Source organism: Streptomyces sp. NPDC107498 (assembly GCF_055582805.1).
Genome location: NZ_JBVJPE010000034.1, coordinates 1 through 54,474 on the forward strand (window position 1 = coordinate 1; position 54,474 = coordinate 54,474).

The following is a 54,474-nucleotide window of genomic DNA, read 5'->3' on the forward strand; positions in this document are numbered from 1 at the left end:
GTACCGCAGCGACCTCATAGACGGCTGCCTCGCCGAGACTGGCCTGATCATCAGACCCGCCTGAACCCAGCGACATCACGAGTTCAACCTCAGTAATTACTGTGCGAAACAAGCCATGCAGTGCATTGCGAGTGAGGCAGCTGGGTAGATGCCGCCCCCGCTCATTCCGATTGTTAGGGATTTGCTTTGAGAACCTGCCGTTACTACCGCACTTGCAGGTTCCGCTTGCTGGGTGTCGCCGACTGCTCCGTAGAGTCGACATGCGCTGTAGCTACGCACTGCATTTGAGACAGCAGGTGGGAAGGGCAGTTGTCGCGTGGGACAGGTGTGAAGAATGTGAACTGCACGAGACGTATGTTCCGGCGCTTCGGCCGGGCGGTAACCAAAGCCTCATTTCGGGGCAACGGGAGGGGAAAACGCTATGCGCATGAACAGAACGAAGTGTGTCGCTGTTATGGCCGTGACGGGAGCCGCTCTGCTGGGGGCCATCTCGCCGGCGTTCGGTGCGACTTTGGACCGGTCGCGGACCGGCGTGCACGCCTGGAGCTATGGAACGAACGGCTCAATCGCCGTGGCGGACACCGCCGGCGACAGCCACGAGGTGTACGCGAACTACGACCGCCGCTACAACAAGGGCCTTGAGCTCAGGAACAGCAGCGGCAACGGCACCACCGTGTACAGCGGCGCGGACACGACCAACTACATCGTGGCTCTTCAGGCCTGTGTGGCCATCAACTTCTACCCGGACGACTGCACCGGCTGGTCGGGCAACCACTAGCGGAAAACCTTTTCCGACAGGTGGCGGGGGGCGGTGCCGCAGGCACCGCCCCCGCGTTGTGCATGGCCGGTGATCGGCAGGGGAAACGGAAGGTATGTGATAGTGACCATGAGGCGCGGGGACGGACGGAAAGCCGTACTGAGCGTGGCAGGACTGAGTTACGCCATCGGTGACCGGAAGCTCTTGTCCGGTCTCGACTTGGATGTCCGCGCCGGCGAGTCGGTCGCTGTCATGGGACCGAGCGGCTCCGGTAAAAGTACGCTGCTCTCCTGCGTGCTCGGTCTGGTGCGTCCGGAGCGCGGAGCGGTTGTCGTGGCGGGGACGGACGTGGTCGGTCTGCGCGGCGCGGCGCTGGCTCGGCACCGCAGCAGCAGTATCGGCATGGTGTTCCAGTTCGGGGAACTGCTGCCCGAACTCTCGCCGGTCGACAATGTCGCACTCGCCGCCCTGCTGGCCGGCACGCCGAAGAAGAAGGCCTATCGCAGAGCCCGTGATCTGCTGGATGAACTGGGTGTTCCTCAGGCGGATTCCAGTGAGCAGTTGTCGGGCGGCGAAAGGCAGCGGACGGCTGTGGCCCGGGCGCTGATCAATTCGCCTTCGCTGTTGCTCGCGGACGAACCCACGGGGGCATTGGACGCCGCGACCCGGGAACGGGTCGCGGACGTGCTGTTCGCCATGCCGGGCCGACACGGCTGTGGTCTGCTCCTCGTCACGCACGACCCTGTGGTGGCGGCTCGTGCGGACCGGGTACTGACGCTGGGCGACGGAGTACTGTCCGCCGCTGGTGACGCCGGAACGGGTGGCCGATGAGCCGGAATGGGGCGAGTCGACACCTGATCCGCATCGGCCGCGCGGCCGGAGCGCGCGCGGAGGCCGGCCGCATCCGGTTCGTGGCCCTCGTTGCCGCGACGTTCGTGCTGGCGCTCGGATTCGCCGCCCTCGCCGCCACGCATGCCACGTACGAAGGCCAGGCCGCCCGGGGACTCGCGCGCGGCCCGGTCTTGAAGGAGGACCGGCCCGACCGGCCGGCGCGGGCGCTGTGGGGCAGCACCAATGACTCGGTGAGCGACAGTGGCATCTTCTCCGTGGTGTTCATCGCTCCTCTGACCGATGACGCTCCACTGCCACCGGGACTCACCAGATGGCCCGGCCCCGGCGAAGCCGTTCTCTCCCCACGCCTTCTGGAGATGGGCGCCGATGAGGGAATCGAGCAGCGCTACGGCCGGGCGGTCGGGGAGATCGCCCCGGACGGATTGCAGTCCCCCGATGAGCTTCTTGCCTACGTCCGTCCCCGAGCCGGTCTGACTCCCGTGTACGCCGGCCCGATCGTGGGGTACGGACCGGGCCAGGGGTACGTCTCCTACACCGTTGGGCAATCGCGTTACGCGAAAGACGAGTGGACCTTCCAGGTCATGCCGGGGGTTCTGCTCCTGCTGCCGGCAGGTGTGCTGCTCGTGGTGGCCGCACGGTCCGGTGCGTATGGCCGGGACCGGCGTACTGCCCTGGTGGAGGTGCTGGGCGGAACCCCTCGTTACCGGGCCTTGATCGTGCTGGGCGAGGCGTGGCTTCCCGTCGCCGTCGGCGGCGCTCTGGCGCTGGCCGCGGTCGTCGCCTCATGGAGCGTGGATCTCCGACTGCCGTGGACCGGACACGTACTGGCCGCGGCCGACATGAGGGCGTGGTGGTGGGCCCTGCTGCTGTCCGTCGTCGTCGCGGTGGCAGCGGTCCTGCTCGCAACGGTGGTCGCGGACCGATGGGGCAAGGCACGTGGCCACGGCAATCGACCGACCGGAGCCCGCCGTTCGCCGACTCGCTGGGCCGCTCTGTGCCCGATTTTGCTGTTGGTGGCGGTGCGGGGACCTGACCTCTTTGAGCCCGGATCCGCCCCCTACCTCCTGGTCAACTGGGCCGCCGCCGCAGGCACGCTGGCAACCTTGCCCGCGGCTGTCGCGGTCGTCACCGGCTACCTGGGCCGTCAGATGGCCCGAGCCGGCCATCGCCTTGGCATTCCCGGCCTCCTGGTAGCGGGACAGCGTGCCGCCACCCACCCCGGCCCGGTGGCGCGGATGACCGCAGGCGTGGTGGTGGCCTTGGGATTGCTCATCCAGGTGGTGGCCTGGCAGGGCCAGTTCGGTCAGGCCACCCGTGATGCCCAGGCCACCGTCCATCGCATCGGGAACAGCGTGCTCGTCGTCCGCACCGGAGAAAACACCACGGCTCGGCAGATGAACGCGTTCATGGCGACGTTGCCCACCGGTGTGGAAGCCGTCACGCTCCTGACCTCTCCGCAAGAGAAGACCCTGACTGTCCTGGGCCGATGCCCGTCGCTCACCTCGCTGGCTCTGCCTTGCTCCCGAAATCCGTCCCGCCTGCCCGGCATCCCCGAAGATCCGCGCTTGCGTGAGCTCGTCGGGTGGTACGGGGACGGTCAGGGAACCAAGGTGATTGTGCGACAGGCCGACCCGGTCAGCAGCGCGGTGAAGGCCGATGTCTTCGCCAGTACGGTGCTGGTGTCTCTCGACAGGGAGGATCTGTCCGCAGCCGATACCAAGCGGCTCGCCTATCAAGCGTTTCCCAGGGGCGCCGAGATCTATACGGTCGGAGGGGAGTGGCTTGTCTCCAGCCAGGTGAACAAGAACCAGGGCCGCTGGATCTTCTTCTTCGGGTTCTTCGGCATCCTGGTGCTTGCCGGTGCGGCGGCGGTCACCGGCACGGCGGAGTTCCTGCGCAATGGACGGGCGCTCGCTCCGCTGACCGTGCTGTCGGGGAATCGCCGCGTCTACTGGGTCACCGCTGCCTGGAGTCTCCTCGTCCCCCTGGCTCTGGCGGGTCTGGCCGGCATCGCCGTCGGAACCTGGCTGGCCTTCCCCAAGACCACGGGCGGAGCCTCCTACATCTCCGGCGCCTTCCTCGCCGCCTGTGCCGCAGCCGTCGCGTCCATGGGAGTCATGGCCTGGGGGTGGGCCGCGGCCGTCTCGGCGCGTCAGGCCGCAGCATGGCGTCCTCGCGGCGAATGAGGAGCCCGAACCGAGGACGGGACTGAACCTTTTCCAGCCTGGTCCGAGTGTATGGCAGTTGGACTGACAATATGGTGAAGCCCCTGGTAGATCGGTTTTCGGCCAAGAGAACCGTGACCACCAGGGGCTTCACGTGCTCGTCTACCCGTCGGGCGTCGACGTGTTCAGCTCTGCTATCCCCTTCCTCACCCAGCAGTCGCGGCACCCCCGCCGCGTGATCGGCTCCCGATGGCGGCGCCTGAGCGCTGGCCGCCAAGCCCTCTCGCCCCTCGCCCCTCTGAGGATGGGACACACCCACACCCAGCTCGCCACCGGGTTCGACACCGGCACCACGACGGTCTACCGCTACGTCACCGAGGCGGTCGGGCTCCTGGCTGCTCTCGCCCCGAGCCTTCACCGCCGCGGTGCGGAGCGCGTCGGTGAAGGCGTATCTGATCCTGGACGGCACGCTGCTGGCCATCGACCGCATCGTCGCGGACCGGCCGTTCTACTCCGGCAAGCACAAGAAGCACGGGATGAACGTGCAGGTCATCGCCGCCCCCTTCGGCCGGCTTGTGGGCCTCACCGGCCCTGCCCGGCGCCGTCCACGGCATCCGGGCGGTCCGCGAACACGGCATCGTCGACGCCCTCGTCGAGGCAGACATCCCGTGCTGGGCCGACAAGGGATACCGAGGTGCTGGCGGCATGGCCCGCATCCAGTGCTGAGGGCGACAGGAGACCCTCTCCGCAGGCCAGCAGGCTGTGAACCGGTCCCACGTGAAGATCCGGGCCCTCGTCGAGCAGGCCGTCGCCACTCTCAGGTCCTGGCGGCTCCTCCGTAAACCGTGGTGCTCGACCACCCGGATCACCAGCCTCGTCCAGGCCGTCCTCACCCTTCATCTGACCTGCTCAGAGTGAGGATGGAAAAGGCTCAAGCTCGTAAGCCACGAGATGCACAGGCCATGCCTCTCGGGAGGTCAGTTCAGGGTGATGACGACCTTGATGTCGTCGTCGTTTGCGGTGAACGCCTCGGCGGCGCGTTCCAGCGGAACGCGCCTGGTGATCATCTGTTCGAGCCAGGACCGTTCTGCCGTGGCGAGCGAGTCTGCGGCCTGCCGGTAGTGGCGCAGGTTGGCGTTGACGGAGCCCACGACCACGTCGTTCTCGAGCACCAGCTCCCGGTTGATGGTGCCCGCATCGATGGACAGCCTCCGGCCCTTGGGAGACACGCCGGTCAGGCAGACAATGCCGTACGTCGCGGTGCCGGTCATCGCGTCGAAGACCAGTTGTCCGGCCCCGGTGGCCTCGATCACCACGTCGGGGCGCAGGGATGAGGTGACCTGGTCGATGTCCTCGTGGTGGTACGTCGCTCCGAGTTCGGTGACCAGGGAAGGCTTCGGTCCGGAAACGACCCGGTCCAGGACGTGCACGTCCAGACCGCGCTGGATGCCCAAGAGCGCGGCCAGCAGACCGATCGGCCCGGCCCCGGTGACCAGCACCCGGCGCGGTGCGAACCAGGCCCGGCCACCGACGCGCTCGACTTGCTCCCATGCCTTGGCGACCACGCTGGTGGGTTCCAGCAGCATCCCGACCTGTTCCAGGCCGGGGTCGAGCTTGACGGCGTAGTCCGTCTCGACGGTCCAGGACTGGCTGGCGTAGCCGTGGAGTTCCTTGATGCCGCGCTCGGTGTAGCGGCCGTTGCGACACATGTCGAACTCGCTACGCGCGCAGGCTCCGCACGGCTCCGGGTCCGGACTGTCGACGACGGCGTAATTCCCCAGGGGCTGTGGTCACGTAATTCCCCAAGGCCTGGCGGGCTCAGCCATCCTCGAATGGTTCGTCACTCCACCTGAACCAAGCACGATCGTCACTGATGTGCAGAAGGAACTCCGCGACCGGACCTGACGGAGCCATGAGCGACAAGGCGTCCGCAATCCGGTTGTAGGCCTCGTCGAACTGCTCGTACTCCTCCGTCTCCATGAGACTCAGCGACTCGTCGAACCACGGCTTCACCTCTCCGAACGACGGCGTTGGAACGAAGCGACCGTTCAGCCATGGAAAGTCGGCCTCGTCGATCACGATCTCGCCGAGCAGTTCCTCCCGCCGCATCAGTCGCCAGACTTCGCCCTCGAAACCCATCCCGCCAGCTCTCCATCCATGTCCTGGTGCCGCCGGGCAGCCTCTCATGCGGCAATGACAATGAGGCAGGAGCGTCGGCGATGTTGGCCAGCCGTATCGACGCTCCTGCGGGCGGGGGAAGCTGTCGCTCTGGGTCAGTAGAACCAGACGACGAGTCGTACGTTCTCCGCGCCGTGGACTTCGCTGAGAATGCGCATGACGCTCCAGACCCGACTCCAGTTGCTGTCGGCGCCGGCGGCCGAGGCGCGGCTTCGTGTGCCAGAGGCGTCGGTCTCCTGCCAGTCGACGTCGGCCAGCTCAGCCCAGGTCAGCCACGTGGTTCCGTATACGTCTCCGGGACCGCCGTATGCACCGAAGTCACCACGCAGCCCATCCGACGCGTCATCCGGGAAGCCGCGGCCCTCGGCCAGGGGGCGGAAGCCGAAGGAATTGCGGATTCCGAAGAGACAGGCGAGGCCGTCGTAGGCGTTGCCCCTGTTGAGCAGGAACAGGTCGATGGCGGCTTCCCACACGGAGTCCTCATCGTCGGGCCCCCACAGCCGGGCTCCCGGACGGCATTCGATCATTCCACTGACGTCGGTCGACATACCGAGATCCTGCCTGCGAGGCCCGGAAACTGGCACTTGTATTTCCACCCCTGCAGGCTCGCGGCCCGGCCGACGCCGCCCATCCCAGCTGGGGGCGTCCCACCTGGGGGCCACCTACAGCCAAGTGCGCACTCGAACACGCCCGAGCACACGGGCTGCGGTCACGAGTCCCCATGGGGACTCGTGACCGCAGGGGTGGGGAATTACGCCGACACGAAAGCGCACTTCGCGGGGAATTGCACGACCGTCGACACGGACGGCGCACCATCCCCACCACCAGGTCCCCCGCTTCGAACCCGCTGCCCGAAGGCGCCTGGCGCACGCGGCCCAGCGACTCATGCCCCAGGACCAGCCAGTCCTGCCCCGGCGGAGCCCACCCGTACTCACCGGCCACGATTTCCTTGTCCGTGCCGCAGACCCCGACCGCCACCCCGTCGACCAAGAGCTCTCCCTCGCCGGGAACCGGTTCGGGAACTTCACGCACCTCCAAGGATCCGGCTGCCGAGGGGCGGACGGTGACGGCACGCATAAGCGACTCTCCCATGACGGCACGACGAGCGTGTGCAGCCCGAAGCGAACCGGCCGTGGAGCGGGCGGCCTCCGGTCCGGGCGCAACGCGCGGAAGGGACAGTCCGGCCTCCCGGCGGCCGGGGCCTTACCGTCTCGTCCAGCCAGGGGAGCCGAGCCTTCCGCACCTACAGGTGCCCCGCCCCTGACCGGTTCATCCACTTCTCTGCAGGATTACCGGCCCCATGCCCATGCCGTTCACTCCACCGGCGGGACAACCCGGAGAGCACTTTCTTTGCTCGGCTCATCCCCCGACCGGCGATGCGTGTGAGGCGTCATAGGGTTGGTGCCTGCTCTCGCCACGCACTTCGACCTGCGATCAAGCAGGGAAGGCCCGATGCGGCGGAACCGTTTTTCGGCGCGGACACCGCGGACCGGGGGCTGGGCAGAGGAGTGCTGCCCGTCAGTCGGCCGACCCGCTGCCTCGGGCGTCGAGACGCGGCTCTGCATCACAGAAGTCGTGCCGGAACCCATTCCCATGGGCATGGCCGACCTTACGCCGTCTGGAGCGGCTTGAACGGATCCGGCTACCTGGGACGAGGTCGTCGTCTTCGTGTGCGAGGGCTGTCCTAGGTGTGCGAAGAAAGGTGCAGAACGCCTGTTACCGGGGCGTGTCACACAGTTGGAGGAGTGCGCCGGGTGGCGCGGCGGGTGGTGCGCCGGAGCGTGGAAGGGCTTGCCGTTGATCGTTGAACGGGTGGGTGTAGCCGTCAGTGAATGTCAGGGTCACGCCGGTGGCATATGCGTGTGTGGTGCAGGTGACAGTTACGGAAATGTCCGTACCCGGTAACGGGCTCCGGATGGCATTTCGGCGGGGCCGACGGGGCGGCAGAGTTCGGGTCCTCGGCCCAGTACCGGACCGGGACCCGTACCGCTTCCACCAGCTGTTATTGACTGGTGAAGCACCGTTTTTGAGGAGACATCACCCATGTCTGCTTCGTCGTCCGCCCGCCGTATCGCCGCGACCGTCCTCGCAGCCGGCGCCATGGTCTCTCTCGTCGCCCTGCCGGCCTCCGCCCACGACGGCGACCGTCACCGCACGCCGAGGGTGGAGATCAGCGCCGTCCAGGCCGACAGCCCCGGACGCGACAACCGCTCCAACCGGTCGCTGAACGCCGAGTGGGTCGAGATCACCAACACCGGCCGCCACGCGGTCGACCTGGACGGCTGGACCCTGAAGGACGAGGACGGCCACCGCTACCGCTTCGAAGACTTCCGCCTCGCCGGCCGGGCCACCGTCCGCATCCACACAGGCGAGGGCCGCGACACCCGCACCGACCTGTTCCAGGACCGCCGCGACTACGTGTGGGACAACCACTCCGACACCGCCACCCTGCGCGACGACCACGGCCGCATCGTCGACACCGAGACCTGGGGCCACCACCGCCACAACCACAACCACCGCTGACCCCAGCCCCCGGCGCCCCGGCCTCCCTCCCGTTCCCGGGGAGGCCGGGGCACCAGCCCATCTCTCACCCAGGGGTGGGTGGCCTTGGCCGCCGTCTCGGGCCGGGACGGTGTGCTGTGGGTCTGGCGCCTTGATACGGGTGCATGCAAAGGCCGTGGCCCCCGGCGTATTGCCGGAGGCCACGGTGTGTGGGGAGGTCTCGGTTGCTCACCGGCCCTGGGGCCGGAGGGGCGCTGGAGGGCGATATCCCCGGGGACGCTGCTCCTGCGGGACTCTCGCCGACGTACTCGGGGGAGGTGCCGACGAGACCGCTGCACCAGCGGGGGCTGGTGCAGCACGAGGCCGGTGACCAGTGGACCACACCCCGCCAGGGCTACGCCCGAACCCTCCAGCCTCGCCCGAACCCCTTCCGGGCGGGGCTGCTCCCATCCACCGGGGGTATGCGGCGCGACGCCTTCCTCACCCCCAGAAGCAACCCGGCCGGCCCGCCGCCTCGACGCAGGCCCGGGCTCCCCGGCACCGCACCGCTCCCGTATGGTCAGCGGCAGCCCGTGCCGATATGGCGTGCACGGGTGAGGCCCGGCGCCCAGACGCGCTCTGGGAGCAGTACCGCCGGGCCGCCTCACCCTCCACACCTGAGCCTCTTGGCCCGGAAGCGGCGCGCAACCGTCAGAAGAGCGCAGGCGCACCGTTTCTTCCGGTGAATTCGTTCCCCTGGACGGCTCGTCACCTGCCCAAACCCCTGACCCGCAGGCAGACCAGGCCGCTATCCCTGCCTTCGTGATCAAGAACCTTGTGCGCGGCATCGCCGCGCTCTCCTTTGCCCTGTCCCCGCTCGCCGTCCTCCTACCGCGCTTGCCGCGCCCACGCAGCCGGGCGCCGCCGAGGTGCTGACCCTTGCCACGGCGATCGGGCAGATCTCGGTCGCGGATGAGTCCCGCGACGGCTACGAGCGGACGAATTTCAAGCACTGGAACGCGGGCCTGGACCCGGCGGACGGCTGCAACACCCGCAACGAGGTTCTGCTAGCCGAGGCGGTCGCGTCCCCAGACGTCGCGGCCGGCTACAAGCTGTCTGACGGCCGCTGGATTTCGTACTACGACGGGCAGGAGGTCACCGACCCCGGCCAAGCTCGACATCGACCACATGGTCCCGCTCGCCGAGGCCTGGGACTCCGGCGCCAGCGCCTGGGACGCCAAGCGCCGCGAGACGTACGCCAACGACCAGGGCGCGGCCGCCTCGCTCGTCGCGGTCACCGCACGGACGAACCGGTCGAAGGCCGACCAGGACCCGGCGCAGTGGATGCCGTCGCTGCCCGACGCGCACTGCCGGTACGTCGGCGAGTGGACCGCGACGAAGCTCCGCTGGGGCCTGTCCGCGGACCCGGACGAGGTCCAGGCGCTCGCGGTGTACGCGGAGGCCTATGAGTCGACCGTCGTCCACTACATGCCCGTGCCGTAGACCTTTCGCCGGGGATGCACTGCGCCCCCGCACCTGGGGTCACCGGGAGCGGGGGCGCACAGGGGGCATCTCAACGACCAGTCGACACACCACCCACGGATCACCGTAGTGGCCGGCGAATGGCCTTGAGGCGGCGTATCGATTCGCCCCCACCCTCACGGGCGATGGGGATGTGCGGTTGGTGACGGGCTGGTTGACGTGCGGGCCGATCAGGGGCCGGCGATCAGCCACAGGATCAGGACGGCGTCCAGGTCGGGATCGTGCCGGTAGACGACGGACAGGCCGCGGCCGCCGGTCTCGTCGGGCAGGACCTCGACGACCCGCGTGTCGCTGCCGGGCAACGGCCGGCCCCGGCCGGGGGCGTCCTCGAGCGAGCGGCGCACGGTCTCGACGGCGGCCTGCTCGCGGACGGTGAGTTCGGCGAAGATCTTCTCGGCAGCGTCGGAGTGGAACGCGTGGGTCACCGGCCGTCGCCCTTGGACAGCTTCCGGCGAATCTCGGCGGCGACGTCGTCGTTGCTGCGGGCGATGGCGGCCGTGGCGTTCGGGTCGCGGGCGAGCAGGACACGATGCCGGTAGGCCTGCACGATCTCGCGGACACGGGTGAGATCGTCGAGATCGACGGCACCGAGCTCGGCGTCGAACTCCTGGCGGTCGCCTGCGAAGCCGTATGCGGTGAGGGCTTCGCGGAGCTCGGCGAGGGTCCGCATGGGCGGTACGGGCCCGGTCGGGCCGGTGTACTCGGGCTGTGCGGTCACGAGAGCCTCCCCGGGGCATCGCTGCTGTCGGCTGCCAGCCTACGCGGTATGCGGCCGGTCAGTCCTGGTAGCCGATCGGTCTGAGCCCGGAGTGCGCCCGGTTCAGGCCCGCGTACAGCTGCTCCGCCGCCTGCGATGCCGTCTCCAGGCCGATTCCCGTCAAGCTGATCGCTTCAGAGACCAGTCAGTTCCCAGGCCGTCAGGGGCTTGCTGAGCGTCCCTGCTGATCATGCGTCGTGGAAAGTCGCTGAACGTGCTGAGAGCTCAACTGTGCTGTGCTGCGCCGAGGGCGGCGGCTTGGCTTTTCAGTAGCTTCTGGTCCAGTTTCGGAAGAAGAGGACGCTTCTTCGCATCAGGAAGTTGGCTACCGAACATGCTCTCCGATACAACAGTGACGGTCGCTTCTTTCGAGCGGATAGTTGTGACCAGGGAATATGTCTCTGACTTGAACCCGTCGATATTCAAAACCAAGTGCAGCTGAAAGCTCACCGAGTCGTGCCCCACCGATACTTCGTCCTTGACTCGTTCCACGTCCGCACTCACGCGGTCGCCGTATCGGTTTTTCCAGGACAACGACGGACATGCGTCGAGCGCTGCGTTCAAGGAAGCAAGGTGCGCGCCTGCGGCTCCGAAGCGGTAGCTGGTGAAAGTGACAGTCTCCTCTGGCGGGGCGAACCCCGAAGCGGATATGTGGACCCAGGCACTGGCCACTGAGTCGGCGAAGACGCCAGCCCTGGCGTCCTCAAGAGGTTGGCACGCCTTAGGTCGTACGCTCGGATCGGAGGTGTCGGCGCCCGCTTTTGTCTCGGGCGAGCTGTTGATGGAGTAGCCGGGCAGAGTGCCTTGTTCAGGAAGTGCTGCCGCCAACTCTGCAGCGCTGAGGGGGCGCGCAGCCGTCGATGGCCTCGGCGACAGGACAGAAGAGGGCGACGCGGGCGCAGCAGCTTTTTCGCCCTCTCCTGAAGCGCAGCCACCGACAAGAGTGAGCACAGCGCCGGCCACAGTGGCAGAGAGAGAACGGCTGGCCCAGTTGGACGACATAACACTCCCGTGTTCGAACGGCGAATCGCACGGAGTGTAGCCGGTGAACGTCTCGGCCTGACCCGGCGAACCGTCACGGTCACAGCACTAGTGTCCTGAGTCGGAAGTTTTTCAGTAGATCTCCGCTTCGATCGACCAGTGGTCGCGCCCGCTTCCAACCAGGTTGGAGCTCGACTTGGAACCGTCGATCCAGAGTCCGGAGGCTGGGAGAATTACCTAAGAATCCCCGACTCAGGACACTAGTGCCGCATCAGGCAACGTTCGCCCTGTCGACCACTTCGCGTAGCCGTTCGTCGGCGGCGTGCTTGTTCCGCCAGATGATGTAGCGGCGGATCATGCTGCCCTGCTCCTTGTGGCTGGCATGGTCGGTGCCGTCCAGTGCGAAGTAGCGCAGGGCGGTGAACTGGGCCTCGATGCGGTTGAGCCAGGAGCTGTTGGTCGGGGTGTAGGCGAGCTCGACGTTGTTGGCAGTCGCCCAGTCGCCGACCCGGGTGTCCTTCTTCGTGGTCAGGTGCGGGGAGAAGTTATCGAGCACGATGGCGATCCGGATCTTCGGCGGGTAGAGGCTGCGTAGATAGCGGCAGAACTCGAGGAACCTGGTGCGGTTCTTCTTCGGCTTGATGTGACCGTAGAGCTTGTCCTTCGCCAGGTCGTAGGCGGCGAACAGGTGCCGGACCCCGTGTGGGCGGGTGTATGTCGCCCGCCTGCGGGGCCTCGGCTCGCGGCCGGGGTCCTTGTGCCGGCCGCCGCGTTCGGCCCACTGCCGACCGGGGTGGGGCTGAAGGTTGAGCGGTCCGAACTCATCAAGGCATAAGACGACTTCGGGTTCGCCATCCTCTGGTATGACCTCACCGTCGGCGATCGCGTAGAGGTGCTCGACGCGAGCCTTCTTGGCCGCGTAGTCGGGGTCGCGTGAGGTCTTCCAGGTCTTTATGCGTTGAAAGGAGACGCCCTCCTCGCGGAGCAGGACCCGAAGGCCCTCGTGGCTGATGTCATCGACCACCCCCTCGGCGACCAGGAAGTCGGCCAGCTTGGCCAGGCTCCAGGTCGAGAACGGCAGACCGTGTTCGGCCGGCTTGGACTTGGCGATCTTCTTGATCTCGCGCCGCTCCGCCAGTGTGAACGTCCTGGGCCGTCCGCCCTTGTACTTCGGGTAGAGCGCCTCGAAGCCGTCGGCGTTGAAGTTGTGGATCACATCGCGGACCCGATCCGCGCTGGTGAATGTCACCTCGGCGATCTTCGCCACGGGCATGCCCTGTGCGGACAGCAGCACCATCTGGGCCCGCCGCCAGGTCACCACCGACCCGGTGCCTCTGCGGATGATCTGCAGCAACCGCCTGCCCTCGTCGTCGTCAATCTCCCGAACCCGCACGCGTTCAGCCACGTGATCATTCTGGCCGTCCCTTCCGGACGGAGGAGTGGATCACGGGGCTTGCTGTCGTTCTCGGTCCGCGGTTGCCCTGTCTTTCCTGAGTGGAGAGGACTTCAGGTCGGTGGAGGGCCTATTCGATTGCGGACGGACCCGATGGCTTGGCACCGTTCGGGACATCGTCCGCGTCTGGATCGTGAACTGAGGAGGCACCCTCGTGGCTGTCATTCCGGAACGTCGTCTGGCTCTCCTTGGAGGCGGCTTCTCCACCGACGACGACGGCCTGCTGGATGACTGGGTGCTTGAACAGGTGCGTGCGTCTCGCCCCAAGGTGTGCTTCGTTCCGACAGCCAGTGGCGACGCCTCCGCCTACGTCGAGCAATTCCTCACGGCATACCAGGCACGCTCCTGCGAGCCCAGCGTCTTGCAGCTGTTTCGGCGAGACCTCGATGACAACGACCTGCGATCGTTCCTGCTCTCTCAGGACGTCGTCTACGTGGGTGGTGGAAACACCGCGAACCTGCTGGCGGTCTGGCGTGCGCACGGCGTGGACCGACTACTGCGCGAGGCCTTCGACCGGGGGACCTTGCTGTGCGGCATCAGCGCCGGCGCCAACTGTTGGGCCGAGGGCTCACATACCGACTCCTTCGGGCCGCTGACTCATCTCTCGGATGGGCTGGGTGTGCTCTCCGGCTCGGTCTGCCCCCACTACGACAGTGAGCCGGGGCGTCGATCGTCTTATCAGACGGCTGTGGCGAACCACGCTCTTCCGGCCGGCTGGGCAGTGGAGGACGGCGTCGGTGCCCTCTTCACCGACGGGCAGTTGACGGACACGGTGACTCGCACGCCTCAGGCCCAGCTGTATCGGGTAGAGCCAGACGGGGACAATGGAGTCAAGGAACGAGCTCTGCCATGCCGTCTGCTCGTCGCAGTACATCAGTCCACTCCGCCAGCGTGAACTGGTGATACCAAGCGCTTGATGCGGTCCTCATCGGCGCGTCGTCCCTTAGCCCGGTTGACACCTCGATACCGCCCGGCGCAGCAGCCGGGCGGCACATCACCGCCGGGCGAACGTTGCCTGATGCGGCACTAGAAGGGAACAGAGCCGAAGTCGCCTTGTCTGCTGACCGTGCACAGGTGGCCGGTGTGCTGGAGTGGACGCCGAGGAGCCCCGGCCGTGTGGGGCCGGGGCTCCTCATAGGTCCGCACGCAACCACCATCGGTGCGGGCCGGTGTGCACCATGCCGGGCCCTGTGGGCGGGGGAGGCCCACAGGCCGGCGAGTGAGCGGGTCCCCTCCGCTCCACCTCCGTGTGCCCTCGATGTCGGCCCCCGCACCCTTGCGCCCTTCTCAGGAAAGCCTGGTGCGAGAAGTGGCCTTGGGGGCAGACGGGCGGCAGCGCCATCGTCCGCGGCCATCCCCCCCGAGTCGTGGACGGCGGCGACCGGTGGACGCCCTGCCCGCGGTTTCTCCCTTTCCGCGGGCAGGGGTGCGGGAGGTATACGGATAAGCACGACCGGTGGCGGCCTGGAGCCGGGCCGCAGCCTTGGGCATGACACCGACCGCCGAACCGCAGAAGCTGTCCGCCCAGGAAAGCCCGCAGCACAGCCACGCGAAGACGGTACGCACCGGCTGCTCGGTGCGCACCGAACGCCTGACAGAGGCGTAGGACCACCGGATCGAGTCCGGCGGCATGACCGAACACAAACACCATGCCCCTGCTGCGCCACAGAACTGATGGCCTCTCCAGGCGGCAGGTCCTCGACGATGCCCGCCGCGCCCAGGGACAGCCCCGAGTGAGCCGAGCCCCATCACCAACCGGTGCGGCACCTCATGCCGTGAGGCCGCTGGCCGTATGCAGGCGATGGGCCGGGTGAGGTCTTCCGTGCGGCGGATAGAGGTGTGCCTGCTCTGCCCGTGAAGAGGACAGGGCGAGGAAGAAGAGCCGATTCGGATGGTTTGCCGGTTTCGGTGAAAGTGGTTCAAGTGGCGCTGTGTGTGGGGTAGAACTGCAGGTCACAGAGTCTGTTCCCCGCACCCGCGGGGATGGTCCCGGGCGACCGTTCGTTCATCGTGCTCTCCTGCGCTGTTCCCCGCACCCGCGGGGATGGTCCCCCCTACCTGCGGCACGGCATCGGCCGCCCCCTCTGTTCCCCGCACCCGCGGGGATGGTCCCGTCCTGGAATGGAGCCTGGAGCCGGACGCCCTCTGTTCCCCGCACCCGCAGGGATGGTCCGCATGGGCGTGCGTTCTCGCACGCGTACGCGCACTGTTCCCCGCACCCGCGGGGATGGTCCTCAGTCCCGAACGAAGGGGCCGGACTCCCGCAACTGTTCCCCGCACCCGCGGGGATGGTCCCCACGTACTGGCCGGTGGCCGACTCGCTCGCGGCCGGGGCTGTTCCCCGCACCCGCGGGGATGGTCCCTACGACAACTCCACGCCGTCCGGCCGGTCGCACTGCTCCCCGCACCCGCAGGGATCGTCCCTATGCCGACCTTGCCGCGCACAAGACGCTCGGCTACTCCCCGTACCCGCGGGGATGGTCCCACGACGCGGGCCTCGGTGGGCGACTCAACGTTCTGCTCCCCGCACCCGCGGGGATGGTCCCCATGCAGCGAACCTCTTGCGGGGCCTTCGCCGCTGCTCCCCGCACCCGCGGGGATGGTCCCCATGCGCAGGGATCTCTTCGACGAGATGCCGACTGCTCCCCGCACCCGCGGGGATGGTCCCCGGCCGATCGCTCCGTCGTCCTCCCACCCCGGCTGCTCCCCGCACCCGCGGGGATGGTCCCAGCATCGGGTGCGTCGGTCTCTGGCAGATCAACTGCTCCCCGCACCTGCGGTGATGGTCTCTCACCATCACCCCCGAGGAGCGGAACCGACACCTGCTCCCTGCACCCGCGAGGATGGTCCCTCGACGGGCGGCTGGCAGGCTTCGGCGGTGATCTGCTCCCCGCACCCGCGGAGATAGTCCTCTTGGGCGGTCTGGGCTGTTGAGGGTGCCGGTGGGGATTCCCTGTAGGGGAGTGGTGTCTGGTTTGCCGGTTTCGGTGAAAGTGGTTCAAGTGGCGCTGTGTGTGGGGTAGAACTGCAGGTCACTGAGTCTGCTCCCCGCTCGCGCGGGGATGGTCCCGCGCCGGCCGCCGAACCCACCGCCGTCCCGAACTGCTCCCCGCTCGCGCGGGGATGGTCCCAACATGGCGAAGATGACGGGCCTGTTCCCGCTCTGCTCCCCGCTCGCGCGGGGATGGTCCCGAGCTCATCGCGACCGCTGGCGACCCGGACAGCTGCTCCCCGCTCGCGCGGGGATGGTCCCGATCGACAACGCGGTCGCGCTGGACTTCATGGCTGCTCCCCGCTCGCGCGGGGATGGTCCCCGAGGCGTCCTCACCCGCTCCGAGATCTACCGCTGCTCCCCGCTCGCGCGGGGATGGTCCCCCGGCCCGCTTGATGCCCTCGGTGAGGCCTCCCTGCTCCCCGCTCGCGCGGGGATGGTCCCTGCTGATGCAGCCGGGGAAGTCGAACACGGCCCTGCTCCCCGCTCGCGCGGGGATGGTCCCGTCGGACAGGGGATCTCGCTGCACGTCTTCGCCTGCTCCCCGCTCGCGCGGGGATGGTCCCACCGCCTTCGTAGACCTGGTCACGGGTGAGTGCTGCTCCCCGCTCGCGCGGGGATGGTCCCCCCGCCACCAGAACGATGAGCGCGGCGAACTGCTGCTCCCCGCTCGCGCGGGGATGGTCCCCGCCGGCCCCCGAGTGAGAACGGCCCCCCTCCCTGCTCCCCGCTCGCGCGGGGATGGTCCCAACGACGTGCCGTACGACCGGTCCAAGAACAACTGCTCCCCGCTCGCGCGGGGATGGTCCCCCTCAACCCCTCCGACCTCACCGGCCCCGGCTCTGCTCCCCGCTCGCGCGGGGATGGTCCCCGGGTGCGCAACTCGGAGGCCGTCGTCCTGGACTGCTCCCCGCTCGCGCGGGGATGGTCCCGGGTTCTTCCACGCCGTCCCCCCGCCGCAGCCCTGCTCCCCGCTCGCGCGGGGATGGTCCCTCCGGGCTGCACGGGTTGAGCCGGAAGTCCCCCTGCTCCCCGCTCGCGCGGGGATGGCCCCACCCACGACCTACTCGCCGGCCTCGCCGAGCTCTGCTCCCCGCTCGCGCGGGGATGGTCCCGGCTGGACGCTGCCCGACTACAGCGACCTCGCCTGCTCCCCGCTCGCGCGGGGATGGTTCCCAGACCTCGGCCGCACCCCGCCTGATGTGGTGCTGCTCCCTGCACGCGTGGGGATGGTCCCAGGTGTCTGGCAGGGCTTCTGGTTGTTGAGCTGCTTCTTGCTCGGGTGGGGGATGTGATGGGTGGGACGGGGGATCGGTCATGGTACGTGGCCGGGTGGGCCGGGGCGGCGGTTTCGCTGATGCTGCTGGAGATCTTCATTTTTTCTGCCGTAGGCGCCTCGTCGGGTGAGGGGGCGGTGTATTCGTTTTGCATGGTGGTTGAGGGGGAGGGCCGTTCGGGTCTTCGGAGCAGGCTGGATGGGGCGGTGCTTGCGTTGTGGGGCAAGCACGATCGGGATTTCGGTGGGTGGCTGCCGTTGTGGCAGCACATGGAGGACAGTGCCGCGGTGGCGGGCATGTTGTGGGATCGGTGGCTGCCGTGGAGTGTGCGCCGGCTGATCGGGGGAGCGCTGCCGGGTGGGGAGGCGGAGGGGCGGCTGCTGGCGGTGTGGCTGGCGGGGGCGCATGACATCGGCAAGGCCACACCCGCTTTTGCCTGTCAGGTGGAGGAGTTGGCGGACCGGATGCGTCGTGAGGGTCTGCAGATGCGGACGCAGGGGGCGATGGGGCCTGATCGCAGGATGGCGCCGCACGGGCTGGCCGGGCAGGTGTTGCTGGGGGAGTGGCTGGAGGAGCACTGCGGTTGGGCTGCGGGGCAGTGTGAGCAGTTCACGGTGGTGGTGGGCGGGCATCATGGGGTGCCGCCCGAGCATGCCCAGATCAGTGCGCTGGACAATCGTGGGCATTTGTTGCGGGGGTCGGGTGCGGGCCGGGCGGTGTGGCGTCGGGTGCAGAGGGAGTTGCTGGAGGCGTGTGCCGACGAGTTCGGTGTGCGGGACCGGCTGCTGGGAGATTGGCGTGCGGTGAGGCTGCCGCAGCCGGTGCAGGTGCTGCTGACGGCGCTGGTGATCGTCTCTGACTGGATCGCCAGCAATCCGGAGCTGTTCCCTTATTACCCGCTGGAGGTGCCGCGCAGCAGTGCGGAGCGGGCGGCTGCGGCGTGGCGGGGTCTTGATCTGCCGGAGGCGTGGAGGCCGATAGAGCCGGCCGAGTCGGTGCAGGAGTTGTTCGCCTCCAGGTTCACGCTCCCGGCGGGGGCGATGGTGCGTCCTGTGCAGGGGGCGGCTGTGGAGCTGGCCCGGTCGATGGCGGCGCCGGGTTTGATGGTGATCGAGGCGCCAATGGGGGAGGGGAAGACGGAGGCCGCGCTGGCTGTGGCGGAGATCTTCGCTGCCCGGTCGGGTGCGGGGGGAGTGTTCTTCGCGTTGCCGACGATGGCCACGGGCAATGCGATGTTCCCCAGGCTGCTGAAGTGGCTGAAGAAGCTGCCCTCGCTAGAGGGCAGGTCTCACTCGGTGCTGCTGGCCCATTCCAAGGCGGCGTTGAACGACGACTTCGCCGACCTCATGCGCAGTGCCCGCTCTGTCGTAGCGGTGGACGCGGATGCCGAACGCAAGGACTGGCGGCCTTCTGACGCGTACCGGGAGGCCGGGGCGGAGTTGGTGGCCCATGCCTGGCTGCGGGGCAGGAAGAAGGCGATGCTGTCGTCCTTCGTAGCCGGGACGGTGGACCAGCTGCTGTTCGCCGGGCTCAAGAGCAAGCACCTGGCTTTGAGGCATCTGGCGGTGGCGGGCAAGGTCGTCGTCATCGACGAAGCGCACGCGTACGACACCTACATGAATGTCTATCTCGATCGTGTTCTGTCGTGGCTGGGCGCCTACAAGGTGCCTGTCGTGATCTTGTCGGCCACGCTGCCTGCAGCCCGGCGCCGTGAGCTCGTCGAGGCGTACGCGGGCCTGGAGGCTGGGGCCGGTGTCGGTGCCGGTGATGCTGTGGCGGGGGATGCTTTCGAGGCAGTCGAGGCGGCGGGGGAGTATCCGCTGCTCACGGCGGTGTCCCCGGGAGGGGCTCCTGTGCTGCGGCGTCCGGCGGCGTCCGGACGGGGTGCGTCGGTGCGGCTGGAGCGTCTCGACGACGATCTCGCGGTGCTTGCGGACCGGCTGGGCGAGGAGCTGGCGGAGGGTGGCTGCGCGCTGGTGGTGCGCAACACGGTCAAGCGTGTGGTCGACACGGCGCGCGTGCTGCGGGAGCGGTTCGGTGACGCAGATGTCACCGTCGCGCATGCCCGTTTCCTCGACCTGGACCGTGCGGCGAACGACAAAGAACTTCTGCGGCGCTTCGGGCCGCCCGGCGAGGGGACCGACCGGCCTGGGCGGCGTCACATCGTGGTCGCCAGCCAGGTCGCGGAACAGTCTCTCGACGTGGACTTCGACCTGCTGGTCACCGACCTGTGTCCGGTGGACCTCCTGCTCCAGCGCATGGGACGCCTGCACCGGCACCAGCGCGGAGCAGACCAGCAGGACCGGCCCGAGAGGCTGCGTGAGCCCCGGTGTCTGGTGACCGGCGCCGACTGGTCAGGGACGGTCCCGGTGCCTGTACGTGGATCGGTCGCCGTCTACAAGCTCTACCCGCTGCTGCGGTCGGCCGCGGTGCTGCTCCCGCACCTGGACGCGGCAAGGGACAAGCCTGTGCGGCTGCCCCAGGACATCAGCCCCCTGGTCCAGGGGGCGTATGCGGACGAGGCGGCAGCGCCGGAGGAATGGGCCGGCACCCTCAGGGATGCCTGGGCCTCGTACCGGGCGCACCGGGACAAGCAAGCCGAGAAGGCCGCCACGTTCACGTTGGGCGACGTCTGCAAGGACGGCGAACCGCTTTTTGGATGGGTAGCCGCCGGGGCGGGGGATGCGGACGACACCCGGGCGGGGCGGGCGCAGGTCCGTGACAGCAGGGAGAGCCTGGAAGTCGTCGTTGTGCAAAGACGCAGGGACGGGACGCTGACGACGGTGCCGTGGCTCGGCAAGGACCGCAGGGGCAGGCAGCTGGGCGGACTGGACCTGCCGCATGACCAGGTGCCGGTCTCTTTTGCCGCCCGTGCTGCGGCGGCGAGCGGACTGCGCCTTCCGCACGAGTTCTCGGACGCGGACGTGATGGACCGGACCATCGGCGAACTTGAGGAACTGTATGTCCCGGCATGGCAGTCCAAGGACAGCCCCTGGCTTGCCGGCCAGCTGATTCTCGCTCTCGACGAGCGTTGTCAGACCCGTCTGGCAGGCTTCGCACTCCGGTACTCCAAGACCGAGGGACTTGAGGTGACCCGTGCCTGAGACGCGTGAGGCGGACGAGAGCGTGCTGTCGTTCGACCTGACGGAGCAGCCGTGGATCGGAGTGCTCCAACTCGACGGCGCACAGAGCGAGTTATCGCTGCGTGAGATCTTCAGCCAGGCCGGCCATATGCGCCGGATCGCCGGGGACCTGGCCACGCAGGAGTTCGCCCTGATGCGGCTGCTGCTCGCGATCGCCCATGACGCGCTCGAGGGCCCGAAGGACATCGAGCACTGGTCGCGGCTGTGGAACGATCCGCAGTGCTTCGCCCCTGTGGCCGGCTATCTCGACACCCACCGGGGCCGGTTCGACCTGCTGGACCCGCAGGCGCCGTTCTTCCAGACCGCAGGGCTGCGGACGGCGAAGGACGAGGTGTCCTCGCTCAACAGGATCGTGGCGGACGTGCCCAACGGCGAGCCGTTCTTCTCCGCACGGCTGCCGGCCGTCGGCCGGCTGAGCTTCGCGGAGGCCGCGAGGTGGGTGGTACACGCGCATGCCTACGACACCTCCGGCATCAAAAGCGGCGTGGTGGGGGACACACGCGCCAAGGGCGGAAAGGTCTACCCGCTCGGGGTCGGCTGGGCCGGCAATCTCGGCGGAGTCTTCGTCGAAGGGCGCGACCTGCGCGAGACGCTCCTGCTCAACCTCGTGGCGGCCGACACGAGCGGGCTGAGGTTCGGGGCCGGGGACCTGCCCGCATGGCGGCGTGAGCCGAGCGGACCGGGGGCAGCGGAGCGCACCCCGACGGGAGTGCGCGACCTGTACACGTGGCAGAGCCGGCGCCTGCGGCTGCACGCCGATGCCGACGGAGTGCACGGGGTCGTCCTTGGTTACGGCGATCCGCTGACCGCGCGCAACATGCACACCCACGAGCCGATGACCGCCTGGCGGCGCAGCCCGGCGCAGGAGAAGAAGCACGGCGAGGCGCTGGTCTACCTGCCGCGCGAGCACGACCCGGCACGATCCGCATGGCGCGGACTGGCCTCCCTCATCGCCGACCGGGCCCAGTTCCAGACGGACAGCGAAGGCGTGGCCCCCTACCTGCGGCCCGGCATCCTGGACTGGGTGGCCCGCCTGGTGACGCGACGTGCGCTGCCCCGCGGCTTCCTCGTACGCGCCCGCGTCATCGGTACCTCATACGGCACGCAGCAGTCCGTCGTCGACGAGGTCGTGGATGACCAGCTGACGATGGATGTGGTGCTGCTCCACGAGCAGGACCGCGAATACGCGCAGCAGGCCATCGACGCGGTCGACGACGCCGACCAGGCGGTCAGGGCACTCGGTGACCTCGCCGCCGATCTGGAACGCGCCGCAGGCTCGGAGAACGACAGCCCGCGCATCGTCGCGCGCGACCGCGCCTTCGGTGCACTCGAAGGACCCTACCGGTCCTGGCTCGCCGCCCTGGGCGAGGCCGACGACCCGTACGAACAGCGCGCCAGGTGGCAGTCCCAGGCATACGAGATCGTCTCCCGGCTCGGCACGCAGATGATCGCCGAGGCCGGAGACGCGGCGTGGCAGGGGCGGACCGTGTCGGCCAAGCAGGGCAGCGTGTGGCTCAACTCCGCTCTGGCAGACCGATGGTTCCGGGCACGGCTGCGCAAATGCCTCGCCCAGCCCTCCACCCCCGACCCCTCGCCTGGCCCGGACGGGACAGCCGAACCCTCCTCGAAGGTGCACGCATGACGACCACCAGCACGAGCCCGTCCCTGGTGGGCGAGCTGGTCGCCCAGCTCGCCGATCAGCGCATCAGCACATGGCAGCGCGGATTCCTGAACGACGAGGCCAAAGCAGTCGCGGCACTGGCCCGGCTGCGCCGCGGCGCCGGAAAACCCGCAGGGCAGATGCCCGATCTGTGGGATCTCATCGACACCCAGCTCCTGCACGACGTGCGCCGCGAGAGCCGTCCTTTGAGCGAGGCCGAGCTGACGAGGGCCGAGGACGCCCTGCACGTGGCCCTGACCCTGTGGGCCCTGCACCAGCAGTCCCGCGGCACGGGCATGCACCAGCTCCACAAACGCGAGCGCCCACGAGGGCTCGGGGCTGCGGTCCACCGGCTGATGCCGGCCAACGACATCGACGACTCGCTGCGCAAGCGACTGGTCCGCGCCGGAAACTCACCCGACCTGACCACCCTCGCCCAACGGCTGCGAGACCTCGTCACGCTCCTGCGCCGCGAAGAAGTCCGCCTGGACTACGCCCTGCTCGCCGGCCAGCTCTACCAGTGGCAGTGGCCCGGCGGAGCGGACCGCGTCCGTGCCGCGTGGGGCCGCTCGTTCCACGCCTGGCAGGACTACCGCGAACCCCGGCCCGGCCAGCACCCCGCCCTTCCGGGAGCGGCTTCCGACACCTCTGACATGACCCTCGGCTCTCCCTCTTCCACCGACAAGGACGCTTCGTGAACCGCTTCTACCTCGACGTGCACGCGCTCCAGACCGTCCCGCCGAGCAACCTCAACCGGGACGACACCGGCGCCCCCAAGACCGCCGTCTACGGCGGAGTGCCGCGTGCCCGTGTCTCCAGCCAGGCATGGAAGCGCGCCACACGACAGTACTTCGAGGACGAGCAGCTGCTCGAGCCGAGCGAGCTCGGCGTGCGGACCAAGAAGATCGTGGAGGTGATCGCCGACCGGATCACCGCCGCCGACGAAACGCTCGTCGGCGGCCGGGCGGAGCAGCTCGCGGCCGAGGTTGTCCAGGCTGCCGGCCTGAAGATCGAGGTTCCCAAGCGCAAGGCGGACGCCGCGTCGAAGAGCGGCGAGACGGAGCCGCTGCCTGAGGCCAAATACCTGATGTTCCTCAGCTCCCGCCAGCTCGACGCCCTGGCCGCGCTCGCCATCGAGGCAGCTGCGGACAGCAAGACGTTCTTCAAGGACAAGAAGAACAAGGACCGGGCCAAGGCGTTCGCCGACACCCGCCACTCCGTCGACATCGCACTGTTCGGCCGCATGGTCGCCGACGTCACCGACATCAACGTCGACGCCGCCGTCCAGGTCGCCCACGCCATCAGCGTCCACCGCGTCGAAAACGAGTCGGACTACTACACCGCCGTCGACGACAAGAACACCGACGCCGAGCCCGGCGCCGGCATGATCGGCACCGTCGACTTCAACTCCGCCACCCTCTACCGGTACGCGGCGCTCGGCGTCCACCAGCTCGCCGACACCCTCGGGCAAGGCCTGCGCGAGGACGAGTCGGTGACCACACCGGTCCGCCGCGCTGTCGAGGCGTTCGTCCGCAGCTTCATCGAGTCCCTGCCCAAGGGAAAGATCAACACCTTCGGGAACCACACCCTGCCCGAAGCAGTGGTCGTCAAGCTCCGCACCACCCGCCCCATCAGCTTCGTCTCCGCCTTCGAAGAAGCGGTACGGGGCGACCAAGGCGGCCACGTCCGTGAGGCGGTCGAGCGGCTCGCCGAATACATCCCGGACATCGAGCACAAGTACGGCGATGACGCCACCACCCTCACCTGGGTCCTCAGGGTTGGCCCGAACACCCAAAAACTCAGCGGCATCGGCACCGAAGCACAGTCACTCGGCGAGCTCCTCGGCGCCGTCGGGCAGGCCGTCGCGGAGCGCCTGGAGACGCCCGCATGAGCGTCCTGACCCTCAGGCTCGCCGGCCCCCTGCAGTCGTGGGGGGCCTCGGCCCGCTTCTCCCGCCGCACCACCGAATCCGCCCCGACCAAGAGCGGCGTCATCGGGCTGCTCGCCGCGGCAAAGGGCATCCAGCGAGGCGACGACCAGCAGCTCCAGCCGCTGGCCGCGCTGCGGTTCGGTGTGCGGATCGACCAGCCCGGCACCCGGTTACGGGACTACCAGACCGCCGTCCACTGGGAGACGGACAAGTCCATGCCGCTCTCGGAGCGTTTCTACCTCGCCGACGCCGTGTTCGTCGCCGCCCTGGAAGGAGACCACGAGCTCCTCACCGGCCTCCACACCGCACTGAAGGCGCCGGTCTACCCGCCTTTCCTCGGCCGCCGCTCCTGCCCCCCGGCCCAGCCCGTCGAACTCGGCCTCCACCCGGACCACGACCTCATGCAGGCTCTGCGCGCCGTGCCCTGGCAGGCCTCCCGGTGGTACGCGAAGCGGCACAGCAACAGCCCCGTCGTCAAGCTCCCCGTCCTGCACGAGACACACGCGGGCTCCATGACCGCGAACACCCTGCGCGACCAGCCGGTCAGCTTCGCCGCAGAACACCGCCGCCACGCCCTCCGCACGATCGCACGCACCGAAGTCGAGATCGCCCATTCCTTCGCGGCACCCTCCGTACCCCGGCACGACCCGTTCGACGTGCTGCCAGAAGAGAGCGCCTGATGTACCTGACCCGCTTCCGGGTGAACACCGCCCGCACCGGCGCCCGCCGCCTGCTCTCCTCCCGCCAGGTCCTGCACGCCGCCGTCATGTCCTCCTTCCCCACCCTCCTGCCCACCGACCAGCCAGCCCCCGAAACCCCCCGGGTGCTCTGGCGCCTCGACCACAACGCCCCCGGCGAGGTACTCCTCTTCATCGTCAGCCCCGAACCCCCCGACCTCACACACTTCGTTGAACAGGCAGGGTGGCCGACCGCCCTCGTCGACGGACCCGGGTGGCAGACCCGCTCCTACACCCCCCTGCTCGACCGCCTGGCGGAGGGGGACCGGTGGGGCTTCCGCCTGACGGCCAACCCTGTGCACCACATCCGCCGCACCGCCGACGAGCCCCGTAAACGGACCGCGCACCTGACCTCCCACCACCAGATGGGCTGGCTGCTGGACCCCGAGCGCCAGGAACGCGGCGGCTTCCGCATCCTGGAAAAGCCCAAACACAAGCGGCTCCTGCCGGAAGGAACCACCCACCAGGGGCGCGAGCATCACGGCGGCCGCTACGAAGTGACAGTCCGCGACCAGCGCTCTTTGGGCTTCGACAAAACCCGCCCCGCCGGCGGCAGGCGCGGCAAGCCGGTCACTCTCGTCACTGCCACCTTCGACGGGCGATTGGAGGTCACCAACCCCGACCTCATGCGCCGCACCCTCACCCAGGGCATCGGGAAGGCGAAGGCCTACGGATGCGGTCTGATGACACTCGCCCCTCTCCCACCCCAGGCGGACCGTTGACGACCGTCTCCCAGCGCGGTGCGCTCACCCCGCGCGAGCTGACCCGTGCCGGTGAGCGCCTCTCCTTCGTCTACCTGGAGCGCTGCACGGTGCACCGGGACGCCAACGCCATCACCGCCACCGACGCCGACGGCATCACCCACATCCCGTCGGCCACCATCGGCACCTTGCTCCTCGGACCCGGTACCCGGGTCACCCACCAGGCCATGAGCGTCCTGGGCGAGACCGGAGCAGCCGTCGCCTGGGTGGGCAAGCGCGGCGTGCGGTACTACGCCAGCGGCCGTGCCCTCACCCGCTCCTCGGCACTCGCCGAAGCCCAGGCCACCCAGTGGGCGAACGCCCGCTCGCGCCTCGGTGTCGCACGTGCCATGTACCGGCTGCGGTTCCCCGATGAAGACCCGACCGGGCTGACCCGCCGCGAACTGCTCGGCCGGGAAGGAGACCGCGTCAAGAAGTGCTACCGCGCCCAGTCCGCCCGCACGGGAGTGCCCTGGCGCGGCCGCAAATATATACCCGGCGACTTCTCCGCCGGCGACGCCGTCAACCAGGCGATCACCGCAGCCGCCCAGTGCATGTACGGCATCGCACACGCCGTCGTCACCTCACTGGGCTGCAGCCCAGCCCTCGGCTTCGTCCACTCCGGCCACGAACTCTCCTTCGTCCTGGACATCGCCGACCTGTACAAGACCGACATCGGCATCCCGCTGGCCTTCGAGGTTGCAGCCGAAAGCGAGGACGACATCGGATCCCGCACCCGCCGGGCCCTGCGCGACCGTATCCACGAGACGGCCCTGCTCGACCGCTGCGTCAGCGACATCAAACGGCTCCTGCTCGGCACCGACGCCCCCGCGCAAACGGACGTGGATGCCGCCTGGAACATCGTCACCTTGGAAAGCGACCGAGGCGAGCAAGTACCAGCAGGCCATAACTACGGACACGGAGACGAAGACGGAAGCAGGTACGAGGAAATGGCGCTGTCCTGGTGACCGTGATCGTCCTGACCAACTGCCCCGCAGGCCTGCGGGGCTTTTTGACCCGCTGGCTGCTCGAGATCTCCGCCGGTGTCTTCATCGGAAACCCCTCAGCAAGGATCCGCGACGTCCTGTGGCACGAGGTCCAGCAATACGCCGGCCAGGGCCGGGCCCTGCTCGCCCACACTACCAACAACGAACAGGGTTACACATTCCGCACTTTCGACCACGCCTGGCACCCGGTCGACCACGAAGGCCTGACCCTCATCCACCGCCCCGCAGCCGGAACACCCGCACCCACCACCAGCGCGCAGGACAAGACGGGATGGAGCAAAGCGTCCAAGAGACGCCGCTTCGGCCGCAGGTAACGCCATGCAATCTGAGTGAGGGCAGCCTCGAGAAGCTCCCCTGATTAACCCTTGGGCGTCTCCTGCTCCCCGCCCGCGTGGAGTCTTCTATACCTGACGAGTGCCCGTACGGGAGCTCCTGCTTCCTGCGTCTGGAATAGCTTCGTCGCCCTGGCCATGCCGCCGTAAGAAGTCCGTTCCTCTCTGTACCCACGGGGTGGTCCTTGTGGTGACGGCCGGCCCAGTCGCTTGGCTTGTTATCCGGTGGTGGGGAAGCGGCTCGTTTGTGGAGTGATGGGCGTTTTGCCGGTTTCGATGAAAGTGGTTCAGTTGGGGCTGTGACTGCGGTAGAACTGCAGGTCATGAAGTCTGCTCCCCGCACCCGCGGGGATGGTCCATGCTCATCGTGCCGGTTCGAGCGTTTGCTCAGCTGCTCCCCGCACCCGCGGGGATGGTCCCTCAGGATTGCGGATGTATCGATCGATACGATACTGCTCCCCGCACCCGCGGGGATGGTCCCCGTAGGTTGTCGTCGCTGTGGTCGTCGCCAGGCTGCTCCCCGCACCCGCGGGGATGGTCCCGTGGCGCCGGGACCCCGGTCCATCGGCCGGTGCTGCTCCCCGCACCCGCGGGGATGGTCCCCCCACCCTGACCGTGCGCGGCGTGGTCGTCAGCTGCTCCCCGCACCCGCGGGGATGGTCCCCAGTCGATGCCGTCGGCCATGTGCCCCACCGTCTGCTCCCCGCACCCGCGGGGATGGTCCCGGCGCCACCCACTCCGCCCAGAGCTTCCGGATCTGCTCCCCGCACCCGCGGGGATGGTCCCTGACGCCGCCGTTCATCCACTCGGGCGCGCCGCTGCTCCCCGCACCCGCGGGGATGGTCCCGCGGCGTCGACTTCCTTGCCACCGCCCTGCGTCTGCTCCCCGCACCCGCGGGGATGGTCCCTGACCGTCGGCGACCAGCTCATGTACAACTACCTGCTCCCCGCACCCGCGGGGATGGTCCCCCCGCCCCGGTCGCGGTGGAGGTGATCGCGTCCTGCTCCCCGCACCCGCGGGGGATGGTCCCGACTCCTTGCCGCCGTCCTTCGCCGCCGAGCTCTGCTCCCCGCACCCGCGGGGATGGTCCCGCACCCACGACGACCCGCCCGAGCACGGCGCTCTGTTCCCCGCACCCGCGGGGATGGTCCCAGTCGCGACATACGCTGCCACTGGTCCTGGGACTGCTCCCCGCACCCGCGGGGATGGTCCCCACCCGACGATGCTCCTGAAGAACCTTGCGTCCTGCTCCCCGCTCCCGCGGGGATGGTCCCCAGCAGGTCGCATCGCTCGTACCGTTCGACGACTGCTCCCCGCACCTGCGGGGATGGTCACCTGGCCGGTGGAGCGGCTGTCGGAGCGGGCTGCTGCTCCCCGCACCCGCGGAGATAGTCCTCTTGGGCAGTCTGGGCTGTTGAGGGTGCCGGCGGGGATTCCCTGTAGGGGAGTGGTGTCTGGTTTGCCGGTTTCGGTGAAAGTGGTTCAAGTGGCGCTGTGTGTGGGGTAGAACTGCAGGTCACTGAGTCTGCTCCCCGCTCGCGCGGGGATGGTCCCCGCAGCCCGGACCACTCCACGCTCGTCCACCGCTGCTCCCCGCTCGCGCGGGGATGGTCCTCAGGGCCCGGGTGTGGGCGTCCTTGGGCAGGCCTGCTCCCCGCTCGCGCGGGGATGGTCCCAAGGCCTGTCCCTGGATGCGCCACTTACTGACCTGCTCCCCGCTCGCGCGGGGATGGTCCCGTCGAGCGCGCCCATGACGGACTCGACACTCACTGCTCCCCGCTCGCGCGGGGATGGTCCCGGCCACCGCACCCCCACCGCGGGTTACGACCCCTGCTCCCCGCTCGCGCGGGGATGGTCCCCAAGGTCGAAGCCGAAGCGTACGCCGTGCTCGCTGCTCCCCGCTCGCGCGGGGATGGTCCCGTCTACTTCGGCCCGCCGGTGAGGACGCTCGGCTGCTCCCCGCTCGCGCGGGGATGGTCCTCGAGGGTGGTTCGGGTGGGAACTTCCGACCCGCTGCTCCCCGCTCGCGCGGGGATGGTCCCTGGCACACGCCCGGGGGACGCTGCCAGCTGAACTGCTCCCCGCTCGCGCGGGGATGGTCCCGTGCCGGAACCACGAAGGCCCAGACCGATTCCCTGCTCCCCGCTCGCGCGGGGATGGTCCCCTCTACGAGGCGGCCGGTACGGCAGCCCCCCACTGCTCCCCGCTCGCGCGGGGATGGTCCCCAGAATCACCATGAATCTGTAGCTCAGCGGCACTGCTCCCCGCTCGCGCGGGGATGGTCCGCGGGACTGGTAGAGCTGGACGCGGGTGGTGGGCTGCTCCCCGCTCGCGCGGGGATGGTCCCTGCGCGACCATCCGCTCGTCCTGGCCGAGCTCCTGCTCCCCGCTCGCGCGGGGATGGTCCCGACTCCTCGGGTGTGTGTTCAGTGTGCGGCTGCTGCTCCCCGCTCGCGCGGGGATGGTCCCTGCGACAGCTGGCAGCACGCCCTCCGTGAAGCCTGCTCCCCGCTCGCGCGGGGATGGTCCCCGATGCTCGTGTGCTTCTCCGGCGGCACATGCCTGCTCCCCGCACCCGCGGGGATGGTCCCAACGACCCAACCGGCCAGCTCTCCGGAGGCGACTGCTCCCCGCACCCGCGGGGATGGTCCCGTCGGCGGCCAGGGCCAGCTCTCCGGAGGCGACTGCTCCCCGCACCCGCGGGGATGGTCCCCGGGACATCTGGAAGGCGTGGGAAGGCCAGAACTGCTCCCCGCACCCGCGAGGATGGTCCCCCTCGTGCACGTCACGCGATGCTGCAAGAGAGCTGCTCCCCGCACGCGCGGGGATGGTCCCTCGATACCGGTGGACTGGTCCGTCTCACGGTGCTGCTCCTCGCATTCGTGGGGATGGCGCCGTATACCAGGCCGCGGTCGGGGTCTGTTCTTCGTGCCCGGTGGAGGGTGTGGTCTGCGTGTCTGGTGTGGGGGTGGTTCGCACGTTGTACCCAAGTATACGTGCTTGTATACTTGGGTTATGTCTGATGCGATGATCAGGGTGCCTGCTGAGGTTCGTGACCGGCTGGCGGTGATTGCCGAGTCCCGCGGGGTGTCGATCCGGTCTCTGGTTCAGGAGTTCGCGGAGTCGACGCTGACGGAGGAGGAGCGTCGTGAGCGCGCGGAGCGGACTCGGGGTTATCTCGCCGAGCATTTCGGTGTCGAGGTGAGCGACGAGGAGAGCGCGGCGATGGGCGCCCGGCTGCGTGAGGCGTTTGCCGGCCGGCAGGACGCGGCCGCGTGATCCTTCACCATCTCGTTCTCGATGTGACGGTTCTGTCGGCGCTGGCGGGGAACAGGCAGGTGTCCGCGCTGATCCACCGGGCTCATTTCGAGGTGGAGACGCGGTTGTGGGTGCCGGTGTTGTCGGCTCTGGAGGCCGATCACGAGCATCCCGGGCTGGCGGAGCACCTTGGACAGCTCGACGTCCTGCACACGGTGGATCTGGACTATCCCGCGATGCTGACGGTCGCCCGGCTTCGTGGCGAGGGTGTACCGCCGGGTATCGGAGCCGCGATCCACGCCGCCCGGCATCTGCCCCAGTGGGGCACGGACGCACTCGTGGCAACCGTCGACCCGAAGGCATACGAGGGACACGGTGTGGCTGTATTCGATCTCAATCGGTGAGGTCGCCAGCCACCTCCAGGACAGAGTGACGACTGCTCCTGGCAGGCGCAGTGATACCCCTGACCTCCAACTGCTCCCTGCTCGCGCGGGGATGGTCCCACGAGACGCAGATCGCGAACCTGTCTGCGGCGCTGCTCCCCGCACCCGCGGGGATGGTCCCGGTCACCAAGACGGGCGGAAAGGGTCGGCGGTCCGCTCCCCGGCCCGCTGGAATGCTTCCCGGGGATACGGGATGTACGTCACCTCTTGGCCGCTGTCCGTCTGCAGGGGGCGGGCCGTTCGTGTATGCCGGGTACGAGGGCAGGCTTTCTGCCTTGTGAGGGGGCGCCCACGGGCGCCGTCTGCCGGTTGCAGCACCGGGTGCGGTTCTGGTGTTTTGACGCCTGCCTTGCCGGTCGAGGCCCTTCCTCGGGTTCCGTCCGTTCGGGAGGAGTCGGACGGCGGTGGTGTTGTCGGTCCCCGGTGTTAGCGTCGCCGTCATGGCGAACCGTTCCTATCTCTACTCCGCGGACTTGATGCCGAACGAGGCGGAGATTCCCCAGCGGATCCGGTGTATATCCGAGCACAACTGGGACGTCCCGCTCGCGCACAAACTCATGGTGGGGCGCGGGACCACGGTCGTCCCGTCCATGATCTGGAATCCTCCGATCGGCATCGCCGCGGACTACGCCGGCGGGGCGGCCCTGCTTTGCGGTCTCCTGCGCGCGGTCGGCAAGGGTCTGGAGGACGACGCCGAGTTCGCCCAATGCGTCACCAGGACCACGGCCCACCTCGAGAAGCAGCAGGCGAAGTACTTCGTCCTGGAGGCCGGGGAGATCGTCTCGATGACGGACGACGATCCGGCAGCGAGCGTGGGGCGTCTGGTGGCCGGGGACATCCCCGACGCCGTCGTCCGGGCCGAGGCGGCGATCGCCGGCCGGAACGACGAGTGGCTGGCCTCGGTCCGGGCCGACTGGCAGAAGCACTTCGCGTCCTTCTACAGCGACGCGCTCTACTTCTCCTTCCCCGACTGACCCGGCCCGCGGCGCGGTTATCGGGCGAGCCCGGCCTCAACCGAGAGGCACAACCCAGCCTGGACTGCTCCTCACACCCGCAGGGGATGGCCCCCGGAGTCCATCACGGCGCTGGACCGTATCCCTGCTCCTTCCTGCACCCACAGGGATGGTCCTGCGGCGGTCATGGCGCCGCTCGTGGCACGACCCTGCTCCCCGCACGCGCGGGGATGGTCCCCTGCTGGAGTACGGCTCGGTGCACAACCCGCCCTGCTCCCCGCATCCGCGGGGATGGTTTCCCCCTTCACGCAGCGAGGAAACGCCCATCAGCGACGCTGAGGTGAAGATCGGGCTCGCCAAGGCGACCTTCAAGACTGTGATGCGTGTTCCCGGCCCTCACGCCAGGCGGATGATCAATGCAGCGCTCCGCATCTTCGGGCTGGTCGGGTCCTTTGTCGCTCCCGTGGTTCTGCTCAAGTTTTCTGTGGACGTGGTGATGCCCTGGTGGGGGCTGTGGGTGTTGGTCGTGGTGGTCGCGCTCCTGCTGCTCGTCCATGTGGTGGTCGGCAGCCGCCGCGACCGGCAGGAGTAGTTGACCCGCACGCCATAGACGTTGAGGTGGCGCCGGACTGCCTGGGGTCCGGCGCCACCTCGTGTGTGGTCTTCATCTGTTGTGGATGAGGTTTTGCAGTAGGTGGTGTGTGGTCTGGTCGGGGGTGTGGATGTGGGTGGTGTGGGTGCCGCGGGTGAGGAGGACGCGGTAGGTGTTGAGGGCGTAGGGGAGGTATTGGGTGGGGGTGAGGTGGCGGAGGTCTTTGTCGTGGCTTTGGTCGGGGTGTGCTTCCCACCGGTCGTTTGTCCAGGTGAGGTCGGGGCCGATGATGACGCCGGCGTGGTGGTATTCGAGGCCTTGGGCGGTGTAGATGCAGCCGATTTGTTGGTGTCCGCCGGTGTGGGTGGCCCAGAGTTGGTTGTGGGGGGCGAGGGGGCGGCCGTTGTCCGGGTGGGTGAGGGTGGTGGCGGCGTTCCAGGCGGCGCGCCAGGTCCGGGCCGGTGTCGCAGGACCTGGTGGGACGTCGATGGTGATGTCGAGGGGGAGTGTGGTGGCGTCGCGGGGGCGGGTGCGGGTCCAGGGCCAGCAGAACCCGGCGGTGGCGCGGGCGGTGTGGCCGTCGGCGGTGGCGTGTTCGATCCACTGCTGGAGCTGGAAGGGGTCGTCGGCGAGGGCGAGTTCGTAGCCGGCGTGTCCGGTCCACGGCGTAGGGGTGCCGTAGAGGAGGTTGTCGACCCAGGTGGTGTAGGCGGCGGAGCCGTTGCAGCGGAACGAGCCTGTCAGCTCGAGGTGGTGGTGGGTGCGGCCCAGTGTCCGGGCGGTGTCGCGCAGTTCGTCGACGGTGGTGCCTTCGCCGGGGCGGATGGTCTGGCGTTCGTCGAGGAACACCACGGCCAGCGGTACCTTGCGCAGGACCTCGGCCAGGGCGGGTGCCAGCCTGTCGTCCGACCTGGCCATGCGCTGGGCTTCGTCGATGATGACGGACCCGGCGTGCTGTGCGGTGCTGTACAGGGAGGAGACGGGCGGGAACAGGTCACGGGCATGCGCCTGCCCGCCGGCGGCCTCGAGAAGGTGGGCGCGCAGTGTCCCTGAGGGCGTGACGAACCGCGGCCGGCTCTTTTCCCGGTGACGCATCAGATAGCCGAGCAGACGCACCGCGAGCGCGGTCTTGCCGCTGCCCGGCCCGCCGCTCACGGTGACGACCGCACCTCGCGGGTCTCCGGCCAGCAGACCGGCGATGAGTGCGCGGATCCGTACGTAGGCGTGCTGCTGGTCACCGACGAGCGCGAAGGTCGTCTGCCCCTCGAGCGCGTCACCGACCTGGGCGAGCAGTCGGGCCGACGGCGTCCACTCGATCCGCTCGAACGCGCCGACCTCCTCCAACGTGGGAGAGGCCAGGTCCGCGCACCCGAGGCGAGCGGCCACAGCCGCGCCCTCGCCGGCCAGGTCCTGCCCGGTCACCACCGGTACGTGGGCTCCCTCGCCGTTTCGGACGCGCAGGACTTCGCCCTGTTCTCGGCCGGCGTTGTGCAGGACGACGGCCGCGCGGATGTCGAGCACGGGCGCCTTTTCGGGTCGCCAGAACTCGAAGAACTTTTTGTAGGCCAGGACCTGCTGCACCGGATGCGTGGTGACCAGCCCGTCCGAACGCTGCACCCGCATGTGGTCCAGGACCCGCGCCGTGTGCCATTGCTTCAGCTCGATGATCACCAGCCCCACAGCGCTGCCCGGCGCAGCGCCGATCAGCAGAGCGTCCAGGCGCTGGCCCCCACCCGGGGTGCCGTACTCCAGATACAGCTGAAGACCGGACAACCCCGCCCCAACGAGCGCCTCCAGCAACGGAGGCCAGCTGTTGCGCCAGCTGCGCACCTCGGCCTCGTCCGGGACCCCGAAGCCCGCGGCCGTGTAGCGCTTCACGCACCGGTCGATGAACGCCGGGTCCTTCGCCGCTGCGGCGATCTCGTGCACCCGGCCCGCCGCCGCACACGGCACGTCGGCCACCTGTTCCCCGGCCACGGCACCGCTCGTACGCGGTGACGGCACCCCGCCGCCACGCGCTGTCGTCGTCGGTGATTGCTCTGACATGCGGATCCCCCATGCTTCCCGCCGCGCCCCAGCGTGCGGCTGCGGGCCGCTCACGGCTCCGCGGCCGCTGCTGAGGCGTTGTCAGTGGCGGTTTCTAGACTGCGAGTTGAGCGTCTGGCCTGTGCAGGCTATCCCACAGGAAGGCCTATCGACCACTCGATAAAGGCATGCTTATGATGCCCTGCATGAAGAGTTCGACGTTCGTCATGGTCCACGTGGGCCAGAGCACCGAGTCCCAGCGCAACCTCGAGCACGGCATCGAGACCCTCTCCTGGGGCTTTCCCGAGAGGAAGCCCGAGTATGAGGACGCCCGTCCCCGGTTCGCCGTCCTGGCCACCGGCGCCTCGCCCCGCGTCCAATTCGAGGACTGGCTGCAGAACACCGCCACTCTCTACCTCTTCCAGGTCCGCGGCGGCTTCTACGAGGGCAAGGCCTGGCACTGGCCCGACGAGGAGGCCGAACGACGCCTGAAGTACCCGCAGCGCTTCGGCATCGAGCCTCTGGCCAAGCTCGAGAACGTCCCGCTGGGCCCTGAGGGCCCGCTGACCGAGGCCGGCAGCGATGCGATCCGCCGCTCGGGTACCGACCGCGGCATGGGCAAGCTCGTCCAGATGCCGGCCCAGCGCCTCCTGGAGCTCGCCGGCATCCCCTACGACCCTGACGACCCCGAAGACGTCCCCCTGGACAAGTCGCCGGGCTTCACGGCCGAACAGGTCGAGGGCAAGAAGAAGCCCCAGCGCCGCCGCCGCGGGGCCGGATACATCTCCGATCCCAAGAAGCGCAAGGCCATCGAGGAGCACGCCGAACAGCTGGCCACCGCCCACTACGAACGACAGGGCTGGAGGGTCGAGAAGCTCGGCAAGCCCTACGACCTGCGCTGCACCCGTGGCACCGAGGAACGCCACGTCGAGGTCAAGGGCACGACGGGCGCCGCGACCAGCGTCGAGCTCACCGTCAACGAGGTCCTGCACGCCCGGGACAAGGACAACACCGTCGACCTGTACGTTGTCAGCGACATCAGGGTTGACGCCGCCACCGACCCGTACATCCCCAGCGGCGGCACGGTCTCGCACTACCTCGACTGGGAGCCGGCCGAGGAGGACCTGCGGCCCCGCAAGTACGAGTACCGCCTCCCCGACCTGACCGCCTGAACGCCGGCCTCCGGCCGCAGGAAGTAAGTCGATGGGCTGACGCCCGGTCACATGTCCTACAGTCGGAGGGCCTCATTGTGTCACCGGCCCCGTACGTACTGCGATCTCTCGGGTTGGTGTTGGTGGTGGTGAGAACCGGTCGTGCTGGTCCGGAGATGGGCGTTGCGGGGCTGGTCAGCGGCTGTTTGCGGGTGGGCAGGCCGCTGTCATGGGGGTGAGAGATTAATGGGTGGGATCGCTGTCGTGGGGCTTTATCGCATGGCACCTGATGTTGTCTCAGGTTCGAGAGTTCTTACCGGGGCAGCCGGAGTTCTGGGACGGCCAGCAGATCGGCCAGTAACACCGCTATACGGCGATCTCCCGCGCGATCTACCTCTCTCCGGTCTTTCCTCGATGCCGGAAAGGCTGATCGTCGCTCAGGTCGCCGTACAGCACTCCGGCTTCACCCGCGTCCGACTGCTTCCGTCTCCGAGGGGGAATCTCGTGCTCGCTACCGTGATCGCCGTCCTGGGCACCCTGCTGGGTGCCGTGGTCGCCGGCTTCATCCAGCACCGCACCACCCGCTCCGCCCGGGACGCCGAGCGCGTCGACCGGCGCCGGGACCAGGCGCTGGAGGCCGTGACCGCGCTCGCCTCCGCGCTCGCCACCCACCGCCGGGCCCAGTTCGTCCGCGAGGAGCTGCGCTTGGCCGGCGCGGACGAAGCCTGCCTCGATGCCGCCCGCGCCGAACTGCATGCCACCCGCGCCGCGATCGAGACCCCGCGCGTCCTGGTCACGATCCTCCTCCCCGCCCTGGCACCGGCCGCCGACGCGGCCGCGCAGGCCTCCTACGCCCTGCGCGACGCCCCCGACACCGACACCCTCGCCGCACTCCGGCAGGACGCCATAACCGCCACCAAAGCCTTCGTGGCCGCCGCCTCCCGCCACTTCGCCTGACCCACAGCGGAGCGAGGGGTGGCGTCACCCGCGACGCCACCCCCGTACGCCTCCCGCCGGCCCTCCACCGAAGGACCACCGATGATCATCGACACCGCCTTGAGCAACGCGTTCGCGGGCGCGTTCACCCGCCCTGTCCCGAAGAGCGCCGGCGCCCAGGTCCGCTATCTCGTCAGGCAGCACAAGGGCAGCACTCGCGACGTCGCGGCCCTCCTTGGCGTCTCTCAGCGCACCGTCGAGCGCTACGTGAAGGATCAGATCAAGCTCCCGCGGTCCGAGTTGGCGGAGAAGGTGGCCGCCGAGGTCCGCCTGCGGTGGCAGCCGCAGATCCGGGCCAAGGCCCGCAAGGCGGCGGCGACCTCGGCCGGGCTGATGGTCGGCGTCCGCGCCCGGTTCGGCTTCACCGCCGCCCCGGGCAGCAGCGACGACGCCCGCATGCGCCACCTCACCCTCGCCCTCCCGCCCCATCACGCCGCCCGCCTCCTCGACGCCCAGGCCGCCGGCGCCACCGACCGTGAACTCCAGCAGGCCACCGCCGACGCCCTTGGTGAGGTGTACTTCCGCGACGGCGACCGCCGCGCCCACGGCCTTGAGGTCGAGCTGAGCGACATCGAGCAGATTCAGTTCGAGCTGTAGCCGGTTCCTTTGTGCGCTTTGTGTCGGGCGTACGAGAACGGGGTGGCTGGCTTTATTCACGAGTCGTGGGTTCTGGCACACATTCCGTGAGGGCAGTGGTCAGGAGAGCGGGGGATCGACGTCGTCCCATTTCCATCCGGTTTGGGGGAAATTCTCTAGCAGGGCGGAGAGGGACGTTGCCTGGTAGATGGCGGATGACCAGTCTTCCGCGGAGACGTCGAGTGTCACCAAAGGCGGGGGGTCCTGGCGGAAGTCGTAGGCAAGCAGCTCGCGGCTTCCGTCTCCGCCGATGACGACGGCGCCGGGGAAGCGTTTCTGGAATTCACCGGCCTCGTTGTTGCCGATGAGCTCGTCCAGCGCGTCGATCACCAGGAAGTCGTCAGCGGGAGGAACGAACCGGCTCAGACTCCCTGTAGTGCCCAGAAAGTCCCGGTAGTCCTGGGGAAACCGGACTCCGAAGTGGTGCTCGACCTGCGCGATCCGGTCGTCGTTCGAACTCATGAAGCAGTTCTATCAAGGGCAGAGCGGGTGGCGGTGGCCGCCTTGGGCCGCGGTGAGGAGGACACGTTTGCGGAGCAGGGGGAGCTTGGCTCGTCCGAACATCTGGCGTTTGATCATCTTGATGTGGTTGACGCGGCCCTCGACGGGGCCGGAGTTCCAGTGGGTGCTCAGGCCCTGGACGACGGCGTCCCAGTCCTTCTCCAGGCCGGCGGCGAACGCGTGCAGCCGGGGCAGGCCCGCGGCTCGGGTGGCGGTGATCCAGTCCTTGAGGTGCTGGCCGGAGCGGCTTTGAAGGATCTCGGCGAAACCGCGGACGTGTGCGTGAAGGGCCTTCAGCTCAGGGCAGTGGGTGAGGACAGCGGCGAACTGTTCATGTTCCTCGTCGCCCAGGCGCTCGGGGCGCCGCATCATCCAGCCGGTGACCCGGCGGACTCCCGGTGGCGCGGGTGGGACCACACGGATGCGGCGCCGGCGTCTTGGTCGCAGGTAGTCACTGATGATCTGATAGCTCCCGCGATAGCCGAGGGCCTGAAGCTCGGCGTGCAGCTGGATGGCGTTGGTGTGTCCTTCGGCCCAGCGTTTGTCCAGGTGGGGCTTGTAGGGGTCGAGCTGGCTGGGCCGGGGCTGGTGCCGACCGGTCAGCAGCTGCTCGGGGACCGCCGCGCGGGCATTGCGGCGGACGGTGTTACCGCCGATGTGCAGTTCTCTGGCGATCTCGCGGATGCCGTGTCCCTGGGCCAGCAGGGCGTGGATGGTCGCGTGCCGCTCTCGGATGCGGACTTCGATCGGCGACATCGCCTTCATTGCCTCCACGCTGTCGCCATCGTTCGTCGGGCCGTCAGGACTGGCGGCGGCCGTCTTGAGGCATGTGCTGTGGAGCCGGATGCTGGCTTCGACGGCGGTGCCAAGGTTTTGCCAGAGGTGGAACCGGTCGGCCACCTGGACCGCCTTCGGGGCACCGGTGCGGGCGCCGTCGGCGTAGGAGCCGGCCCGGTCACGGCAGATGATCTCGGCTCCGGGATGCTCGCGCAGCCAGCCCGTCAGGGTGGCGGCGTCCCGGCCGATCAGCAGGTCGAGAGGCTGGCCCGTCTCGCAGTCAATGAGGACGGTCCCGTAGTGATGCCCGCGGCGGGTGGCGAAGTCGTCGACCCCCAGCACCTTCGGGACGGCCCAGGCGGGATCGGGCAGGGCCATGATCGCCCGCAGGAGCGTTGTCCGGCTCACCCTGATATGCAGGGCGGCTGCCAGACGGGCACCGGCGCGGCCGGCGAGCGCGACGGCAACCGCCTCCAAGAGGCGTCGGGAGGAGGGTGTTCGACGTCCATAGCGAATGGTCAGCCCTTCGACCTGTTCAGCGAACGTACGGCGTGTGCAAGCAGAGTTCTCGCAGTACAGACGTCGCACCGTCAGTTCGATCATGACTGGCCGATCACCGACCGGCCTGTCCTCAAGGCGCCTTACGTACACGCTGTGGACTCGATTGGACACCGTCGCACACGCGGGGCAAGCGACCCCGATCGGCTGCGTTCTCGCGACCAGGCGGACCACCCCGCACTCGAAGAACACGCGCTCCAACAGCAACGCTCTGACATGCGGAAACAGGTCACCAACGAGGTCATGACACCGCACCACGGTCCCAGATGATGCGACATCACCGTGGTGAAACCCTGTAGATCGCTCTCACGGAATGTGTGCCAGAACCCCGTCTTCATCAGCGAAGCCACTCAGCGGCTCCAACGGCGCTGACGCCCACTACCGGCGCCGCCGAGCAGGAGGGGACTGGCACATGCAGGCCCTTCGGCACCTGTTCAACCGGATGCTCGGCCAGCTTCACCACTGCCTGCTGACCCGCACTCCCTTCGACGAGGAGGTGGCCTTCCCTCCCCCTGCAGTGGCGCTGCCCACCCAGGCGGTGCCGGACATCTGATCGACTACGCTCCTGGCGGTGACCAGTGAGTACCCGTACGCAGACCGCTTTCTCGGCGAGTTCAGGGAACTGAAGCATGGGAGTCCAAATGGCCCCTACCTGATTGCTGCAGTGCGCAGTGAAGGCGACCCGCACGAGGAGGACCTTGTGCGGTACCTGCGTGCCGGCAGCGTGATCGCCGCGACTGGATCAGCTGTTTACGACTTCCTGAGTCCGACCAACGAGTTCATCGATGGTCTTCACCTCCTTACCGACGGTGAGTGGTTCTGGCACACCGACCTTGCTCACTACGTCGAGCGGTACCACGTTCCCGTCGATGACCGATTCGTCGATCACGCACGCCGCCGTGGATGGGCGCCTCCGCAGCTGAGTGACGACCAGCTCGTGAAGATCGCGGATACTTTCTTCCCTGAAGACGACGCATGAGATGCCATCCGACGCCACCACGGCAGAGCCGAACTTGACGACTTAGCTGCATGAGGTGTCTTTCCCACGCGATAGCCGAGGGGGAAGAGGTGTCGTCCATAAGGGCCGGGGCCGGGCGCGCTCAGGCCAGCTGCGCCTGGAGTCCGGCCAGGGGAGAGCGCCGGCCCTTGCCGACCGCGCGCAGCTGCGCCCAGTCGACCTCGGGGTGTGCCCGCTTCTCGCCCAGCAGCCCGGCGACCAAGAGCAAGACGGCAGCCAGGCCCCCCGTGAGACCGCCACAACGAGGCTTTGATGAGCAGCAGACACCTGGCCCTGCATGACCCCGAAGGGCTCCTCGAAGGTGAAATCCCCCTCGACCGCGCCACCCACGAGCGCCTGGCCAAGGCCGTCCTCGGCTGGACCAGCAACCCGGGCCTGCCCGCGGCGGACCTCCAGCAGATCGCGCTGCAGCTGACCGGCGCTGCCCGCGCCCTCGCCGACGTCGTCCTGGACGAAGCCGACCGGCATCCCGGCCCGCAAGGGCCTTCTGAACCCGCCGCCCCCGACTCTTCCCGGATCAGTACGCCATACGGGGGGCGAGGTGTCGGGTGAGCGCCACGGGCGTGCGGGCCCGTGGCGGTCAGCGGTCCTTGGCGTCAGGCCATGAAGGTGGCGTGCAGCCAGGCTGCGGGCCGGGGTTCGGGCTGGAAGAAGGCATAGGTCGTGAGAGCTGAAGCACCGGCCCTACCCCGACCGTGAGAACGCGAGCGCCCGTTGTCCGCTGTGTGCCCAGGCTGCCGCGCTGTGCCCTGTGGGCTGGTCGCTCGCCGGGCGTCAGCCTGGGAAATTGCCCGAGCCCGACTATCCCGGCCTTCGGCGCGTCCAGCAGCGTCGTGCACTGTGCGGCTCCGGCGCGGTGATCACGTGCCGGAGTACGTGGTGTGGATGTGGTCGAGGTAGTGATTGGCGCTCGGGTGTGGGCGGTCTTGGGCGCCGTGGCGGTGGAGGTCGATGCGTCCGTCGGGGTGGAGGCGCAGGGTGGTGGTGGCCGCGCGGGGTTTTTCGGCCGGGTCGGGGCCGGCGCCGGTGAGGGAGGCGGCGCCCAGGACGGGGACGGTCGGCGGGAACATGGCGGTGGCGGCCGTGGCGGTGGCGGCGGGTGGGTGGCTGGTGCGGTTGGCGCTGCTGACGTAGAGGAGGGGATGGTCGGCGATGACGGGCATTAGGGGTGTCCAGCGGGCGCCGAAGATCAGGGTCCAGCCGTTCTGGGTGGCTGGTGTCAGCCAGGCCGGGCCGCGGGCGCCGGGCCGTAGCGGCAGCAGCATGGTCAGCCGTTCCTCGGTGAGGAGCCGGCGGGCCAGTGCGGCCTGGTGCGGGGTGAGGTCGAGGACCTGACCCACCGCGGCGAGGGTGGCCGGGTCGTGGGCCCACACGGCGACGGCCTGGCCGGCGGGCCGGCCTTTGGCCGTGTTGACGGCGTGAGGATCGGTGGCGGCCACGACGTAGGTCAGTGGCGCGGGATTGGGCACCACCACCGCCCCGCCCCGCCCCAGTGCGGCCCGCGCCTCTTCGGCGTCGACGGTGCCCACGTCCAGGCCCGCGTCGGCCATCGTTTCCCGGCCCGTGTTCATCGCTCGTCTCCTGCCGCCTGGGTGTGCGTCAGCCCGTTGAGGTAGTCACCGAAGGCGGCGTCGTCGATGACGGCCTGCCCGGTGCGGAAGGCCCGCGTCTTTACCCATCCCATCGCGGTTTTTGCCTGCGCGTGGTCCAGGTCGTGGCCGAGCCGGGCCGCGACCGCCTTGACCACCCGGGCGCTGGCCAGGTGGGTGAGTACCACCTTCGGCGTGATCCCCAGCAGCTGTTGCGGGTCGAAGGGCTGGAACAGCTCGGGGTGTACGAAAGGAGTGCCGGTGGAGATGGTGCCGACGCCGGTGCCGACGATCGGCGTGGTCACGCTCAAAGGTACGCCGGTCTCCTCGGACACTATCCTGGCGATGTCCGGCAGCCGTGTGAGGTCGGGGGCGCTCCACCAGGCTTCACAGTCGGCGCCCAGCAACTGGGTCGTGCGGGCCGGGTCGTGGGCGAGCAGGAACAGCAGCTGCTCGGTTGCGGCCATGCCGCTGCGTTCGGCGATCCCCAGCCATGAACAGGACACTACCCGTACCTCTGCCCGCAGGGCCTCCACAGTGTTGGCCAGGCCCAGCCCGAGGTCGTTGTGCAAATGAGAGGCGAGAACCACCTCCTCACCGGCCCCGTCGGCGACGTCGGAGAACATGCGCGCGGTCTCGGTCGGGAGCTGGCATCCGATGGTGTCGGCCAGGACGACGGTCCCCGCTCCCGCCGCGGTCATTGCTGCCGCGTAGGCGGCCATCAGCCCGTGGTCGGCGCGCGAGGCGTCCGCCAGACAGACATCGACGGCGACCTGATCGTCCACGTCCTTGGCGTCCTTGACGAGCCCGACACCCTGCTCCAAGGCTTCGCGGGCGCTCAGGTGGGTCATGACCTGGGCCATCGCCTCCGAGGCCGGGACCACGACCATGATCCGGGCGTGTGCGGTGCCGGCGACGGACGCGAGCGCCTGGCGCACATCGGCCCGGGTGCCCCGGCACACGGCGGCGACACTCACCGCGCCTTCCGCCTCCACCGCCACGCGCCGCACCGCCTCGAACTCCTCGGCGCACACCGCGGGAAAGCCGGCCGCGAACACCACATGCCGCGGCCCGTGATCACCGAAGATCCGCCCCTGCTCCCGCGCGAGACGGACCCGGAAGCTCGCGCTCATCAGTGTCTTGGCCTGGGCGCCGTCGCGTGCGGACTCCTCCCACAACACCACCCGCCCCGCCCGGGCCGACTCCCGCACCACATCCACGCCCACCGCGCACCCCCGATTTCCCGACGCGGCTCCTGGAGACGGCCGGCGCTCAGCTCTCCGCTTGTGGAGAGCAACCAAGCCCGTACTCTAGGTGGCCAACCGTCAGCTTCATGACCGCGCGCAGACCGACCACCGGCCGATACGGCTGGCGGGGACATCGGGCTCGTCCCTGCCGGTCGACGCTGCCCGAACCGTCCATGGTCAAGGGTGCTGAGTGGCCACTGCTTTGGCAGCGGTTCTTCGCTGCCAAAGCTGGCCCCGGCCGGCAGTCGGATTCCCGCTGCTGGCCCTGCAGCTGGTGCAGACGGCTGGTCTTCGATTTGTTCCTAGGGTGTCGTGTGCGGCGCGTATGTGATCCGGCCGTTGATTTTCACGGTGGAAGCGGTGTCGGGGAGTTCGGCCTCGATCCAGCCGGTGCGACTCTCGTGGGGCTTGAGACTGCCGTAGGAGCACTTGACGGTGTCACCTGCCGGGACGCAGGGGTGCGAGCTTTCGATGATCCGAAGGCCGGAGGGATGGATCGCGTGGGTCATGACGACGCGGTCGACCGGTTCGTCGCCGTTGGACAGCTTCCATTCCCAGGTGACGGTGTGCTCGTCCTCGGAGATCTGAGGGGGGTCGTAGCTGAAGACGACGGCTGCCTCGGCGTGCGCCGACGGTACGTTCATCGCCAGGGTCATCACAGTCATGGCGGCCGCGAGCGCGGAGCGCAGCAGACGCTGGTACGGGTGGTTGAGTTTCATGATCTGTCCAACGCCACTGGTACCTCTCCGTCACGGTGGACTCAGGCTCGCGGTGCCCGCGTGTGCGGAGCGCTCAGGCGCCAGGGCTGAACATGTTCCAAAGTCACTGATGCTGTCAGTGTGCAGGTGGTGCAGTCCTGCCTCGCGTGGTGGAGGCAGGACTGGCTGGATCAAGGGGTGTCAGAGGCGGCTGCGCCGCCCGCACCGTGGGCTCAGCCCCTCGAAGGCGCGTACTGCAGGGCGGGTTTTTGTTACGTCGCCGCGCGGCGAACCGCATGGCGGGTGAGGGCTGGGAGCTGTCCATCAGATCCATCCGCGGGGCATGACCCGGATACGCCGGAAACCTCACACGGGATGATCTTGAATGCATGTCCAGCATGCGATGCGTGCCTTGAGCGGGGGTGTGGTCGTTGTCGCCGAGAGCGCGTCCCGTTGCAGGTCGGGGCCAGCGGCTGCCTGGTCTGCTGGTGGCGGGATGTCACTAACTCACCTTGGGAGTGGCGTGTGGTGGATGAGCGGACGAGCAGTGCTGATGGGCCGGGCAGTGTGCTGGTGACGGGTGCGGGCAGTGGGATCGGGCTGGCCGCTGCTCTGCTGCTTGCCCGTCAGGGCTGGCGGGTGATCGGGACGGCACGTTCACGGGAGAAGGCCGACGCGCTGGTTCTTGCCGCCCGTGCGCAGGGCCTGGTCGTGGACGCGGTGATCATGGATCTGACGGACCCGATGTCTTGTCGTGAGGCTGTCGGGGCGGTCGCCGAACTCACCGATGGCGGCCCCCACGCGCTGGTGGCCAACGCCGGGATCCCGCTGACAGGGGCGATCACCGATGTGCCGGCGGAGCGCGTTCGTGAGGTGATGGAAGTCAACGTTGTGGGCACGCTGGGCATGTGCGGCCTGGTGCTGCCCTCGATGCGTGAGCGGGGCCGCGGCCGGATCGTGGCGGTCTCTTCCGCCGCCGCTCGGATTCCGGCGCCGATGAGCGGCTGGTACTGCGCGAGCAAGCACGCGCTGAGCGCGGCGATGCACAGTCTGCGTATGGAGGTCCGCGGCTACGGTGTGCAGGTAGTTCTCGTCGAGCCGGGCGTGGTCGCGACCCCGTTCTGGGACCGGGCACAGGAGAACCTGCCCGTCCTAACCGGTGGCGCCGGTGACGCAGGCGTTCATGACCGGGCCGTGAATCTCTTCTCCCGCATTCAGCGGTCGGCCGGCGGGCCGCAGCCCGTGGCCCGCACCATCGCCAAAGCTCTGCGCGTCCCGCGCCCGCGGGCCAGGTACACCGTCGGCGCCGACGCACGCCTGGGCGTCGCTCTGCAGAGCATGACGCCTCTGTGGCTCAGCGATCACGTCAAGGGCCGCCTGTTTGCGCTCCATACCCCGGCTGGCACCACAACGGCGTCCGTCCCGATCGGGTGAGTCGAGCAGTATCTGACGCTCCACAGGCTTTACGCACTACGTGATGACCCCGCCGGGGCCCGTCCGCCCCGGCTCCGAGCCGGGGCCGGGGCTGCGCTGTGCCGTCCGCGTGACGCCGTGCCGTCAAGATCGTTCCCCTTGATGACGCGTATGCCGCTGTGGCTGTCACGGCCGGCGCGAGTCAGGGTCCCTCAAGGGGTCGCGGGAGCAAGGGGAGTGTCTTGGCCTTCGAAGAGTTCGTGGTGTCCCGATACGGCGGATACCGGTCCGAGGGCCGCACTCTGCGGCACGGTGATCCCACGGCGGAGACGGTCGTACTGATCGGCGGAGCCCTCCAGCGCAAGACGGCATGGGGCCGTTTCGAGACGGCGCTGGCCAAGACGTTTCACATCTTCACCGTGGACCTGCCCGGATGGGGCGAGGCGGACACGCTGCCCGCCTCCTACGGGCTGGACTTCCTCGCTGGCGCCCTGCACGACCTGCTGGAGACAGCCGGGCACCGCAAGGTGCACGTGCTCGGCGCTTCCTATGGTTCGGGCATCGCCTACCGCTATGCCCAGACCCACCCCCACATGGTGCGCAGCCTGGCACTGGCTGGACCGCTCCTGTGGGTCCCCGACCCGGTCCGGCAGGATCTGCGACGCAGCGTGGAGTTGCTGGACAGCGGACACATGGAGGAGTTCGCTCGACTGAGCGCGGACACCATTTTGCGTTCCGCTCCGAGCGCGCGCGTCACCCGCCAGTCCGCAGTGCGCCGCGTCCTGTACTCCATGTTCCGTGACATCGACGGGGCGGACCGGGAGAAGTACCGGAACAACACGCTGAGGCTGCTGGAACAGCTGCCGTCGCTGCACCCGGCGGTCACTGTCCCCGTGGCGGTGGCCACCGGTGAGCACGACCTGTTCACCCCACCGGGCCTGTGCCGCGAAGTGGCTTCGGCGTGTCCCGACGCCCGCGTCATGCTGATGCACGACGCCGACCACGCCATGCATCTGGAGCTCCCTGATCTGGTCGGCGATCTGCTGATCCGTTTCGCGACTGGGCAGTCCCTCGACAGCCTGGCCTACTGCCACCCGGTGGAACATGCGGCCGTGCCATCACCCAGCGTCGCGGTGCAGACGGCGGCCGGCTGTCGGTGACCGGACAACCGAGATCCCTTCCTGCCCCGCATGCATGGCACCCGCATTACCATCGCGCCAACCCAGCAGCGGGTGCGAACCCAGCAGCGGGTGCGAACCCCTTCCCGTTGTCTCCCCGAACTGACCGTGGACACCTCCACGGTCCCCTTGACCCCCAACGACAGGGCCGTCCCTCACAAGAGGACCGCCCCGCGCCCGTCATCCCAGCCCGAGGCCCTCATGACCACAGTCCGCCCCACTGTCCTGCTCACCGGATCGACCGGCGTAATCGGGCAGAATCTCCTTCCCGCACTCACCGTCCGCCATGACGTCACCGCACTCGTGCACCGCCGCCTGCCCCAAGGTGCCACCACATGCGTACAGGCCGACCTGACCGCCGACGGCATGGGCCTGAGCAACAGCCGGCGCCGCGAACTGGCCGCCGGTATCGACGTCATCGTGCACTGCGCCGGCCTCACCGACTTCGCCCCCCGCGACCGCACCGCCTTCGACAACGTCAACGCTGAGGGCACTCGCAGGATTGTGGAACTCGCCGACGACGCCCGTGTGCCCGTGGTCCTGCTCTCCTCCGCCTCAGCCGCCTTCGATGTCCCCGGAGAGGACCTTGCCGCCCGCTCCATGCGCGCCTACGGCCAGTCCAAGCGCCGGGGTGAGGAACTGGCCGCCCGGTGCAGCCAACCTGTCGCGATCGTGCGCACCGCGCTCCTCTTCGCCGCCCGCAACGCCTCCGCCGCCCCGCGACACCAGTTCCCGCACGCCCTGTTCACCGCCATGCTGCAAGCGCGTCCCGGCTCGCTGCCCATCCAGCCCGACCACTGGACCGACATCCTCCCGATGGAAACTCTCGTCGACTACATCACCGCACTCACCGAAGCCCAGATCCGAAGGGACACAACAGCCCCCGGCCTCCACTGGGTCACGGCCGGCCCCGCACGCCTGACCGCAGCCGACCTGGAGCAAGCCTGCATCAACTTCCTCAATGAGGCAGGCCGGCCGGCCACCGGACCCCTACTGGCCGACCCCCTGGCCCTGCAGCCTCGCGCACGCGGCATGGCCCGCGTAGCCCAGATCGGATTCCTGCCACCCGATTACCCGGACATGCCCTCCCACCTGACCCGCATGCTCCCCACCCAAGTGACCCGCTCCGACGTACTCGAAGCCCTCACGGACAACATCCGACGCTGCGCACCATGGACACCGTAAACACCCGATCCAGCCTGCAGAATGCCTGAGGTAAGGCGCGTCTGGACGCAGGGCCACGCTCTGGTCGCCAGGGACATGGCCCTTGAGGGCTGTCATGTGTACACGGATGACTTCATGGACCGGCCTGGCCGTCCGCATCGCCCAAAAAGCACAGGCCGGCCTGCGTCGCATACACCGCGACCGACACCGCCCAGTGCCACAGGTCACCGCAGTGGTTCACGTCTGATGGCAGTGGTACGGCTTCGGCAATGTTCTCCGCTGTGGAACCTGGCTGCTTGCCGGGGAAGCTGGACACCTGCTGTCCTTGGGGCGCTGACGCTGGTGGCCGGGACAGCAGGTGAACCGGCCGTTCCCTGACTTGCGGGGTGAGGTCGAGCTTAGGGCTGCGTGGAGGTGTCCTCGAAGTAGAACCAGTCATCCACGTTCCGTCTGCCGACCAGCGGTGATGTCGTTGAGCTGGGGAGTCGCAGGACTGCAGGGGACGCCGTCGGTAGCCACGCTTGCTGTGGGGCGGGCGTCGATGACGTATGGGCGATTCTTCGGGTGGGTAGCCCTTTCGGGGTTGGCTATGGCGTTGAAGGGTGATGCGCGAGCAGGTGGGGGCCTCGTGGCGCATGCCGTCTTTGACGCTCACGCTGGGGTGGGAGGGCGGGGCCAGAGGTGACCGTATCTTTGATCGATCCGGGCGTGCGTGTCCCGGGACGGGTCCATCCGCGGGTCGATCAGATCGGTCAGGGGCTGGAGGTGTGGGCGGCCAGGACCGGTTTGGCGGCAGACGCTTATAGCCGGGGACGGTTGCGGGCGGCGGGTTTTCACCGGATGGCGGCCCGTATGATCCCTGATGCTGCGGCCGGGGACGTGGCACGGCTGGCCCAATGGATCACTGTGCTGTTCCATCTCGACGACGAGCAGGACGAAGACCTCGCTGGCCGCTCCTCGGCCGCCGTGCGCGACAGCTATGCGGCGCTCACGGCTGTTCTCGAAGGCCGCACGCCAAGCTGCCTGCGCTTGTTGTCGCCGGTCGTCGGCGCGGTGGCCGGTCTGTGGCCTGCTACGGCGGCCGGGATGTCGCAGCAGTGGCGGTGCCGGTTCCTTAGCCACCTGGAGCGGCACCGGGATGCGTTCTTGACGCAGCTCGCTCACCGCCGCCACGGCACCACACCGACGCCGCAGGACTATCCAGCGCTGCGCCGGGATGCCAACGGTGTGTTCATGTACGACCTAGTTGAAGCCCTGCACCACGTGGAGGTTCCTGCCACCCTCGCGGCAACCCACGTGTGGCGCCAGATGCGCGATGCGTCCAACGACCTCACCGCGTGGACCAACGACCTGCTGTCCTACCCGAGGGAGGCGGCGGCGGGGGAGAGCACCAACTACGTCCTCGTCCTACAGCACGCGACCGGCTGCCGCCTCGAAGACGCCGTGAGTCAGGTGAGCGACCTCATCGAGCAGCGCGCAGCGCAGATGACGGCCGCCCGCCGCCGGCTGCACCACGCCACGCGGGCCCTGAGGCCGTCCGTGCGGGCCGGTGTCGCCCAGGTTGCGTACACGATCTGCACCATGCCCAGCACACATATGGCCTGGCTGAAGGAGTCCGGCCGTTACACCGCGCCTTCGCACCCCACTCCCCAGACGCTGTCGCCTTGACCGTTGCACCCTGCCTGGGCGCCGCGGTCGTTCGTCATGACGGCCGGTCCACGCCTGAGGGCCGGGCCGCCACGCGGCAGCCCGGGCGGGCCGGGCCAACGACGTGAATCCAGTGATCAGGAAGGGCCGTGAGATGACGAACACCGCAGTCGAATTCGAGGAACGTGACGATGAGCAGGCCACTGTGCGACGGGTCGCGCAGCGGGTGGCCGGCCGGGTCGCGGCGGCGTTCGACGACCGTGGCGCGTTCGCCGAGCCGACACTGAGCCGGGTGCTGGAGTCCGCGCTGATGCTCGCCCTCTTACGCCGACACAACCTCTACCCGCGCGTGCGGACACGTCTGGAGCAGTTCATCGCCGCCCGCCGGACCGATCCCCACCTGCACCCGGTGGAGCAGACGCTCGCTCGCGCCGCGCTCGGCCTGCCCCAGCCGCCCCATGCCCTCGACCGGGCCCTGGGCGACATCCCCGCTCACGCCCGTGACCGCAAACAGATCCTGTTCGCCCTCTACCTGGCCGTCCTCGGGCAGGACCCCTACCCGCCCCGGGCCGCCGGCCTGGACTACCGCGGGCAGACCACCTGGGGAGAAGCCACTGGCTGCGCCATGAAAATCCTCGCCACCCACGCCCGGGGTCAGGACGTGCCCCAAGAGGACTGCCGATTCCTGACGAACCGGCTGGCGGCGGCCCGGCGTGAGGTGTGGGAGGGCAACGTCGGCGCGCACACCCTGGCCCTGCTCGCCCTGCACCACACCACTCCCGCCAGCCCGCTCATCGGCGACGGCATCGACGCCCTGCTGCAGGTGCGCAACCCCGACGGCGGTCTGCCCTTCGTCGCCGGTCACACCCTCTTCCTGTCCGCCGTCGCCGCCCTCGCCCTGGCTCGCTGCGCCTTCCCCGAGCACCGCGAACTACTGCTGGGCGTCGGCGACTACCTCGCCACCCACCAAAATCCCGACGGCGGATGGGCGTACACCGAACGCGTCACCCAGTGCGACGCCGAAAGCACCGGCGCCGTCCTCGAGGCCCTCCACGCCATCAATCCGGCCCGCTACACCCACGCCCTCGACCGCGGCCGCGCCCACCTCGCCGGCCTGGCGGGGGAAGACGGGGGCTTTCCCACCTACCTGCCCGGCGAGCCCTCCGAAGCGGTCATGACCGCCAACACCATCCTCGCCCTGGCCCCCGACCCCGCCCGCTACACACCCCTGCTGCACCGCGCAGTGCTCCATCTCCTCGACGTCCAGGCCGCCGACGGCACTTTCGAACGCAGTTGGAGCCTCACCCACACCCACGGCCTGCGCCGCGCCACCGCTGCCCTGACCTGTCTGCCTCCGGCGGTCAGCATCCCGCTGCGCGCACGCGTCCAGGCCGCCGTGCGCCGGGCCGGCGCCTACTGTGCGCGCACGCAGAACCCGGATGGAGGCTTCGGCCATCAGGCGGGTGATGCCAGCGACATCAGCAGCACCGCCCACGCCCTGAGTGTGGCCGCCGTCCTGGGCTGCCCCGCCTGGACCGGCCGAGCTCTGGCCTATCTGCTGGCCCGTCAGCAGCCCGACGGCGGCTTCACCTCACGGCCCGAGCAGGTCGCCCCCCGTCCCATCCCCTACTACCACCCCGCACACGCCGCCGTCTTCGCCCTCACCGCACTGGGCGACCTGCACCAAACCCGTACGGCCGGCAAGGGTGCATCGGCATAAGGGCTGGCGTGCCGCGGACCGGTCACGTCGAGCCCGGTAACTACCAGGACCGCGTCACCAGCCTCCGGTGGACCCGCCGTCGCGTGCGGACTTCGGCAGCGTCGACCGGCAGGGGCCGAGTCCGCCGGCGTCGGAGGGCGGACACGCGGCCCGGACGGCTCCGTTAGTCACCACGTCGCTTTGCCGTGGTAGGCCTGCGGACCTTCCCGTTGCGCTGCTCTGCCCATGCCCCTCGGCTGGAGTGAAGGAGTAAGGAACGGGCGGGATGGGCGGCGCGGCCGCGGCCGGGCATACCAGTGGGTTTCACCACTGCTGACGGCGCCGTACTCGCGGGAATGGAAGGGCTGCTCGTCCTTGTCGGACCCGGATCCTGAGGCCCAGGAGAGTCCGGAGCGGCCGCCGCCCTGGTCACCCAGCGGACGGCATGGAACTTGTTGAACTCCGCACGCACCGGCACGTCCGCGACCCGGTGGGAAGGGGCCGAGGTCCTCGGCCGTCATGCAGACGATCGCGCCGCCGCCGTACTCGGTGCGCGCGGCCACGGCCTCCTCGGTGTCCAGCATGTCCTCGGGGCCGAGCTCGTCCACGCGCACGACGCGGTATTTCGGCATCGCGCTGATCTCCGTGGCCAGCTGCGGCAGCTCCTCGACCAGGTCGGTGACCGAGTAGCCCTCGGAAAGCGGCCGGCCGGTCAGTTCCTCGGGCAGCACCGCCCGGGTGCCGGGGGCGTCGGCCTGCTCGCGGTAGATCCGGCCGATGGCCGCGATCTCCTCGTCCGCCGGGTCCGACAGCCGCAACACGCCCAGCAGACGCTCCTCCAGCTCGGTCAGCTCCTCGCCCTGCTCGTAGCGGGCGGCCGCCCGCAGCATCACCCCGTACAGCAGGTTCCCCGCCGGGTTCAGCAGGAGACGCTTCTCCCGCGTGCTGAGCGAGGCGGCGTCGCGCTGGCCGGTCTGGTGCAGGCCTGTTGCACCAGACAGCTCGGCGCGCAGCTTCTCAAGACGCTCGGAATGCGGAACCAGCCGGGGACGGGTGGCCATGGACATGGACGCTCCTTGTGCTCGTCAGACAGGGGCAGTATGTAGCTGTTCGATTACCCTGCGTTAGAGCCGTTTTCCGCCAGCCAATGACAGCCAGTAGCTTGCGCCTTCAAGGTGACGCAGGCGGCGCTGGAGTGGGGTGACACCAACGGAGACGAGAAGATCTCGCTGAAGGAGTGGCTGAGGCCCCTTCAGGTCAAGTAGCGCGCTGGTGCAGGGCGCGCAGCACGCTGGGATGGCTCAGCGCGGTTACCGCGGGACGAATATGCCTTGTCGCCTGGCGACCGCGTCAGGGCGGGTGCGGGGGCGGCACGGGCCCGCGCACCTTGTACTTCCGCCACCCGCGCACCGCAGGCTCGTACACGCTGTCCAGCCGCTTGAAAGCAGGCCCTCCATTCCGACCGACGCCCACGTTAGCCACTCATGCACGGTGTCCGGGTCGGTGGTCGACGGACACAGCGCCCAGGGGGCGGATAGCCGACGCGAGGTGAGCACGGACTCGAGCGCGGCTCTGCGCCGCCGGTACGACCATCCGGTCGTGTCGGTTCCGGACAGCCTCAACAGATCGAAAACAGCACGGCCCCAGACGTTTCTCGCCCAGGGCCCCGCGGTCCGGCTCAACGGCCGGACGGCAGCGGCGTCACGCCCACTCCACGCCCAGCTCCCGCAGTGCGGCCAGCTGTTCATGGGTGAGCTTGTCCCGCCTCGCGCGGGTGTTCGATACCCACACACCCAGTTTCACCGGCACCGGCTCCGTCTCGCCGTCGACCTCGATCTCCACGACCGTGCCGCGCGGGACGGCCCGCTGTCCCTCCTTCTGCACCCACTGTGCGAGGGCTGCCAGTCCCCGCTGGAATGCCGCCTGCGTCTTGCTCGGGCTGTTCGTCGTGCGCGCGGCTGCCGGGGCGGGAGACGGGGCCTGATCGGGCTGTACGCCCAGCTTCGCCAGCCGTTCCTGCTGTTCGGGGAGGAGCTGTGCCCAGGTGCCCGGGTTCTTCTGCCGCTTCAGCCACCGCCCGATGTCGTCGCCCTCGAACAGCACGCCGGGAGCGATGGCCGGCAGGACACCGTCGGCGTCAACGAGGTCGGCCAGGACGCGGTAGTGGCGCTGCCAGTCCAGCGGCCACGGGCAGTCCCAGTCCTCGTCGACCGCGGCCATCTGCTGCGCGCGTATGGCAGCCCGCTCCGCGTCCTTCCCGAGCCCGTTCTTCGTGCCCTTGCGTCGGAGGTTGGCCATGTGCTGCCCGATGGGCACCGGGCCGCCGTCGGCCGGGTCGTCCCACACCGTGTCCTGCCGGGGCGCGAGGTGTCCTATGGCCCGTCGGTAGGACCTGAGCGCGGCGAGCTTGGCCTCCCACGCCTCCTCGCCCGGCTCCCACACCATCCCGGCTTCCGGCGCGTCCAGCAGCGTTTTGCGCCGGTCCTCGAGCTCCCCGGCCCGCAGGGCCTTGCGCTGCTGGTGGACCCACCGGCCGAGCGGAAACGCCTTCGTGGCTCCGACCTCGACCTCGACGTCGTAGGGGACGGCGTAGAGGCCGGTGATCTCGTTCTCCTGCCGCCAGCGGATCAGGGGCTGGTAGCCCTCCAGCCACACCAGCGATTCCGGTCGGTAGACCCGGGTGCGCAGGAACGCGGCGATGGTCGCGGAGTCGCGTGGGCTGGAGAAGTGGAGCAGCGCGGACTCGGCAGCGGCGTCGGTGTCCTCGCCCGGCTCCTGGTCCTCGATGTCGCTCTCGCCGCCGGCGCCGACGATCCGCCCGTCCTCGTCCCGCCGCAGGTGCACCTTGCGCTTCCCGCTCGTGAGCGCCCGGGAGGCGAGCTGCTCGACCAGACGTTCGTCATGCGAGCGCAGGCCCTGGAGCACGGCTACAAGGGGGCGGAACGAGGCGCTGGCGACCATGTCGGTGGGGTCCTCGCCGGGCTCCAGGAACACCGGCACGATGATCCGCGCGACCTTGGTGGAGCCGTCGCGGTTGATGCGGAGTGCCCGGCCGATGTTCTGGACGATCTCGACCTGGGAGCCGCGGGTGTCGGCGAAGCAGATCGAGTCGACTCCCCGCTCGCCGGTGATGTCGACGCCTTCCCCAAGCACGCGGCAGCTGGCGAGGAACGCGCGGTGCACCCGGCGCCCGGCCGCGTCGATGCCGCCTGCGAACTGGCGCAGGACCTCACGTCGCTCGGCTACGAGGTGGTCGCCGCACAGCCAGGCCGACCACACGCGGTCCGGGGGTACGTGGCGGCCGGCCTCGAGCTCGTAGAACTCCGCGTCGATCGACGACGCGGGCAGCCTCTCCGCCTTAGCCAGGTCCTCATCGGAGGCGTCGTTCATGTACAGCGCGGCAGCGGTCTCCGGCAGCTTCTCCGCGAACGCGGCGGCCTCCTCGACCTTCTGGTGGAACGTCATGACGGTGCGCAGATCCCAGGCGGCGGCGTGCTCCAGGAGCGCGGTCTGCAGCAGCGCCAGGCGCCGACCGCGCCGCGCGTCTTCGGTCTCCCCGAGGACGGGGGAGGGGTCGCGGATCTCCAGGACGTCGATCTCGAACCCGGCGAGGATCCCCCGCTCGATCGCCTCCGAGAGCCCCAGCTCCGCGAGCCACGCGCCGTAGGTTCCGTGGGGGTCGTCGGCCATGCTCGCGATCTCCGCCCCCTGCTCCTCTGCGCCCTTCTGTGGGCGGGCCGCGGCGAGGATGCGTGGGGTGGCGGTGAGGTAGAGCCGGAAGTCGACAGGGATGCGGGTGTTGTCGTGGATGGCGGCCCACGGCCGCCCCATATCCCCAGCCGTCATGTGCCCCTCGTCCGTTTTACCGACTGTGAGTGTGTGTGAGGCCTTGATGGGCTGGCATTTCACGTGCCGTACATGCTCGCGGCGGCGGCCCTCGCGCTCC

Annotated in this window: 45 protein-coding genes, 3 pseudogenes and 3 CRISPR repeat arrays; of the genes and pseudogenes, 30 read left to right on the plus strand and 18 right to left on the minus strand. The window is 68.9% G+C overall.

What is annotated here, in order from left to right; translation table 11 throughout:
* Positions 1-571: 571 nt before the first annotated feature.
* The 4 genes and pseudogenes from ACZ66Z_RS34385 to ACZ66Z_RS34400 all read left to right on the plus strand — a co-directional run bounded on the left by ACZ66Z_RS34385 (position 572) and on the right by ACZ66Z_RS34400 (position 4,692).
* Positions 572-778, plus strand: coding sequence for a hypothetical protein (locus ACZ66Z_RS34385; RefSeq protein ID WP_469939727.1), 207 nt, complete (start codon positions 572-574; stop codon positions 776-778).
* Positions 779-886: 108 nt separating this feature from the next.
* On the plus strand, positions 887-1,588 hold the full coding sequence (locus tag ACZ66Z_RS34390) for an ABC transporter ATP-binding protein (RefSeq protein ID WP_469939788.1): 702 nt from the start codon (positions 887-889) through the stop codon (positions 1,586-1,588).
* Positions 1,585-3,795 carry an ABC transporter permease gene (locus ACZ66Z_RS34395; protein WP_469939729.1) on the plus strand — a complete coding sequence of 737 codons (2,211 nt, stop codon included), beginning with the start codon at positions 1,585-1,587 and terminating at the stop codon, positions 3,793-3,795. The genes ACZ66Z_RS34390 and ACZ66Z_RS34395 overlap by 4 nt, the downstream gene beginning before the upstream one ends.
* Before the next feature lie 133 nt (positions 3,796-3,928).
* A pseudogene (locus ACZ66Z_RS34400) lies at positions 3,929-4,692 on the plus strand (transposase family protein).
* Between the two features lie 59 nt (positions 4,693-4,751).
* On the opposite strand, the gene ACZ66Z_RS34405 reads toward ACZ66Z_RS34400, so the two are convergent.
* The 4 genes from ACZ66Z_RS34405 to ACZ66Z_RS34420 form a co-directional block, all read right to left on the minus strand.
* Positions 4,752-5,483 carry an MDR/zinc-dependent alcohol dehydrogenase-like family protein gene (locus ACZ66Z_RS34405; protein WP_469939731.1) on the minus strand — a complete coding sequence of 244 codons (732 nt, stop codon included), beginning with the start codon at positions 5,481-5,483 and terminating at the stop codon, positions 4,752-4,754.
* A 109-nt stretch (positions 5,484-5,592) separates the two neighbouring features.
* Positions 5,593-5,913, minus strand: coding sequence for a hypothetical protein (locus ACZ66Z_RS34410; protein WP_469939732.1), 321 nt, complete (start codon positions 5,911-5,913; stop codon positions 5,593-5,595).
* 134 nt (positions 5,914-6,047) lie between these two features.
* Positions 6,048-6,500 carry a hypothetical protein gene (locus tag ACZ66Z_RS34415; RefSeq protein ID WP_469939734.1) on the minus strand — a complete coding sequence of 151 codons (453 nt, stop codon included), beginning with the start codon at positions 6,498-6,500 and terminating at the stop codon, positions 6,048-6,050.
* Complete coding sequence (locus ACZ66Z_RS34420) at positions 6,433-7,044, minus strand: alcohol dehydrogenase catalytic domain-containing protein (RefSeq protein WP_469939736.1); 612 nt, start codon at positions 7,042-7,044, stop codon at positions 6,433-6,435. The genes ACZ66Z_RS34415 and ACZ66Z_RS34420 overlap by 68 nt, the downstream gene beginning before the upstream one ends.
* Before the next feature lie 951 nt (positions 7,045-7,995).
* Between ACZ66Z_RS34420 and ACZ66Z_RS34425 the strand changes: the two genes are divergently transcribed.
* Together ACZ66Z_RS34425 and ACZ66Z_RS34430 are read left to right on the plus strand one after the other, a co-directional pair.
* Positions 7,996-8,475, plus strand: a complete 480-nt coding sequence (locus tag ACZ66Z_RS34425) for a lamin tail domain-containing protein (protein ID WP_469939737.1) — start codon at positions 7,996-7,998, stop codon at positions 8,473-8,475.
* 780 nt (positions 8,476-9,255) lie between these two features.
* A pseudogene (locus ACZ66Z_RS34430) lies at positions 9,256-9,936 on the plus strand (HNH endonuclease family protein).
* A 209-nt stretch (positions 9,937-10,145) separates the two neighbouring features.
* On the opposite strand, the gene ACZ66Z_RS34435 reads toward ACZ66Z_RS34430, so the two are convergent.
* The 4 genes from ACZ66Z_RS34435 to ACZ66Z_RS34450 form a co-directional block, all read right to left on the minus strand.
* The gene (locus ACZ66Z_RS34435) at positions 10,146-10,400 is read right to left on the minus strand and encodes a hypothetical protein (RefSeq protein ID WP_469939738.1); all 255 of its coding nucleotides are present in this window, start codon (positions 10,398-10,400) and stop codon (positions 10,146-10,148) included.
* Positions 10,397-10,693, minus strand: a complete 297-nt coding sequence (locus tag ACZ66Z_RS34440) for a hypothetical protein (RefSeq protein WP_399585007.1) — start codon at positions 10,691-10,693, stop codon at positions 10,397-10,399. Before ACZ66Z_RS34440 ends, ACZ66Z_RS34435 begins: the two co-directional genes overlap by 4 nt.
* A 264-nt stretch (positions 10,694-10,957) precedes the next feature.
* The gene (locus ACZ66Z_RS34445; RefSeq protein WP_469939740.1) at positions 10,958-11,296 is read right to left on the minus strand and encodes a hypothetical protein; all 339 of its coding nucleotides are present in this window, start codon (positions 11,294-11,296) and stop codon (positions 10,958-10,960) included.
* 688 nt (positions 11,297-11,984) lie between these two features.
* Positions 11,985-13,118, minus strand: coding sequence for an IS630 family transposase (locus ACZ66Z_RS34450; protein WP_469939742.1), 1,134 nt, complete (start codon positions 13,116-13,118; stop codon positions 11,985-11,987).
* A gap of 202 nt (positions 13,119-13,320) precedes the next feature.
* Here ACZ66Z_RS34450 and ACZ66Z_RS34455 point away from each other — a divergent pair, with 202 nt between their 5' ends.
* The 13 genes from ACZ66Z_RS34455 (at position 13,321) to ACZ66Z_RS34515 (ending at position 32,231) form a co-directional block, all read left to right on the plus strand.
* On the plus strand, positions 13,321-14,061 hold the full coding sequence (locus ACZ66Z_RS34455) for a Type 1 glutamine amidotransferase-like domain-containing protein (RefSeq protein ID WP_469939743.1): 741 nt from the start codon (positions 13,321-13,323) through the stop codon (positions 14,059-14,061).
* Positions 14,062-16,207: 2,146 nt separating this feature from the next.
* A CRISPR array of direct repeats spans positions 16,208-17,395; the repeat unit is 29 nt; unit sequence CTGCTCCCCGCTCGCGCGGGGATGGTCCC.
* 192 nt (positions 17,396-17,587) lie between these two features.
* Entirely contained in the window at positions 17,588-20,539 is a 2,952-nt protein-coding gene (cas3, locus tag ACZ66Z_RS34460) for a CRISPR-associated helicase Cas3' (RefSeq protein ID WP_469939790.1), read from the plus strand.
* Positions 20,532-22,220: a type I-E CRISPR-associated protein Cse1/CasA gene (gene casA, locus ACZ66Z_RS34465; RefSeq protein WP_469939744.1), complete on the plus strand. Its 1,689-nt coding sequence runs from the start codon at positions 20,532-20,534 to the stop codon at positions 22,218-22,220. Before cas3 ends, casA begins: the two co-directional genes overlap by 8 nt.
* A complete protein-coding gene (gene casB, locus ACZ66Z_RS34470) occupies positions 22,217-22,936 on the plus strand; it encodes a type I-E CRISPR-associated protein Cse2/CasB (RefSeq protein ID WP_469939746.1) in 720 nt (239 codons plus the stop codon). Before casA ends, casB begins: the two co-directional genes overlap by 4 nt.
* The gene (gene cas7e, locus ACZ66Z_RS34475; RefSeq protein WP_469939747.1) at positions 22,933-24,129 is read left to right on the plus strand and encodes a type I-E CRISPR-associated protein Cas7/Cse4/CasC; all 1,197 of its coding nucleotides are present in this window, start codon (positions 22,933-22,935) and stop codon (positions 24,127-24,129) included. The genes casB and cas7e overlap by 4 nt, the downstream gene beginning before the upstream one ends.
* Entirely contained in the window at positions 24,126-24,848 is a 723-nt protein-coding gene (gene cas5e / locus ACZ66Z_RS34480; RefSeq protein ID WP_469939748.1) for a type I-E CRISPR-associated protein Cas5/CasD, read from the plus strand. Before cas7e ends, cas5e begins: the two co-directional genes overlap by 4 nt.
* Positions 24,848-25,627 carry a type I-E CRISPR-associated protein Cas6/Cse3/CasE gene (cas6e, locus tag ACZ66Z_RS34485; RefSeq protein WP_469939750.1) on the plus strand — a complete coding sequence of 260 codons (780 nt, stop codon included), beginning with the start codon at positions 24,848-24,850 and terminating at the stop codon, positions 25,625-25,627. The genes cas5e and cas6e overlap by 1 nt, the downstream gene beginning before the upstream one ends.
* Positions 25,624-26,613: a type I-E CRISPR-associated endonuclease Cas1e gene (gene cas1e, locus ACZ66Z_RS34490; protein WP_469939752.1), complete on the plus strand. Its 990-nt coding sequence runs from the start codon at positions 25,624-25,626 to the stop codon at positions 26,611-26,613. Before cas6e ends, cas1e begins: the two co-directional genes overlap by 4 nt.
* Positions 26,610-26,966: a type I-E CRISPR-associated endoribonuclease Cas2e gene (cas2e, locus tag ACZ66Z_RS34495; RefSeq protein ID WP_469939754.1), complete on the plus strand. Its 357-nt coding sequence runs from the start codon at positions 26,610-26,612 to the stop codon at positions 26,964-26,966. The genes cas1e and cas2e overlap by 4 nt, the downstream gene beginning before the upstream one ends.
* Positions 26,967-27,314: 348 nt before the next feature.
* Positions 27,315-27,954: direct repeats of the CRISPR family, unit length 29 nt.
* A 556-nt stretch (positions 27,955-28,510) separates the two neighbouring features.
* Positions 28,511-29,820: a CRISPR direct-repeat array (repeat unit 29 nt; unit sequence CTGCTCCCCGCTCGCGCGGGGATGGTCCC).
* Between the two features lie 180 nt (positions 29,821-30,000).
* The gene (locus ACZ66Z_RS34500) at positions 30,001-30,264 is read left to right on the plus strand and encodes a hypothetical protein (RefSeq protein ID WP_467125916.1); all 264 of its coding nucleotides are present in this window, start codon (positions 30,001-30,003) and stop codon (positions 30,262-30,264) included.
* Positions 30,261-30,647 carry a PIN domain-containing protein gene (locus ACZ66Z_RS34505; protein ID WP_469939756.1) on the plus strand — a complete coding sequence of 129 codons (387 nt, stop codon included), beginning with the start codon at positions 30,261-30,263 and terminating at the stop codon, positions 30,645-30,647. Before ACZ66Z_RS34500 ends, ACZ66Z_RS34505 begins: the two co-directional genes overlap by 4 nt.
* 479 nt (positions 30,648-31,126) lie before the next feature.
* Complete coding sequence (locus ACZ66Z_RS34510; protein ID WP_469939758.1) at positions 31,127-31,660, plus strand: DUF7822 domain-containing protein; 534 nt, start codon at positions 31,127-31,129, stop codon at positions 31,658-31,660.
* A gap of 319 nt (positions 31,661-31,979) precedes the next feature.
* The gene (locus ACZ66Z_RS34515) at positions 31,980-32,231 is read left to right on the plus strand and encodes a hypothetical protein (protein ID WP_469939760.1); all 252 of its coding nucleotides are present in this window, start codon (positions 31,980-31,982) and stop codon (positions 32,229-32,231) included.
* Between the two features lie 72 nt (positions 32,232-32,303).
* Here ACZ66Z_RS34515 and ACZ66Z_RS34520 read toward each other — a convergent pair whose 3' ends face one another.
* A complete protein-coding gene (locus ACZ66Z_RS34520) occupies positions 32,304-34,208 on the minus strand; it encodes a DNA/RNA helicase domain-containing protein (protein ID WP_469939762.1) in 1,905 nt (634 codons plus the stop codon).
* 254 nt (positions 34,209-34,462) lie between these two features.
* Between ACZ66Z_RS34520 and ACZ66Z_RS34525 the strand changes: the two genes are divergently transcribed.
* From ACZ66Z_RS34525 to tpg, 3 genes are all read left to right on the plus strand, one after another.
* Complete coding sequence (locus tag ACZ66Z_RS34525; protein ID WP_469939763.1) at positions 34,463-35,428, plus strand: protein NO VEIN domain-containing protein; 966 nt, start codon at positions 34,463-34,465, stop codon at positions 35,426-35,428.
* Between the two features lie 483 nt (positions 35,429-35,911).
* The gene (locus ACZ66Z_RS34530; protein ID WP_469939765.1) at positions 35,912-36,364 is read left to right on the plus strand and encodes a protein kilB; all 453 of its coding nucleotides are present in this window, start codon (positions 35,912-35,914) and stop codon (positions 36,362-36,364) included.
* An 81-nt stretch (positions 36,365-36,445) separates the two neighbouring features.
* A complete protein-coding gene (gene tpg / locus ACZ66Z_RS34535; RefSeq protein WP_469939766.1) occupies positions 36,446-37,000 on the plus strand; it encodes a telomere-protecting terminal protein Tpg in 555 nt (184 codons plus the stop codon).
* A 99-nt stretch (positions 37,001-37,099) separates the two neighbouring features.
* On the opposite strand, the gene ACZ66Z_RS34540 is transcribed toward tpg, so the two are convergent.
* Together ACZ66Z_RS34540 and ACZ66Z_RS34545 are read right to left on the minus strand one after the other, a co-directional pair.
* The gene (locus tag ACZ66Z_RS34540; RefSeq protein ID WP_469939768.1) at positions 37,100-37,501 is read right to left on the minus strand and encodes an SMI1/KNR4 family protein; all 402 of its coding nucleotides are present in this window, start codon (positions 37,499-37,501) and stop codon (positions 37,100-37,102) included.
* Between the two features lie 12 nt (positions 37,502-37,513).
* A complete protein-coding gene (locus tag ACZ66Z_RS34545) occupies positions 37,514-39,133 on the minus strand; it encodes an ISL3 family transposase (protein ID WP_469939770.1) in 1,620 nt (539 codons plus the stop codon).
* Between the two features lie 91 nt (positions 39,134-39,224).
* Between ACZ66Z_RS34545 and ACZ66Z_RS34550 the strand changes: the two are divergent.
* Positions 39,225-39,428 (plus strand): annotated as a pseudogene (locus ACZ66Z_RS34550) (IS110 family transposase); the annotation flags it as partial.
* Positions 39,429-39,446: 18 nt separating this feature from the next.
* On the plus strand, positions 39,447-39,854 hold the full coding sequence (locus ACZ66Z_RS34555; protein WP_469939771.1) for a hypothetical protein: 408 nt from the start codon (positions 39,447-39,449) through the stop codon (positions 39,852-39,854).
* 121 nt (positions 39,855-39,975) lie between these two features.
* On the opposite strand, the gene ACZ66Z_RS34560 is transcribed toward ACZ66Z_RS34555, so the two are convergent.
* The gene (locus ACZ66Z_RS34560) at positions 39,976-40,101 is read right to left on the minus strand and encodes a hypothetical protein (protein WP_469939772.1); all 126 of its coding nucleotides are present in this window, start codon (positions 40,099-40,101) and stop codon (positions 39,976-39,978) included.
* 44 nt (positions 40,102-40,145) lie between these two features.
* On the opposite strand from ACZ66Z_RS34560, the gene ACZ66Z_RS34565 reads away from it, so the two are divergent.
* Complete coding sequence (locus tag ACZ66Z_RS34565; protein WP_469939773.1) at positions 40,146-40,445, plus strand: restriction endonuclease; 300 nt, start codon at positions 40,146-40,148, stop codon at positions 40,443-40,445.
* A gap of 308 nt (positions 40,446-40,753) precedes the next feature.
* Here the strand turns inward: ACZ66Z_RS34565 and ACZ66Z_RS34570 are convergent, their stop codons facing one another.
* The 3 genes from ACZ66Z_RS34570 to ACZ66Z_RS34580 all read right to left on the minus strand — a co-directional run bounded on the left by ACZ66Z_RS34570 (position 40,754) and on the right by ACZ66Z_RS34580 (position 43,448).
* A complete protein-coding gene (locus ACZ66Z_RS34570) occupies positions 40,754-41,464 on the minus strand; it encodes a hypothetical protein (RefSeq protein WP_469939775.1) in 711 nt (236 codons plus the stop codon).
* Positions 41,461-42,708: a 2-isopropylmalate synthase gene (locus ACZ66Z_RS34575; protein WP_469939776.1), complete on the minus strand. Its 1,248-nt coding sequence runs from the start codon at positions 42,706-42,708 to the stop codon at positions 41,461-41,463. The genes ACZ66Z_RS34570 and ACZ66Z_RS34575 overlap by 4 nt, the downstream gene beginning before the upstream one ends.
* A gap of 323 nt (positions 42,709-43,031) precedes the next feature.
* Positions 43,032-43,448 carry a hypothetical protein gene (locus tag ACZ66Z_RS34580; RefSeq protein ID WP_469939777.1) on the minus strand — a complete coding sequence of 139 codons (417 nt, stop codon included), beginning with the start codon at positions 43,446-43,448 and terminating at the stop codon, positions 43,032-43,034.
* 504 nt (positions 43,449-43,952) lie between these two features.
* Here ACZ66Z_RS34580 and ACZ66Z_RS34585 point away from each other — a divergent pair.
* From ACZ66Z_RS34585 to ACZ66Z_RS34595, 3 genes are all read left to right on the plus strand, one after another.
* Positions 43,953-44,861: an SDR family NAD(P)-dependent oxidoreductase gene (locus ACZ66Z_RS34585; protein WP_469939778.1), complete on the plus strand. Its 909-nt coding sequence runs from the start codon at positions 43,953-43,955 to the stop codon at positions 44,859-44,861.
* A 221-nt stretch (positions 44,862-45,082) separates the two neighbouring features.
* A complete protein-coding gene (locus tag ACZ66Z_RS34590; RefSeq protein WP_469939780.1) occupies positions 45,083-46,000 on the plus strand; it encodes an alpha/beta fold hydrolase in 918 nt (305 codons plus the stop codon).
* Positions 46,001-46,219: 219 nt separating this feature from the next.
* Positions 46,220-47,203, plus strand: coding sequence for an SDR family oxidoreductase (locus ACZ66Z_RS34595; protein WP_469939781.1), 984 nt, complete (start codon positions 46,220-46,222; stop codon positions 47,201-47,203).
* Between the two features lie 112 nt (positions 47,204-47,315).
* On the opposite strand, the gene ACZ66Z_RS34600 is transcribed toward ACZ66Z_RS34595, so the two are convergent.
* Complete coding sequence (locus tag ACZ66Z_RS34600) at positions 47,316-47,498, minus strand: hypothetical protein (RefSeq protein WP_469939782.1); 183 nt, start codon at positions 47,496-47,498, stop codon at positions 47,316-47,318.
* Positions 47,499-47,875: 377 nt separating this feature from the next.
* Here ACZ66Z_RS34600 and ACZ66Z_RS34605 point away from each other — a divergent pair, with 377 nt between their 5' ends.
* Complete coding sequence (locus ACZ66Z_RS34605) at positions 47,876-48,850, plus strand: terpene synthase family protein (protein WP_469939783.1); 975 nt, start codon at positions 47,876-47,878, stop codon at positions 48,848-48,850.
* A gap of 133 nt (positions 48,851-48,983) precedes the next feature.
* Positions 48,984-50,549, plus strand: a complete 1,566-nt coding sequence (locus tag ACZ66Z_RS34610) for a prenyltransferase/squalene oxidase repeat-containing protein (RefSeq protein WP_469939784.1) — start codon at positions 48,984-48,986, stop codon at positions 50,547-50,549.
* Between the two features lie 167 nt (positions 50,550-50,716).
* Here ACZ66Z_RS34610 and ACZ66Z_RS34615 read toward each other — a convergent pair whose 3' ends face one another.
* A complete protein-coding gene (locus ACZ66Z_RS34615; protein ID WP_469939786.1) occupies positions 50,717-51,595 on the minus strand; it encodes a hypothetical protein in 879 nt (292 codons plus the stop codon).
* A 634-nt stretch (positions 51,596-52,229) separates the two neighbouring features.
* The gene (locus ACZ66Z_RS34620) at positions 52,230-54,374 is read right to left on the minus strand and encodes a helicase associated domain-containing protein (RefSeq protein ID WP_469939787.1); all 2,145 of its coding nucleotides are present in this window, start codon (positions 54,372-54,374) and stop codon (positions 52,230-52,232) included.
* Positions 54,375-54,474 lie beyond the last annotated feature (100 nt).

Bases quoted from the DNA above. Each gene is read 5' to 3' on its own strand.
- cas5e (WP_469939748.1), top strand. From the start codon at position 24,126: ATGAGCGTCCTGACCCTCAGGCTCGCCGGCCCCCTGCAGTCGTGGGGG.
- ACZ66Z_RS34570 (WP_469939775.1), bottom strand. From the start codon at position 41,464: ATGAACACGGGCCGGGAAACGATGGCCGACGCGGGCCTGGACGTGGGC.
- ACZ66Z_RS34510 (WP_469939758.1), top strand. From the start codon at position 31,127: ATGGCGAACCGTTCCTATCTCTACTCCGCGGACTTGATGCCGAACGAG.
- ACZ66Z_RS34415 (WP_469939734.1), bottom strand. From the start codon at position 6,500: ATGTCGACCGACGTCAGTGGAATGATCGAATGCCGTCCGGGAGCCCGG.
- ACZ66Z_RS34580 (WP_469939777.1), bottom strand. From the start codon at position 43,448: ATGAAACTCAACCACCCGTACCAGCGTCTGCTGCGCTCCGCGCTCGCG.
- ACZ66Z_RS34420 (WP_469939736.1), bottom strand. From the start codon at position 7,044: ATGGGAGAGTCGCTTATGCGTGCCGTCACCGTCCGCCCCTCGGCAGCC.
- ACZ66Z_RS34500 (WP_467125916.1), top strand. From the start codon at position 30,001: ATGTCTGATGCGATGATCAGGGTGCCTGCTGAGGTTCGTGACCGGCTG.
- ACZ66Z_RS34395 (WP_469939729.1), top strand. From the start codon at position 1,585: ATGAGCCGGAATGGGGCGAGTCGACACCTGATCCGCATCGGCCGCGCG.
- ACZ66Z_RS34425 (WP_469939737.1), top strand. From the start codon at position 7,996: ATGTCTGCTTCGTCGTCCGCCCGCCGTATCGCCGCGACCGTCCTCGCA.
- ACZ66Z_RS34525 (WP_469939763.1), top strand. From the start codon at position 34,463: ATGAAGAGTTCGACGTTCGTCATGGTCCACGTGGGCCAGAGCACCGAG.
- ACZ66Z_RS34405 (WP_469939731.1), bottom strand. From the start codon at position 5,483: ATGTGTCGCAACGGCCGCTACACCGAGCGCGGCATCAAGGAACTCCAC.
- casB (WP_469939746.1), top strand. From the start codon at position 22,217: ATGACGACCACCAGCACGAGCCCGTCCCTGGTGGGCGAGCTGGTCGCC.
- ACZ66Z_RS34620 (WP_469939787.1), bottom strand. From the start codon at position 54,374: ATGACGGCTGGGGATATGGGGCGGCCGTGGGCCGCCATCCACGACAAC.
- ACZ66Z_RS34540 (WP_469939768.1), bottom strand. From the start codon at position 37,501: ATGAGTTCGAACGACGACCGGATCGCGCAGGTCGAGCACCACTTCGGA.
- ACZ66Z_RS34390 (WP_469939788.1), top strand. From the start codon at position 887: ATGAGGCGCGGGGACGGACGGAAAGCCGTACTGAGCGTGGCAGGACTG.
- ACZ66Z_RS34565 (WP_469939773.1), top strand. From the start codon at position 40,146: ATGAGCAGCAGACACCTGGCCCTGCATGACCCCGAAGGGCTCCTCGAA.
- ACZ66Z_RS34410 (WP_469939732.1), bottom strand. From the start codon at position 5,913: ATGGGTTTCGAGGGCGAAGTCTGGCGACTGATGCGGCGGGAGGAACTG.
- tpg (WP_469939766.1), top strand. From the start codon at position 36,446: ATGATCATCGACACCGCCTTGAGCAACGCGTTCGCGGGCGCGTTCACC.
- ACZ66Z_RS34595 (WP_469939781.1), top strand. From the start codon at position 46,220: ATGACCACAGTCCGCCCCACTGTCCTGCTCACCGGATCGACCGGCGTA.
- ACZ66Z_RS34610 (WP_469939784.1), top strand. From the start codon at position 48,984: ATGACGAACACCGCAGTCGAATTCGAGGAACGTGACGATGAGCAGGCC.
- ACZ66Z_RS34615 (WP_469939786.1), bottom strand. From the start codon at position 51,595: ATGTCCATGGCCACCCGTCCCCGGCTGGTTCCGCATTCCGAGCGTCTT.
- cas6e (WP_469939750.1), top strand. From the start codon at position 24,848: ATGTACCTGACCCGCTTCCGGGTGAACACCGCCCGCACCGGCGCCCGC.
- cas3 (WP_469939790.1), top strand. From the start codon at position 17,588: ATGGTGGTTGAGGGGGAGGGCCGTTCGGGTCTTCGGAGCAGGCTGGAT.